This window comes from Cellulomonas wangleii, assembly GCF_018388445.1.
Taxonomy (GTDB): domain Bacteria; phylum Actinomycetota; class Actinomycetes; order Actinomycetales; family Cellulomonadaceae; genus Cellulomonas; species Cellulomonas wangleii.
Genome location: NZ_CP074405.1, coordinates 3,998,249 through 4,054,729, shown reverse-complemented (window position 1 = coordinate 4,054,729; position 56,481 = coordinate 3,998,249). Strand labels below are relative to the sequence as shown.

Annotated in this window: 58 protein-coding genes (2 of these 58 only partly in view); 33 read left to right on the top strand and 25 right to left on the bottom strand. The window is 72.1% G+C overall.

Features of this window, described 5'->3' with window-relative positions; all coding sequences use genetic code 11:
* Both KG103_RS18595 and KG103_RS19085 read left to right on the top strand, forming a co-directional pair.
* Positions 1–30, top strand: the 3' portion of a protein-coding gene (locus KG103_RS18595) for a CCA tRNA nucleotidyltransferase (protein ID WP_242635297.1). The gene continues 1,383 nt to the left of window position 1, outside the view; 30 of the gene's 1,413 nt are visible here — the last part of the coding sequence; the start codon falls outside the window, past its left edge; it ends in the stop codon at positions 28–30.
* Positions 31–113: 83 nt separating this feature from the next.
* Positions 114–1,904, top strand: coding sequence for a sigma-70 family RNA polymerase sigma factor (locus KG103_RS19085; RefSeq protein WP_264758259.1), 1,791 nt, complete (start codon positions 114–116; stop codon positions 1,902–1,904).
* Between the two features lie 9 nt (positions 1,905–1,913).
* Here the strand turns inward: KG103_RS19085 and KG103_RS18585 are convergent, their stop codons facing one another.
* The 4 genes from KG103_RS18585 to KG103_RS18570 form a co-directional block, all read right to left on the bottom strand.
* Entirely contained in the window at positions 1,914–3,677 is a 1,764-nt protein-coding gene (locus tag KG103_RS18585; RefSeq protein WP_249670671.1) for a SpoIIE family protein phosphatase, read from the bottom strand.
* A complete protein-coding gene (locus KG103_RS18580; RefSeq protein ID WP_207340041.1) occupies positions 3,674–4,984 on the bottom strand; it encodes an MFS transporter in 1,311 nt (436 codons plus the stop codon). Before KG103_RS18580 ends, KG103_RS18585 begins: the two co-directional genes overlap by 4 nt.
* A 371-nt stretch (positions 4,985–5,355) precedes the next feature.
* Positions 5,356–6,450 carry an inositol-3-phosphate synthase gene (locus KG103_RS18575; RefSeq protein WP_207340040.1) on the bottom strand — a complete coding sequence of 365 codons (1,095 nt, stop codon included), beginning with the start codon at positions 6,448–6,450 and terminating at the stop codon, positions 5,356–5,358.
* Positions 6,447–7,085 carry a PadR family transcriptional regulator gene (locus tag KG103_RS18570; RefSeq protein WP_207340039.1) on the bottom strand — a complete coding sequence of 213 codons (639 nt, stop codon included), beginning with the start codon at positions 7,083–7,085 and terminating at the stop codon, positions 6,447–6,449. Before KG103_RS18570 ends, KG103_RS18575 begins: the two co-directional genes overlap by 4 nt.
* Positions 7,086–7,447: 362 nt before the next feature.
* Here KG103_RS18570 and KG103_RS18565 point away from each other — a divergent pair, with 362 nt between their 5' ends.
* The 8 genes from KG103_RS18565 to KG103_RS18530 all read left to right on the top strand — a co-directional run bounded on the left by KG103_RS18565 (position 7,448) and on the right by KG103_RS18530 (position 13,373).
* Positions 7,448–9,967 (top strand): penicillin-binding protein, encoded by a 2,520-nt coding sequence (locus tag KG103_RS18565; protein ID WP_207340038.1) that lies wholly within the window; start codon positions 7,448–7,450, stop codon positions 9,965–9,967.
* A gap of 201 nt (positions 9,968–10,168) precedes the next feature.
* Complete coding sequence (gene rpsF, locus KG103_RS18560; protein WP_207340037.1) at positions 10,169–10,462, top strand: 30S ribosomal protein S6; 294 nt, start codon at positions 10,169–10,171, stop codon at positions 10,460–10,462.
* A gap of 93 nt (positions 10,463–10,555) precedes the next feature.
* Positions 10,556–11,095: a single-stranded DNA-binding protein gene (locus KG103_RS18555; protein ID WP_207340036.1), complete on the top strand. Its 540-nt coding sequence runs from the start codon at positions 10,556–10,558 to the stop codon at positions 11,093–11,095.
* A 76-nt stretch (positions 11,096–11,171) separates the two neighbouring features.
* Positions 11,172–11,408 (top strand): 30S ribosomal protein S18, encoded by a 237-nt coding sequence (rpsR, locus tag KG103_RS18550; RefSeq protein ID WP_062101988.1) that lies wholly within the window; start codon positions 11,172–11,174, stop codon positions 11,406–11,408.
* Between the two features lie 14 nt (positions 11,409–11,422).
* Complete coding sequence (gene rplI, locus KG103_RS18545) at positions 11,423–11,872, top strand: 50S ribosomal protein L9 (RefSeq protein WP_089802863.1); 450 nt, start codon at positions 11,423–11,425, stop codon at positions 11,870–11,872.
* Between the two features lie 237 nt (positions 11,873–12,109).
* Positions 12,110–12,412 carry a hypothetical protein gene (locus tag KG103_RS18540; RefSeq protein ID WP_207340035.1) on the top strand — a complete coding sequence of 101 codons (303 nt, stop codon included), beginning with the start codon at positions 12,110–12,112 and terminating at the stop codon, positions 12,410–12,412.
* 202 nt (positions 12,413–12,614) lie between these two features.
* Entirely contained in the window at positions 12,615–13,022 is a 408-nt protein-coding gene (locus KG103_RS18535; RefSeq protein WP_207340034.1) for a hypothetical protein, read from the top strand.
* Between the two features lie 132 nt (positions 13,023–13,154).
* Positions 13,155–13,373, top strand: a complete 219-nt coding sequence (locus KG103_RS18530) for a hypothetical protein (protein ID WP_207340033.1) — start codon at positions 13,155–13,157, stop codon at positions 13,371–13,373.
* A 64-nt stretch (positions 13,374–13,437) separates the two neighbouring features.
* On the opposite strand, the gene KG103_RS18525 is transcribed toward KG103_RS18530, so the two are convergent.
* Positions 13,438–14,730: an MATE family efflux transporter gene (locus KG103_RS18525; protein WP_249670905.1), complete on the bottom strand. Its 1,293-nt coding sequence runs from the start codon at positions 14,728–14,730 to the stop codon at positions 13,438–13,440.
* Between the two features lie 482 nt (positions 14,731–15,212).
* Between KG103_RS18525 and dnaB the strand changes: the two genes are divergently transcribed.
* A complete protein-coding gene (dnaB, locus tag KG103_RS18520; protein ID WP_207340032.1) occupies positions 15,213–17,801 on the top strand; it encodes a replicative DNA helicase in 2,589 nt (862 codons plus the stop codon).
* A gap of 134 nt (positions 17,802–17,935) precedes the next feature.
* Here the strand turns inward: dnaB and KG103_RS18515 are convergent, their stop codons facing one another.
* The 4 genes from KG103_RS18515 to KG103_RS18500 all read right to left on the bottom strand — a co-directional run bounded on the left by KG103_RS18515 (position 17,936) and on the right by KG103_RS18500 (position 21,543).
* On the bottom strand, positions 17,936–18,583 hold the full coding sequence (locus KG103_RS18515) for a GNAT family N-acetyltransferase (protein WP_207340031.1): 648 nt from the start codon (positions 18,581–18,583) through the stop codon (positions 17,936–17,938).
* 71 nt (positions 18,584–18,654) lie between these two features.
* A complete protein-coding gene (locus KG103_RS18510) occupies positions 18,655–19,077 on the bottom strand; it encodes an NUDIX domain-containing protein (protein ID WP_207340030.1) in 423 nt (140 codons plus the stop codon).
* A 631-nt stretch (positions 19,078–19,708) separates the two neighbouring features.
* Positions 19,709–20,236 (bottom strand): hypothetical protein, encoded by a 528-nt coding sequence (locus KG103_RS18505; protein ID WP_207340029.1) that lies wholly within the window; start codon positions 20,234–20,236, stop codon positions 19,709–19,711.
* Positions 20,237–20,952: 716 nt separating this feature from the next.
* A complete protein-coding gene (locus KG103_RS18500) occupies positions 20,953–21,543 on the bottom strand; it encodes a hypothetical protein (protein WP_207340028.1) in 591 nt (196 codons plus the stop codon).
* Positions 21,544–22,039: 496 nt separating this feature from the next.
* Here KG103_RS18500 and KG103_RS18495 point away from each other — a divergent pair, with 496 nt between their 5' ends.
* The 3 genes from KG103_RS18495 to KG103_RS18485 all read left to right on the top strand — a co-directional run bounded on the left by KG103_RS18495 (position 22,040) and on the right by KG103_RS18485 (position 25,775).
* Entirely contained in the window at positions 22,040–23,176 is a 1,137-nt protein-coding gene (locus KG103_RS18495; protein ID WP_207340027.1) for a Shedu immune nuclease family protein, read from the top strand.
* 518 nt (positions 23,177–23,694) lie between these two features.
* Positions 23,695–24,555 carry an alpha/beta fold hydrolase gene (locus KG103_RS18490; protein WP_207340026.1) on the top strand — a complete coding sequence of 287 codons (861 nt, stop codon included), beginning with the start codon at positions 23,695–23,697 and terminating at the stop codon, positions 24,553–24,555.
* Between the two features lie 788 nt (positions 24,556–25,343).
* Positions 25,344–25,775, top strand: coding sequence for a VOC family protein (locus KG103_RS18485; protein WP_207340025.1), 432 nt, complete (start codon positions 25,344–25,346; stop codon positions 25,773–25,775).
* Positions 25,776–26,797: 1,022 nt separating this feature from the next.
* Here KG103_RS18485 and KG103_RS18480 read toward each other — a convergent pair.
* The 5 genes from KG103_RS18480 to KG103_RS18460 form a co-directional block, all read right to left on the bottom strand.
* Entirely contained in the window at positions 26,798–27,442 is a 645-nt protein-coding gene (locus KG103_RS18480; protein ID WP_207340024.1) for an HAD family hydrolase, read from the bottom strand.
* Entirely contained in the window at positions 27,439–27,927 is a 489-nt protein-coding gene (locus KG103_RS18475) for an NUDIX domain-containing protein (protein ID WP_207340023.1), read from the bottom strand. Before KG103_RS18475 ends, KG103_RS18480 begins: the two co-directional genes overlap by 4 nt.
* Before the next feature lie 107 nt (positions 27,928–28,034).
* Positions 28,035–28,556 (bottom strand): GNAT family N-acetyltransferase, encoded by a 522-nt coding sequence (locus tag KG103_RS18470; RefSeq protein ID WP_243656312.1) that lies wholly within the window; start codon positions 28,554–28,556, stop codon positions 28,035–28,037.
* Positions 28,557–28,818: 262 nt separating this feature from the next.
* Positions 28,819–29,220 carry a hypothetical protein gene (locus KG103_RS18465; protein WP_207340021.1) on the bottom strand — a complete coding sequence of 134 codons (402 nt, stop codon included), beginning with the start codon at positions 29,218–29,220 and terminating at the stop codon, positions 28,819–28,821.
* A 12-nt stretch (positions 29,221–29,232) separates the two neighbouring features.
* Positions 29,233–29,469: a hypothetical protein gene (locus tag KG103_RS18460; protein WP_207340020.1), complete on the bottom strand. Its 237-nt coding sequence runs from the start codon at positions 29,467–29,469 to the stop codon at positions 29,233–29,235.
* 29 nt (positions 29,470–29,498) lie between these two features.
* On the opposite strand from KG103_RS18460, the gene KG103_RS18455 reads away from it, so the two are divergent.
* From KG103_RS18455 to KG103_RS18445, 3 genes are all read left to right on the top strand, one after another.
* Positions 29,499–29,768 (top strand): hypothetical protein, encoded by a 270-nt coding sequence (locus tag KG103_RS18455; protein ID WP_207340019.1) that lies wholly within the window; start codon positions 29,499–29,501, stop codon positions 29,766–29,768.
* A 126-nt stretch (positions 29,769–29,894) separates the two neighbouring features.
* A complete protein-coding gene (locus KG103_RS18450; protein ID WP_249670904.1) occupies positions 29,895–30,638 on the top strand; it encodes a DinB family protein in 744 nt (247 codons plus the stop codon).
* Positions 30,639–31,258: 620 nt separating this feature from the next.
* The gene (locus tag KG103_RS18445) at positions 31,259–31,858 is read left to right on the top strand and encodes a hypothetical protein (RefSeq protein WP_207340017.1); all 600 of its coding nucleotides are present in this window, start codon (positions 31,259–31,261) and stop codon (positions 31,856–31,858) included.
* A 251-nt stretch (positions 31,859–32,109) separates the two neighbouring features.
* On the opposite strand, the gene KG103_RS18440 is transcribed toward KG103_RS18445, so the two are convergent.
* On the bottom strand, positions 32,110–32,592 hold the full coding sequence (locus tag KG103_RS18440) for a 2'-5' RNA ligase family protein (protein ID WP_207340016.1): 483 nt from the start codon (positions 32,590–32,592) through the stop codon (positions 32,110–32,112).
* A gap of 282 nt (positions 32,593–32,874) precedes the next feature.
* Positions 32,875–33,078, bottom strand: coding sequence for a hypothetical protein (locus KG103_RS18435; protein WP_207340015.1), 204 nt, complete (start codon positions 33,076–33,078; stop codon positions 32,875–32,877).
* A gap of 223 nt (positions 33,079–33,301) precedes the next feature.
* On the opposite strand from KG103_RS18435, the gene KG103_RS18430 reads away from it, so the two are divergent.
* The 10 genes from KG103_RS18430 to KG103_RS18385 all read left to right on the top strand — a co-directional run bounded on the left by KG103_RS18430 (position 33,302) and on the right by KG103_RS18385 (position 42,965).
* The gene (locus KG103_RS18430; protein WP_207340014.1) at positions 33,302–34,618 is read left to right on the top strand and encodes an MFS transporter; all 1,317 of its coding nucleotides are present in this window, start codon (positions 33,302–33,304) and stop codon (positions 34,616–34,618) included.
* A 237-nt stretch (positions 34,619–34,855) separates the two neighbouring features.
* Complete coding sequence (locus KG103_RS18425; RefSeq protein WP_207340013.1) at positions 34,856–35,620, top strand: SDR family oxidoreductase; 765 nt, start codon at positions 34,856–34,858, stop codon at positions 35,618–35,620.
* A gap of 10 nt (positions 35,621–35,630) precedes the next feature.
* Positions 35,631–36,263, top strand: a complete 633-nt coding sequence (locus KG103_RS18420) for a TetR/AcrR family transcriptional regulator (protein ID WP_207340012.1) — start codon at positions 35,631–35,633, stop codon at positions 36,261–36,263.
* A gap of 5 nt (positions 36,264–36,268) precedes the next feature.
* Complete coding sequence (locus tag KG103_RS18415) at positions 36,269–37,249, top strand: NADPH:quinone oxidoreductase family protein (RefSeq protein WP_207340011.1); 981 nt, start codon at positions 36,269–36,271, stop codon at positions 37,247–37,249.
* 77 nt (positions 37,250–37,326) lie between these two features.
* Positions 37,327–38,058: a glucose 1-dehydrogenase gene (locus KG103_RS18410; protein WP_207340010.1), complete on the top strand. Its 732-nt coding sequence runs from the start codon at positions 37,327–37,329 to the stop codon at positions 38,056–38,058.
* Positions 38,059–38,196: 138 nt separating this feature from the next.
* Entirely contained in the window at positions 38,197–38,919 is a 723-nt protein-coding gene (locus KG103_RS18405) for an ABC transporter ATP-binding protein (protein WP_243656294.1), read from the top strand.
* The gene (locus KG103_RS18400) at positions 38,916–39,632 is read left to right on the top strand and encodes an ABC transporter ATP-binding protein (RefSeq protein ID WP_207340008.1); all 717 of its coding nucleotides are present in this window, start codon (positions 38,916–38,918) and stop codon (positions 39,630–39,632) included. Before KG103_RS18405 ends, KG103_RS18400 begins: the two co-directional genes overlap by 4 nt.
* Positions 39,632–40,510, top strand: a complete 879-nt coding sequence (locus KG103_RS18395; protein ID WP_207340007.1) for a branched-chain amino acid ABC transporter permease — start codon at positions 39,632–39,634, stop codon at positions 40,508–40,510. The genes KG103_RS18400 and KG103_RS18395 overlap by 1 nt, the downstream gene beginning before the upstream one ends.
* The gene (locus KG103_RS18390) at positions 40,507–41,679 is read left to right on the top strand and encodes an ABC transporter permease subunit (RefSeq protein ID WP_207340006.1); all 1,173 of its coding nucleotides are present in this window, start codon (positions 40,507–40,509) and stop codon (positions 41,677–41,679) included. The genes KG103_RS18395 and KG103_RS18390 overlap by 4 nt, the downstream gene beginning before the upstream one ends.
* A 5-nt stretch (positions 41,680–41,684) precedes the next feature.
* Complete coding sequence (locus KG103_RS18385) at positions 41,685–42,965, top strand: ABC transporter substrate-binding protein (RefSeq protein WP_207340005.1); 1,281 nt, start codon at positions 41,685–41,687, stop codon at positions 42,963–42,965.
* A 77-nt stretch (positions 42,966–43,042) separates the two neighbouring features.
* On the opposite strand, the gene KG103_RS18380 is transcribed toward KG103_RS18385, so the two are convergent.
* From KG103_RS18380 to KG103_RS18360, 5 genes are all read right to left on the bottom strand, one after another.
* Complete coding sequence (locus KG103_RS18380; RefSeq protein ID WP_207340004.1) at positions 43,043–44,641, bottom strand: long-chain-fatty-acid--CoA ligase; 1,599 nt, start codon at positions 44,639–44,641, stop codon at positions 43,043–43,045.
* 96 nt (positions 44,642–44,737) lie between these two features.
* Positions 44,738–45,949 (bottom strand): acyl-CoA dehydrogenase family protein, encoded by a 1,212-nt coding sequence (locus KG103_RS18375; protein ID WP_207340288.1) that lies wholly within the window; start codon positions 45,947–45,949, stop codon positions 44,738–44,740.
* Between the two features lie 11 nt (positions 45,950–45,960).
* Positions 45,961–47,103 carry a phosphotransferase family protein gene (locus KG103_RS18370; RefSeq protein WP_249670670.1) on the bottom strand — a complete coding sequence of 381 codons (1,143 nt, stop codon included), beginning with the start codon at positions 47,101–47,103 and terminating at the stop codon, positions 45,961–45,963.
* Positions 47,104–47,258: 155 nt separating this feature from the next.
* Positions 47,259–47,666, bottom strand: coding sequence for an acyl-CoA thioesterase (locus KG103_RS18365; protein WP_207340003.1), 408 nt, complete (start codon positions 47,664–47,666; stop codon positions 47,259–47,261).
* A complete protein-coding gene (locus KG103_RS18360) occupies positions 47,663–48,313 on the bottom strand; it encodes a QsdR family transcriptional regulator (protein WP_207340002.1) in 651 nt (216 codons plus the stop codon). The genes KG103_RS18365 and KG103_RS18360 overlap by 4 nt, the downstream gene beginning before the upstream one ends.
* A gap of 123 nt (positions 48,314–48,436) precedes the next feature.
* On the opposite strand from KG103_RS18360, the gene KG103_RS18355 reads away from it, so the two are divergent.
* Entirely contained in the window at positions 48,437–49,732 is a 1,296-nt protein-coding gene (locus KG103_RS18355; protein WP_227582195.1) for an acyl-CoA dehydrogenase family protein, read from the top strand.
* Positions 49,733–49,807: 75 nt separating this feature from the next.
* Positions 49,808–51,031: an acetyl-CoA C-acetyltransferase gene (locus KG103_RS18350; protein ID WP_207340001.1), complete on the top strand. Its 1,224-nt coding sequence runs from the start codon at positions 49,808–49,810 to the stop codon at positions 51,029–51,031.
* A 158-nt stretch (positions 51,032–51,189) separates the two neighbouring features.
* Here the strand turns inward: KG103_RS18350 and KG103_RS18345 are convergent, their stop codons facing one another.
* From KG103_RS18345 to KG103_RS18330, 4 genes are all read right to left on the bottom strand, one after another.
* On the bottom strand, positions 51,190–52,389 hold the full coding sequence (locus KG103_RS18345) for a hypothetical protein (protein WP_207340000.1): 1,200 nt from the start codon (positions 52,387–52,389) through the stop codon (positions 51,190–51,192).
* 80 nt (positions 52,390–52,469) lie between these two features.
* Complete coding sequence (locus KG103_RS18340) at positions 52,470–52,931, bottom strand: MaoC family dehydratase (protein ID WP_207339999.1); 462 nt, start codon at positions 52,929–52,931, stop codon at positions 52,470–52,472.
* Complete coding sequence (fabG, locus tag KG103_RS18335) at positions 52,928–53,689, bottom strand: 3-oxoacyl-ACP reductase FabG (RefSeq protein ID WP_207339998.1); 762 nt, start codon at positions 53,687–53,689, stop codon at positions 52,928–52,930. Before fabG ends, KG103_RS18340 begins: the two co-directional genes overlap by 4 nt.
* Positions 53,686–54,804, bottom strand: a complete 1,119-nt coding sequence (locus tag KG103_RS18330) for an alcohol dehydrogenase catalytic domain-containing protein (RefSeq protein WP_207339997.1) — start codon at positions 54,802–54,804, stop codon at positions 53,686–53,688. The genes fabG and KG103_RS18330 overlap by 4 nt, the downstream gene beginning before the upstream one ends.
* A 262-nt stretch (positions 54,805–55,066) precedes the next feature.
* Between KG103_RS18330 and KG103_RS18325 the strand changes: the two genes are divergently transcribed.
* The 4 genes from KG103_RS18325 to KG103_RS18310 all read left to right on the top strand — a co-directional run.
* Positions 55,067–55,237, top strand: coding sequence for a hypothetical protein (locus tag KG103_RS18325; protein WP_207339996.1), 171 nt, complete (start codon positions 55,067–55,069; stop codon positions 55,235–55,237).
* A gap of 10 nt (positions 55,238–55,247) precedes the next feature.
* The gene (locus KG103_RS18320) at positions 55,248–55,841 is read left to right on the top strand and encodes an SMI1/KNR4 family protein (RefSeq protein WP_207339995.1); all 594 of its coding nucleotides are present in this window, start codon (positions 55,248–55,250) and stop codon (positions 55,839–55,841) included.
* 291 nt (positions 55,842–56,132) lie between these two features.
* The gene (locus KG103_RS18315) at positions 56,133–56,423 is read left to right on the top strand and encodes a hypothetical protein (protein ID WP_207339994.1); all 291 of its coding nucleotides are present in this window, start codon (positions 56,133–56,135) and stop codon (positions 56,421–56,423) included.
* Between the two features lie 12 nt (positions 56,424–56,435).
* Positions 56,436–56,481 carry the 5' portion of a DUF6571 family protein gene (locus KG103_RS18310; RefSeq protein ID WP_207339993.1) on the top strand. It continues 2,069 nt past the right edge of the window, so 46 of the gene's 2,115 nt are visible here — the first part of the coding sequence; its start codon is at positions 56,436–56,438; its stop codon lies off the right edge, out of view.

Below are 56,481 nucleotides of genomic sequence, written 5' to 3'. Positions count from 1 at the left end.
CTGAGCTGGTGGGCCGCGCGGACGTCCTGAGGGGGTCCGCGGTCGCACCCCAACGGAACGGGCGTCCTGATCGTCCTTGAGGGTGTGACGACCATCGACGGGGCGACCCTCCTGTGACGCGGCGCTCCGGCGACGTGCCGGCCCAGCTGGTCCGCGACCGGTACCCGGCGCTCCTGGCGCGGGCGCGGATGCTCGTGCGCGACCCGGTCGCCGCGCAGGACCTGGTGCGCGACGCGCTGGTCGCGACCGCGACAGGACGGTCCCGGCCGACGTCGGTGCCGGCCGCCGAGCACGCCGTCCGGCGCTCCCTGGTGACACGGCTCCTCGACGGGCAGCGTGAGCGCGCCGCGGGGGAGCGGCTCGCGGCGCAGCGTGCCCCGGACGCGGCGGACCCGTCCCCGACCCCGGCCGGCACGACGGGCCCGGTCGACGAGGTCGAGGCGGCGCTCGCCACGCTGGAACCCCGCGAGCGGGTGTGCGTCGTGCTGCGCCACCTGGACGGGCTGTCGGTGGGCGAGGTGGGCGAGGTCCTGGGGCTGTCGGAAGGGCTGGTCAGGCGGTCCACGGCCGACGGCGTCCGCACCCTGTGCGCGCTGCTGGACGTGCGCACGACCGACCCGGACCGTGAGCGCGCGGACGGCGCGGTTCACCCGGCGGGCGCCACGCCGACCGTCGTGACCGAGGGGGCCCGGGACCTCACCGACGTGCTGCGCGCGGCCGAGGCGGAGCGCGCGGCGTGCTCGGAGGGGGAGCCGACCGTCGTCGCCGCCGCCTCCCGGGCCTTGGCCGCGGTGCGCACCGCCCGGGCCCGGCGCCGGGTGCTGGTCGTCGCGGGTGCGGCCGCCGCCGTCGCGGTGGTCGTGACCGGTGCGGTGCTCTGGTCCCAGCGCGGCACGCCGTCGTCCGCGGCACCCGAGCCGGGCGGGGCGCAGGTGCCGGGCCTGTCACCGCTGCGGCAGGCCGAGGAGTCCGACCTGCGGGGTGCCCCCGACGGCAGCGCGCTGGCCCTGTGGGTGCAGCCCGCGAGCGACGCCACGCCCACGCCCGCGGCCGGTGCCGGTGCCGCGTCGACGGTCGCCCGCCTCCTGCTGGTGCGTCCGGACGGTGACGTGCTGGACGTCGGTCCCGCGCCCGAGGGGATGCAGATGCTGACGGCCTGGGACCGTGCCGCGGGCACGGCCGAGTTCTGGGCGGAGGGGTCCTTCGGGGAGGCGACGGTCGTCGACCTGGTGAGCGGCCAGGTGGTGGGGACCACGCCGGACAGCGTCGACTGGGCGGGGGACCCGTCACCCGACGGCGCCGCCCGTGCCTGGACCTCGGACGCGGACCTGCACGTGGAGCGCGACGGGGTGGAGGTCCGGTACGACCTGCCGGCCACGGCGTGCTGGATGGTCGGGTGGTCCGACGACACCCACGTGCTGGTGGACTGCCCGCGGCTCGACGAGGCGACCCTGCGCCCGGCGGGTCTCGGCGCGACGACCCTCCTCATGGACACCACGACGGGGGCGATCACCGACCACCGCTCGGTGGAGGCCGGCGAGCCGAGCCCGGCGTACCCGGCGCACCGGCTCGCCGACGGACGGCTCGTCGCCTCGCTGGCGGTACGACCCGACCCCACCGGCGAGGCGCCGCGCACGTGCCCGCAGCGCCTGGTGACCCTGACCGGGCTCGACACGGCGCCGTTCGCCGAGGTCCCGTCGGACCTGCTGGCGGTGCTGCCCGGCGTGGCACCCGTGCCGGCCGGCCTGCTGGTGTCGGGGACGACCAACTGCGAGGGCACCGCCGGGTCGGCGGCGCTGTGGGCCGTCGACGGCGAGACCGGCGAGGTCACGGACGTGCTGCCGTCGGTCGAGACGTTCGACCCGACGCAGGCGGGGCTGCAGTCGTGGGTGGTGGGGGACTGACGCGGCGCGTCAGTCCACCCGCACCACCAGCAGGCAGACGTCGTCCTCCTGGTGCTCGTCGACCAGGGTGCCCGTCAGGGCGTCGCACACCTGGCTCGCGGTCGCGTCGTCGGGCACCGCGGCCAGCGCCGCGGACAGCGTCTCGATCCCCTCGCGCAGCCCGCGGTCGCGACGCTCGACCAGCCCGTCGGAGTACAGCACCACGAACGCACCGTGCGGCACGTCCGCCGCGGCCTCCGGGGTCGTCCCGGGACGGACCGGCGGCAGGCCGATCGGCGTGCTGCGAGCACCGTCGAGGCCCTGGACGTGACCGCCGGGCAGCCGCACGAGGACCGGCGGGTGCCCCGCGCTCGCCCAGGTGAGGCGGGCGCCCGTGGGTGTGCGCTCCCAGCGCACGAGCACGCACGTCGCGATGTCGGCGACGTCGAGCGCGCGCACCAGGCCGTCGAGCCGCTCCAGCGCCTCGCCCGGACGGTCGCCGCGCCACACCGACGCGCGCAGCAGCGAGCGCAGCTGACCCATCGACGCGGCGGCGCGCAGGTCGTGACCCACCACGTCGCCGACCGCCAGGCTCACCGCGCCGTCGGGCAGCACGAAGGCGTCGAACCAGTCGCCGCCGACCTCGGCCCGGCGCCCCGACGGCAGGTACGAGGCCGCCACGTCCAGCCCGCCGACGTCGCCCAGCACGGGCAGCAGGCTGTGCTGCAACGTCAGCGCGGCGTCGCGCTCGGCCAGGTACAGGCGCACGTTCTCCAGCAGGACGCCGGCACGGCGGCCCAGGTGGGCGGCGGTGACGACGACCTCCCGGTCGAACCCGTCGACGTCGCGGTGCACCAGGCACAGCGCGCCCAGCACCCGGTCGCGTCCGGTGAGCGGCACGAGCAGGGCGCTGCCCAGGCCGAGCGTCTCCAGCAGCCGCAGCTCGTCCGGCGTCGTGCGCGACGGCAGGCTCGCGACGTCCACCGGCATGGGCATGGGCACGTGGTCGTCACCGGCGGCCAGCGTCTGGGCGACGCGCGGCGACTGGGTCAGCCACGTGGTGCCCTGCGTGCCCAGGGCGTGCGCGACGGGTGCGTGCGCCGGGTCGGCCGTGACGACGTGCACCCGCTCCAGGTGCCCGGTCTCGCTCGCCATCGCGACGAACCCCCACGTCGCCAGGCGGGGCACCACCAGGTCGGCCAGGGCGTCGACGGCGTCGCCGAACTCCAGGTGCCGGGACAGCTCCTCGCCCATGCGCGCCAGCAGCTCCAGCCGGTCGGCCGTGCGGTGCATGAGCGAGAGCTCGAGCGTGCGCGCCGCCTCGCCGACGGCCTCGGCGGTCACGTCGACCTGCACGCCCACCCGGTGGGTGACCTGGCCGTCCGCGTCGCGCAGGTGCGTGATCGCCAGCTGGTTCCAGAACTGCGAGCCGTCCTTGCGGACGTTGAGCAGCAGCTCCTGCACGTCGTCCCCGCGCTCGAGTGCGGCACGCAGCCGCGCCACCGCCTCGGGATCGGTGTCCTCGCACTGCAGGAACCGGCAGTTGCGGCCCCGGACCTCGTCGAGCGTGTACCCCGTGAGCGTGGTGAACGCCGTGTTCGCCCACACGACGGGGTCGCCGGGCAGCCGGGGGTCGGAGACCGTCATGGCCAGGGGCCCGCGCTCGAGGACGGCCTGGGCCAGCGGTCCGGTGAGGACGTCCTGCGGCAGCACCGGACTCGTGTGCGGTGCGGGCGCCTCGACGGGCCCGGTCCCGGCCGGCGGTGTGTCGTCCACCGTCCCTGCGCTGGTCACGTGGTCACCCCGGCGGGCGGTGCGGCGATCGGCACGGGGGTGCGCGTGCTGCGGGCGAAGACGACGGCGCCGGCCAGGTAGACCGCGGCCAGCCCGGCGAACAGGACGGGGGACCAGCCCGTGTCGGGCAGCGCGACGGCCGCGACCGCGGCGGCTCCGACGAACGCGGCGTTGTACATCACGTCGTACAAGGAGAACGCGCGGCCGCGGTAGGCGTCGGCGGTGTCGTGCTGCACGATCGTGTCGACGGCGATCTTGGCGCCCTGCGCCGCCAGGCCCAGCGCGGCGCCGGCCCCCAGCACGGCGGGCAGGGTCACGGTGAACGCCAGCAGCAGCTGGCTGACCACGGCCAGCAGCAGGCACAGGACGATCCAGACGTGCGGCCCGACGCGGGGGCTCAGCACGGGCGTCAGCACCACGGCCAGCGCGAACCCCGCGGCGCTGGCGGCCAGCACGCTGCCGAACGTGGCCAGGCCCGCGGCGACGTCCGCCGGGTCGGACAGCAGGTTGCGGGAGATGAGGATGCTGGCGATGAAGACGGCGCCGTAGCAGAACCGGTGCAGCGCCATGATGCCCAGCGCGTACGCGGGCGTGCGACGGGCGACGAGGTACCGGGCACCGTCCACGAGGCCGCGGGCCAGGTGGCCCAGGGCACGGCGGACGTCCGTGCCGGCCGTGCGCTCGTCCGGGCCGAGCTGGTCGGGCCCGAGCCGCGTGGCCAGGGCCGACGCGCAGGCCATGACGGCCGCGGCGACCAGCAGGGAGGTCGCGTCGCGCACCCGGCCCGTCGGCAGCAGCAGGCCCAGGACGAAGCCCAGCGCACCACCCACGCCCGCGGCCGCGGCGCCCAGCGTCGGGGTCAGCGAGTTGGCGGTCAGCAGCAGCGGGCCGTCGACGACCTTCGGCAGCGACGCCGACAGCGCCGCGAGCAGGAACCGGTTGACCGACAGCGCGGCCAGCGCCAGCACGTACACGGCCGGGCCGACGCCGCTGGTCAGCATGATGACCGCGATGACGACCGTGAGGGCGACGCGCACGAGGTTGCCGTAGAGGAGCACCTGCCGGCGCCGCCAGCGGTCCAGGAGCACACCGGCCCACGGGCCGACGATCGTGAACGGCAGCAGCAGCACCGCGAACGCGGCGGCCACGCCCGTGGCCGTCGACGCGTTCTCCGGCGAGAAGAAGAAGAGCGTGGCGAGCCCGATCTGGAACATGCCGTCCGACGCCTGGCTGACCAGGCGTACGGCGAAGAGCCGGCGGAAGCCGGTGAGGGGCCACAGGGCCCGGAGGTCGGAGATCACCTGCACGCGCCAAGATTACGGCGCGTGTCGTCGGCGGGGTGCCGTGGACCGGTGACCGCCGCTCCCGCCGGCGCACGATCTCCCGGATGACGCCACCACCGCATGGAGGCCCTGGGGCGTTCCAGGCGTGACAGGTCGCCTCGTCGCCCCCGCGGTGGAGTCCGACCTGGGCCTGGGTGCGCAGGCGGTGGTCGAGCACCCCTGAGCGAGGGGACAGACGTGAGGGGCTGCCGTCGACGTGCGACGGCAGCCCCTCAGGCGTCAGCTGGTGCGGAGCGGGGTCAGCGCTGGACCTGTGGTCGCGCCGAGCCTCCGCTCTGCTGCGGGCACCGGCCTGACGCTTCGCGCCGGGCCGGCACCCTCCGCTGCGCTGCGGCTCAGCGCTCCAGGTCGCCGCGGATGAAGGCCTCGACCTTGACGCGGCCCTCGGTGTCCTCGGTCTGCACCGGCGGGGACTTCATGAAGTACGTCGACGCCGACAGCAGGGGGCCGCCGATGCCGCGGTCCTTGGCGATCTTCGCCGCGCGCAGCGCGTCGATGATGATGCCGGCCGAGTTCGGGGAGTCCCAGACCTCGAGCTTGTACTCCAGGCTCAGGGGCACCTCGCCGAACGCGCGGCCCTCGAGGCGCACGTACGCCCACTTGCGGTCGTCGAGCCACGCGACGTAGTCCGACGGGCCGATGTGGACGTTGCGGTCGTCCTTCTTGCCGGCCAGCGGGCCGTCGGTCAGGTTCGACGTCACGGCCTGCGTCTTGGAGATCTTCTTGGACTCCAGGCGCTCACGCTCGAGCATGTTCTTGAAGTCCATGTTGCCGCCGACGTTCAGCTGGTACGTGCGGTCCAGGATGACGCCGCGGTCCTCGAACAGACGCGCGAGGACACGGTGCGTGATGGTCGCGCCGACCTGCGACTTGATGTCGTCGCCGACGATCGGCACACCGGCGGCCTCGAACTTCGCGGCCCACACCGGGTCGGACGCGATGAAGACCGGCAGGGCGTTGACGAAGGCGACGCCCGCGTCGATCGCGCACTGCGCGTAGAACTTCGCCGCGGCCTCGGAGCCGACGGGCAGGTAGCAGATCAGGACGTCGACCGCGTTGTCCTTGAGGGTCTGCACGACGTCGACGGGCTCGGCGTCCGACTCCTCGATGGTCTCGGCGTAGTACTTGCCGATGCCGTCGAGCGTGTGGCCGCGCTGCACCGTGACACCCAGCGGGGGCACGTCGCAGATCTTGATCGTGTTGTTCTCCGAGTTGAAGATCGCCTCGGACAGGTCGAAGCCGACCTTCTTGGCGTCCACGTCGAAGGCCGTGACGAACTCGATGTCCCGCACGTGGTAGTCACCGAACTGCACGTGCATGAGCCCGGGGACCTTGCCCTGCGGGTCGGCGTCCCGGTAGTAGTGCACGCCCTGGACAAGCGACGCGGCGCAGTTGCCGACGCCGACGATGGCGACGCGGATGGAGGTCATCCTCGCTCCTTCTCGTGTTGCGCCTCGGAGATGCCCTCGGCGTCGTCTGCAGCGATGGCCGGACGGCCACCGCCCTCGGGGCGAGCGCGACGTACGCCGCGCTCGTTGTCGATGAGGTCGTCCAGCCAGCGGACCTCGCGCTCGACCTGCTCGAGGCCGTGGCGCTGGAGCTCGAGCGTGTACTCGTCCATGCGCTCGCGGGTCCGTGCGAAGGACTGCCTGATGGTCTCGAGCCGCTCGGTCAGCCGGATGCGGCGACCCTCGAGGATCCGCATCCGGGTCTCGGCGTCGGTCTGGCCGAAGAACGCGAAGCGGACGTCGAAGTTCTCGTCCTCCCAGGACGCCGGGCCCGAGGACGACAGCACCTGGTGCAGGTGCTCCTTGCCCTCGGCGGTGAGCTGGTAGACGATCCGGGCGCGCCTGCTGGCCACCGTCCGGTCGTCCGGCGCCTCGACGCCGACGATCCAGCCGCGGTCCGCGAGCCCCTTCAGGCACGGGTACAGCGAGCCGTACGACAGCGCACGGAAGGAGCCGAGCACGAGGTTGAGCCGCTTGCGCAGCTCGTACCCGTGCATGGGGGACTCGGCGAGCAGGCCGAGGATGGCCGGCTCGAGCACGTCGGAACGTCCGCGCACCTGATCCTCCTCGTCTCGCCCGTCCGGACCGCGGACCCGGCGAGCGGCAGGATCCGATGTATCAACTCGATACATCCGGAGAGTATGCCGGACGGGGCGTCGCGCACAACACGCCGCGTCCGTGGGGGATCGGACGGGCGGGGCGCGGGAGGTGCCGGCGTCGGGAATCCGTCGAGGGAGCGTCGGTGGCGCGTGCCGATCATGTGAAGGGTCGTGCGGAACCGGACGTCCCGGGCGCGGGGCCGGGTGGTGCGTCCGGGGCGTTCGTCCATACTGAGGCCCGTCAGCGCCCGACCGGCGTGCCCGGACACGGGCCGCGGGGGGGCGCCGAACGCATCGTCGTCGCACGAGAGGTCCCCCCCTTGGCAGCCAGCAACCGCCGAACCGCGCCGCCGCGCGCCCGGCGCGCGACGCGTCGCCCCACCTCCGACACCGGTGAGCGCCGCCCCTTCTGGAACTACCCACGCCGCGAGCACACCGGCCTGCACCGGTGGCTGCCGTCGTGGCGCGTGGTCCTCGGGACGTTCCTCGGTGGCGTGTTCCTCGTGCTGGGGGCGGGCGCCGCGGCGTTCGCGTTCATCCACCCGGACGACCCGCTGGCCGAGGTCGAGTTCCAGACGACGACCGTGTACTTCGCCGGCGAGCAGCCGGGCCAGCCCGGGCCGGAGATGGGCACGTTCGCCAAGCAGAAGCGCGAGATCGTCGACTACGCGACGCTGCCGGCGCACATCGGCCAGGCGGTCGCGGCCGGTGAGGACCAGACCTTCTTCACCAACCGTGGTGTGTCGCTCACGGGCATGGCGCGCGCGTTCCTCAACAACATCCAGGGCAAGCCGACGCAGGGCGGGTCGACGCTGACCCAGCAGTACGTCGAGCGGTACTACCAGAACACGACCAAGGACTACTGGGGCAAGGCGAAGGAGGCGATCCTCGCCATCAAGATCGCCCAGAACGAGTCCAAGGAACAGATCATGGGGCGGTACCTCAACACGATCTACTTCGGTCGTGACTCCTACGGGATCCAGGCGGCCGCCAAGTCGTACTTCGACAAGAACGCCGCGGACCTCACCGTGGCCGAGTCGGCGATGCTCGCGGCCCTCATCCCGTCGCCCAACAACTGGGACCCGGCCGTCGCTCCCGAGAAGGCGCAGCAGCGCTGGGAGATCGTGCTGGACCGCATGGTCGACGGTGGGTGGCTGACGGCCGAGGAGCGCGCCGCCCAGACCTTCCCGCCGACCATCGAGTACGTGAAGTCCGAGATGTACCGCGGCCCCAACGGGTTCCTGCTGGAGATGGTCGAGAACGAGCTGCTCGCGACCAAGTTCTGGACCGCCGACGAGCTGCGCACCCGCGGCCTGAAGATCGTCACGACCATCGACCCCGCCGTGCAGGAGCTGGCCGTGCAGTCGGCGGCGCAGCTGCGCGCGGGCGAGCTGACCGACGGCGCGACGCCGCACGAGCGGCTGCGCATGTCGATCGTCACCGTCGACCCGGCCACGGGCGGGATCGTCGCCCTCTACGGCGGGCCCGACTACCTCACGGACACGCGCAACACCGCGACGTTCGACCGGATCCAGGCGGGCTCGACGTACAAGCCGTTCACGCTGGTCGCCGCGCTCGAGCAGGGGATCGGCCTCGGCACGACGTACGACGCGCGGTCCCCGCAGGAGTTCGACATCGGTGAGAGCAAGCCCTGGCGGGTGCAGAACTACGCCAACTCCAACAAGTACGGCACGATCGACCTCGTCAGGGCGACGGCGGACTCCGTCAACACCGTCTACGCCCAGCTGAACCTCGAGGTCGGGCCGGCCGAGACGGCCCGGGTCGCGCAGGCCGCCGGTGCGACGAACGAGCCGACCACCGTCCCGTCCAACGTGCTCGGGTCCGACACGGTCCACCCGCTCGACATGACGAACGCCTACGCCACGTTCGCGGCGCAGGGCGTGCACCGTGACGCGCACATCGTGCAGTCCGTGATCGAGGGCGAGTCGGTGTGGTCGCCGGACACGACCGGCGAGCAGGTGTTCGCGGCCGACGTGATGGCCGACACGACCTACGCGATGACCCAGGTCGTCGAGCGCGGGTCGGCCAGCAACCACGTCAAGCCGCTGCGTCGTCCGATCGCCGGCAAGACCGGCACGTCCACGGAGAACAAGTCGGCCTGGTTCATCGGCTACACCCCGCAGCTGGCGACCTCGGTCGCCCTCTCCCAGATCGGCGAGGACAACAAGGCGCAGGACTCCATCGCCGCCTGGGGGCGGGTCGAGGACGTCACCGGTGGCTCCTACCCCGCGCTGCTGTGGTCCCACTACATGAAGCAGGTCTTCGAGCAGCCGAAGTACGCGGAGGTCCAGCAGTTCCCGGCCCGGGCCAACGTCGGTGGCAAGCCGACGCCCGCCCCGACCGAGACGGCCCCCGAGGAGCCTGCGGTGACCGAGGAGCCCGAGGCGCCGGCCGAGGCGCAGGTGCCGGGTGGGCTCGTCGGGCGCACCGAGGCGGACGCCGCGGGTGCGCTTCAGGGCGTGGGCCTGGTGCCGGCCGTGGTGACCGAGCGGTCCACCACCGTCCCGACCGGGCGGGTGATCCGCGTGGAGCCGGGCGAGGGTGCCACCGTCGCCGGCGGGTCCACGGTCACCATCGTGGTGTCCAGCGGACCCCCGCCGCAGCCCACCCCGACGCCACCCCCGGCACCCGCGCCCGAGCCGACGCCCACGGACCCGCCCGAGGGCGGCGCCGCTGCCGGCGGTGGTGCGGCGGGCGGCGGCACGGCGGGCGGCGCGGTCGGCGGTGCGGTCGGTGGTGCGGTGGGCGGCACGACGGCCGGCGGCGCCGGTGCCGCCGGCTCGCCGGGCGGCGGACCCTCCGGGTCCGCCGGCCGTTGAGCACGACCAGGCGTCCGGGTGACCGGTCCCGCGGGCGATTCGGTCCGCGGGCCGGGAACCGGTAGTCTGGGCGATCGCCGTCCCTCACGGGACGGTTCGTCGTGCCCACCACCCGACACCTGTCGGACCCGGGCACGCCGAGACGCTTGAGACCCTCCTGCCACGGACCGACCGTGGCCGCGAAGACCAGAGGAGGTGGGTATGAGCCTGCGTCAGTACGAGATCATGATCATCCTCGACCCCGAGATCGAGGAGCGCACCGTCGCCCCGTCGCTCGACAAGTACCTGACGGTCGTCAAGACCGACGGTGGGACTGTCGACAAGGTGGACGTGTGGGGCCGTCGTCGCCTCGCGTACGACATCAAGAAGAAGGCCGAGGGCATCTACGCCGTCGTCGACTTCACCGCGTCGCCCGCCACGGCCAAGGAGCTGGACCGTCAGCTCGGCCTCAACGAGGTCGTCCTGCGCACCAAGGTCCTGCGCCGCGAGGCCTGAGACCTTCGTGTCGGTGCCCGTCGCTAGCGTCGGGCCCCAGCATCCGCGGCGTCACGCCGCAGCCGAACCTTCCGAACGAGCGAGGAGGCCGTCATGGCCGGCGAGACCACCATCACGGTGATCGGGAACCTGACCGGGGACCCGGAGCTGCGCTTCACCCCGTCCGGTGCCGCGGTCGCGAACTTCACGGTCGCGTCCACGCCCCGCACGTTCGACCGCCAGTCGAATGAGTGGAAGGACGGCGAGACGCTGTTCCTCCGCTGCTCCATCTGGCGTGAGGCGGCCGAGTCCGTCGCCGAGTCCCTCACCAAGGGCACCCGCGTCATCGTGCAGGGCCGCCTCGTGCAGCGCTCGTACGAGACCCGCGAGGGCGAGAAGCGCACCGTGTACGAGCTGCAGGTCGACGAGGTCGGCCCGTCGCTGCGGTACGCGACGGCCAAGGTCACCCGGACCCAGCGGTCCGGTGGCGGCGGTGGCTTCGGTGGTGGGTCCGGCGGCGGCGGTGGCTTCGGCGGTGGCGGCTTCAGCGGCGGTGGCGCGTCCTCCGGTGGTGGCGGCCAGACCGACGACCCGTGGGCCACGCCCGCGGGCGGTGGGTCCGGCGGCGGCTACTCCGACGAGCCCCCGTTCTGATCGGCGCCTCGCACACCTGAACTTCTCATCCCCGAGCACGGCAACGCTCGGGGCTCCACAGACAAGGAGCACCACGATGGCCAAGCCCGTCGTCCGCAAGCCCAAGAAGAAGCAGAACCCCCTGAAGGCCGCCAAGATCGACACGGTCGACTACAAGGACACGGCTCTGCTCCGCAAGTTCATCTCCGACCGCGGGAAGATCCGCGCGCGTCGCGTGACCGGTGTCTCCGTGCAGGAGCAGCGCCAGATCGCCCGTGCCGTCAAGAACGCGCGCGAGATGGCACTCCTGCCGTACTCGTCGTCGGCCCGCTGAGAAAGGACTGACCCATGGCGAAGATCATCCTGACCCACGAGGTCACCGGTCTCGGTGCACCTGGCGACATCGTCGAGGTGAAGGACGGGTACGCCCGTAACTACCTCATCCCGCGCAACCTGGCCACGCCGTGGACCAAGGGTGCCGAGAAGGACGTCTCCGCGATCCGTCGTGCCCGCAAGGCGCGCGAGATCGCCACGCTCGACGACGCGAAGGCTGTGCGGGACTCCCTGCAGGCCAACCCCGTCACCGTCTCGGCCAAGTCCGGCGAGTCGGGCCGCCTGTTCGGCGCCGTCACCACGGCCGAGATCGCTGCCGCGATCAAGGCCGCCGGTGCCCCGGCCGTCGACAAGCGCAAGATCGAGGTCGCCCAGGCGATCAAGTCGACCGGTGAGTACACGGTGCACGTGCGTCTGCACCCCGAGGTCTCGGCCGCGGTGACCGTCAAGGTCGTCTCTGCCTGACCCTCGCTCCCGCGAGCCCACGAGGCCCCGTACCGCTCCGGCGGTGCGGGGCCTCGTCGTGTGCCGGGGCCTCGTCGGGGCACGCCGGCGTGCGACGTCCGGAGGGTGGCGGGGCGCTGTCCGTCATCCGTGAGAGGGAGCCCGGGGTCGTCCTGCGGGGGGTCGGCACGCGTCACGGTGCCCCGTAGCGTCGACGGGAGGAAGCGCGGGACCGACGAAGGCACGAGGAGGGCGACCATGGGCACCACGAACGGCTGGGCACGGGGCGCACGCGTCCCCCTGGTCGCGCAGGTCACAGCGATCGTCGCGCTGGGCGCCGGGCTCGTCGTCGTCGGCGTCCTGCGCGCGGCGCACGACGTCCCCATGGCGATCGCGCTGGTGACGATGGGTGTGGCGATCCTGCCGGAGGCGGTCGTCCGCGTGCGTCGCGGGGTGCGGGAGCGCCGGACGACGGCAGCGGCCGTCGCGTCGGTCGGGGTGCTCGCCCCACGCCCAGCCGCCGCCCCGTCGGACGCGGCCGACGAGCTCGTCGCCGCCTGACGCGACCACGGGCGGGGGAGTCCGGATCCCCGCCGGCGACACGACGGGACGGTCGGCCGCCCGCGCGGACGCGCGCGACGGACGGGGTGACCGTGGCGGGCTCCTCGGTCTCGCGACGGACGGACATCTCCTCCCCGGGAGCGGTGTGCGCGGCGGGTGCCGTCCGTAGCCTGGCCCGCACGACGACGTGCGGGAGGACGCCATGACCGACGAGCAGCACGACCGGACGACACCCGAGGGTGACGTGAAGCGTCCGAGGAGCGACCAGGAGAGCGGCGCGTTCGTCGCCCTCGGCGTCGTCTTCTTCGTCCTCGGGATCAGCGGTGCTGCGCGCGGTGAGACCGCCCTGACCGCGTTCCTCGCGGTGGGTGTCGCCTTCTTCGCGATCGGCGTCGGCGGTGGGGCGAAGGCCCGCACGCAGGCGGACGGAACCGAGGACGGCCGACGCGACCGCTCGACGGGCGGGGACGGCGGCGCGGCGGCCCATGACGGCGACGCCCGTCCCGCCCCCGACGACGCGACCGGGTCGGACGCCGCCGGGACGGACAACGGCGTGGGCGATGGTGGCGGGGGCGGCGGCGACGGCGGGGGTGGGGGCGGGGGCGACTGAGCCGTCCGGCCGCGCAGGCGCCCTCCGTCCGGGGACGGAGGCGACAGATCCGTCCGCGGACGGTGCTGCGGACGCACGGCTCGGGCCTAGCGTCAGGGGTGCGCCGATCCGGCCCCGACCCGAGGAGACGAGATGACCGACCAGCGTCCGACGCCCCGCCTCGCCCGGTTCCGCCCCGCCGACCTGTGGGCGGCGGTGACCCCCGTGGGGTTCGTGCTGCTGCTGCTGGGCCAGAACGACGCGACCGCCCGCGGCACGGGCCTCGTCGTGGGGGCGATCGCGTGCTTCGCCGTGGGCGTCGCGGCCGTGGCCGTGGAGCGCGGGCGGCGGCGGTCCGTCGAGCGCGCCTGACCGGTCGGTCGTCCGGCCGGTGCGCGTCCACGCACCGGCCGGAGCCATGCGCACGGCGCGGGGATCAGGCGCCGACGACCATCCAGGTGTCACCCCGTGCCCGCAGCCCTGTGGTGACGGCGCGGGCGGCCATGAACACCACGGCGAACGCCACCCACAACCAGGCCAGCCCGGCGGCTCCGGGTGGGGCCCACGCGTGGACCGCGAGGGCGGCCGGGACGTACGCGACGAGGGTCGCGACCCCCGCCCAGGCGAGGAACGGCCCGTCGCCGGCACCGATGAGGACGCCGTCGAGCACGAACACCCACCCGGCCATCGGCAGGGCGACGGCAGCGACGAGGAGACCGGTGACGGCCGCGCGCCGGACGTCGGCGTCGGGTGAGAAGAGCGGGACGTAGAACGGCGCCAGGCCGCCGAGGACGAGCCCGAGAACGGCCCCCGCCCCGACGCCCCACTGCAGGGTGCGGCGGAGCACGGCCCGGGTCCGGGCGACGTCGCGGGCGCCCAGCGCGTGCCCCACGAGCGCCTGCGCGGCGATCGCGAGGGCGTCGAGCGCGAAGGCCGCCAGGCCCCACACCGCGTTGACGACCTGGTGCCCGGCCAGGGCGCTCGGGCCCAGGCCGGTCGCGGTCCAGACGGTCAGCAGGATCGCCAGGCGGAGCGTCGCGGTGCGCACCAGCAGGGGCAGGCCGGCGCGGGCGCTCGCCCAGACGCCGCCGGCTGCCGGTGCCAGGCTCGCGCCGGCCGCACGCGCCCCCCGGACGACGACCACCACGAGCCAGCCCGCCATGCCGAGCTGAGCGAGGGCGGTCCCCAGCCCGGACCCGGCGATGCCGAGGCCCGCCCCGTAGATGAGGACGGCGTTCAGCGCCGCGTTGGCGGCCGCACCGGACGCCGCCACCACCAGGGGTGTCCGCGTGTCCTGCAGGCCCCGCAGCGCACCCGTGGCGGCCAGCACCAGGAGCATGCCGGGCAGGCCGGGGGTGGACCAGCGCAGATAGCTCACGGCCTGGGTGGCGACGTCGCCGTCGGCGCCCAGCACCGCGACGAGCCAGGGGGCGGCCGCCCACGTCGCTGCGGCGAGCACGAGCCCGAGGCCCGCGCCGAGCCACATGCCGTCCACGCCCGTCTGCAGGGCGCCGCGCGGGTCGCCGGCGCCGAGACGTCGGGCGACCGCGGCGGTGGTGGCGTACGCGAGGAAGACGCACAGCCCGACGACCGTCACCAGCACCGTCGAAGCCAGGGCCAGCCCGGCCAGCGCGTCGGTGCCGAGGTGGCCGACCATCGCGGAGTCGACGAGGACGAACAGCGGCTCCGCGACGAGCGCACCGAGGGCCGGGACGGCGAGGGCGAGGATCCGCCGGTCGACGCCGGTGCGGTCGGTCGGCCGGGCCGGCGCGTCGGCGGGAGTGCGGGGAGCGGGGTCGGTCGGGCGTCCCCCGTGCGGCCCAGCGGAGTTGGTCGGGTCGGGCGACGCGGGTCCGGGGGTGTCCGACGGGCGGTTCAGGCGTCCACCAGGTGAACGCGGCACGAATCTTCCTCGCTCCACAGCACGTGCACAGCGTAAGTGCCGGTCGGAGCCTGTGCCGAGCCGCAGATCCGTCGCTGTCCACAGGTGTATCCCCAACCTGTGCACACAAGGTCGAACGGGTTGTCCACAGGCTGTCCACCGACCTGTGCACACACCCGTTTGGGTCCCAGGGGTTCGCGGCCTAGCCTCGCGAGGGCAGGTCCCCGGTGGATGTGGTCGTCCCGGAGGGGACCGCTCGTGGGTGACTGTCAGAGGGGCCCGGTAGAACAGGCGTTCGACGGGTGGGGACGAGCAGGAGCAGGTGACAGGTGACCATCGAGGACCTCGAGTACGGCGCGCCGCCGGACAGCGGACGCAGCAGCGGCGGCGGCTTCGACCGCACCCCACCGCAGGACCTCGAGGCCGAGCGGTCCGTGCTCGGCGGCATGATGATCAGCAAGGACGCCATCGCCGACGTCATCGAGCAGATCAAGGGCACCGACTTCTACCGCCCCGCGCACGAGGCGATCTACGACGCGATCCTCGACCTGTACGGCCGCGGTGAGCCCGCCGACGCCATCACCGTCGCCGACGAGCTGACCAAGCGCGGTGAGATGACCCGCGTCGGCGGCGCCGCGTACCTGCACACCCTCATCGCCGCGGTCCCCACCGCGGCCAACGCGGGCTTCTACGCGCGGATCGTGCGGGAGCGGGCCATCCTCCGCAAGCTCGTCGAGGCCGGCACCCGCATCGTGCAGCTCGGCTACGCGACCGACGGCGGCGACGTCGACGAGCTCGTCAACAACGCCCAGGCCGAGGTCTACGCCGTCACGGAGCGCCGCGCGTCCGAGGACTACCTGCCGCTGTCCGAGGTCATCGGCGGCACGGTCGACGAGATCGAGCGGGCCGGGCACCGCGGCGAGGGCATGATCGGCGTCCCGACCGGGTTCGCGGACCTCGACCGGCTGACGAACGGGCTGCACCCGGGGCAGATGATCGTGGTGGCGGCGCGGCCGGCCATCGGCAAGGCCCTGGCACTCGACACACCGCTGCCGACGCCCACGGGCTGGACGACCATGGGCGAGGTCCAGGTCGGTGACCAGCTCCTGGCCGCCGACGGCACGGTGACGCGCGTCGTCGCGGCGACCGACGTCATGGTCGACCGCCCCTGCTACCGCGTGACGTTCGACGACGGCTCGACCATCGTGGCCGACGCGCAGCACCAGTGGCTCACGCGCACCCGGTCCGAGCGACGGGTGGGCGCCGAGGGCTCCGTCCGGACCACCGAGGACCTCGCGCAGACCGTCCGGTGCGTGACGGCCGACTTGCGCGCGAACCACTCTGTCGCGACCACGGGCCCGCTGCGTCTGCCGGCCAGAGAGCTGCTCGTCGACCCGTACCTCCTGGGCGTGTGGCTCGGCGACGGGCACTCGACGTCGGCCCGGTTCACGAGTGCCGACGCGGAGATCGCGATGTGGGTCGAGGGGCGGGGGTACGACGTGCGTGCCGCCGGGCAGAACCGCGCCGCCGACCTGTACACCGTGCGGCTCCCGCGCGAGACGACGGCGACGCGACAGTGCGAGGTCTGCGGCACCGACTTCGTGCCCGCGCGCTCGCAGGTGCGTACGTGCGGACGGTCGTGCGGTGGGCGGGTCAAGACCCTCTCCGGCCCGGTTCCCGCCCCGACGTGTCCTGACTGTGGTGTCGAGACCACGGGACTCGTGCGCTGCCAGGATTGCCACGACCGGTACGGCACCGTGCAGGGACGGCTGCGCACCCTCGGTGTGCTGGGCCGCAAGCACATCCCACTCGACTACCTGCGGGCGAGCGAGGCACAGCGGCGCGACCTGCTGGCAGGGCTGCTCGACACGGACGGCACGGTGAACCCGACCGGGTCCGTGCAGTTCGCGGTGACCGACGAGCGGCTGGCGCGGGACGTGCGTGAGCTCGTCCACTCGCTGGGGTACCGGACCGGGTGGTCCGTCAAGCCTGTCCGCGGCCGCTCCGCGGCCTCGTCGACGTGCTTCACGATCACGTTCACCACCGACGACGACGTGTTCGCGCTCGAGCGCAAGAAGCTCGTCCACAAGGAGCGCCGTCGCCGGTCGACCGCGCGTCTCCACCAGCGGTACGTCGTGTCCGTCGAGCCGGTGGCGTCGGTGCCGGTGCGGTGTGTCGAGATCTCCCACTACTCGCACCTGTACCTCGCGGGCGAGTCGATGATCCCGACGCACAACTCCACGCTCGGCATCGACATCGTGCGGTCCGCCGCCATCAAGCACAACATGGCCGCCGTCGTGTTCTCGCTCGAGATGAGCCGCAACGAGATCACCATGCGACTGCTCTCCGCCGAGGCGCGCGTGCACCTGCAGAAGCTGCGCACGGGCGCGATGGGCGAGGACGACTGGGCCAAGATCGCCGCGACCATGGGCCGCATCAGCGAGGCCCCGCTGTTCATCGACGACTCGCCCAACATGTCGCTCATGGAGATCCGCGCCAAGTGCCGGCGCCTCAAGCAGCGTCATGACCTGAAGCTGGTCGTCATCGACTACCTCCAGCTGATGACGTCCGGCAAGCGCGTCGAGTCCCGCCAGCAGGAGGTCTCGGAGTTCTCGCGTGCGCTCAAGCTGCTCGCCAAGGAGCTCGAGGTCCCGGTCATCGCGATCTCGCAGCTGAACCGTGGTCCCGAGCAGCGCACGGATAAAAGGCCGGCGATGAGCGACCTTCGCGAATCGGGATCAATTGAGCAGGATGCTGACATGGTCATTCTTCTGCACCGTGAAGACGCTTATGAGAAGGAATCTCCGCGCGCCGGTGAGGCTGATCTGATCGTTGCCAAGCACCGTAATGGACCCACCGACACCATCACCGTCGCGTTCCAGGGGCACTACTCGCGGTTCGTGGACATGCAGATGTAGTGGCGGCTGTAGGTGTCGACGTGTTGTCGAGATGTCGAGATGTCGAGATGCAGGATAGTTTGAAAGTCGGGCCTGGATACTTTAAGTACGTACGGCAGCGGGTACTCGGGTGACCCGCTCGCTCGGGCGGAGGGCTACCGCAGGACGGCGTCGTCAGAGGCAGCGCGTTCGGCCAACGCCGCATGCATCAGGATCCCCACCCCGCCGGAGAACTCGACGCCCGTGAGATGCGACGAGCGCATCACCTCCTCGTAGGACCAGCGACGGTGCAGCTCGATCGATGCCAGGTTGCGCGGATTCACGACGTAGAAGACCTCGTCTGCGCGGTCCGCGATCCACTGCACGCGCACCTCGGTCAGAGCAAGAGCAATGCCCCTTCGCCGCCACGAGGGGTCGACCGTGACGCCGCCAAGGTAGTGACCCGTGGGTGCTGCATCTACTACCGCGGCGTGAAGGTACGTCTGGGCCCCGCCGACGGTGATCGGGTCACCCGCCTGCGACGAGCACTCCGCGACAAGGACGCAGCAGTCCGGGTTCTCCACCGCGCGCCGGTACGCATCCGGATGAGCTGGCCTGCCCGCTCGCCGCTGGATCTCCTGCATGGCGTCGACATCCCCCAGTGCGGCCGGCCGCACGGCGACCTGCGCTGGGCGATGCTCCGCACCGGGTCGGAAATCGGCGAAGCCAGCCATGTGCACGACGTTATCGGGCGGAGCTGAGTGGACTGTCAGTCCCTTCCGCATCTCGACATCCATCCGGCTCAGCCGCTGGCCGGGGTACATGCGGTTCGGGCTAGGACTCAAGCTTGAGGAGGGCGCTCCAGTCCGCGCCCGGGCACGCCCTCCCAACATGCCTAGGGAACGTCCGCCGGGACATGCGTGGTGATATCCGCCTCCAGTAGGCCGGCGAGGTCGTCGGGGTAGAGCGGGATTGCATCTTCAGAAGGTGATCGCCAGACGCCGGTGACGTTGGGCTGGTCGAGGCAGGTTCTTCGGTCCGGTTCGTAGTCCGCCGGGTGCGCCAACTGAGCGTCGAACACGAGGACGATCTCATGACCGGCTTGACCGGCGTAGGTGAAGTGGTTCTCGAGTGCACCGAGCTGGCGACCAACCGTGATCGCGAGCCCGTACTCCTCGAGGAACTCGCGCTCGAGGGTCCGCGAGGCCTTCTCGCCGAACTCGATACCGCCGCCGGCCGGACGATGGAACATCCGTCCTGTTCCGGGTTCGACGACCTCATCGATGAAGAGCTGCCCGGTCTCGGGCCGACGGATCACTGCGAGGGCGATAGCTCGGACGCTTGGCACGTACGAAAAGTAGCGTGCTGCGCCGTGCTATCGGGCCAGCCGGGAGATCGGTTCTCGCCGGGGCCGAGCGTGGGCGCGACGCCACTGGACTCTTCGTGGCTAGTTTGACCAACGCTCTCCGCGCAGGAGCAGCCGGTCAAAGTAGGACGCTGGGCCCCGGTCAATCTGCCCTGCATCTCGACAAAAATCAGCCCCGGATACTTTAAGTACGGCAGGGCAGGCGGATGCGCCACGCGGTCGGCAGGCTCGGACGTACTCCTGACGCGCCGTCCTGTCGGCCGACTCCGCTGAGGTCCCGGTCGGCGCTGGCGGAACCGGGACCGCGCTCATACACGCGACCTCGCCGCTGGTGCCGCTCGCTAGCGCCCTCAAATGACCCCAGGCGCCGATCGGTGGCGGCGCCACGGACGACCACGCTTGTGCGAACGGCAAAGTGGCACTGTCCGCGGGCTGGTTCACCTGCGTCGTCACCCCAGGCGCCCCCTGATGACCCTAGGTTGACCTGCGAAGATGCACAGAATGGAGCGACTGCAGGGCGTACGGAACCTCGATCCAGGGCCCTGCCGACCCCGCGACTGTGCCCACATGTACTGCTCTGGACCTACAGGTCGGCAAGCACCTCGTAGCGACATCGGAGTTCCGCCACCTTCGTGGCGTCCGCCGGCTTCTGCAGAGCAAGGTGCAGCCGGCTCTTTGTGAGCAGGGCCCCTTCAGGGCTGCGCACGAGGTGGAGGACCAACGCCGCGGCGTGGGCGCGGTCGTCCTCGGATACCGAGGGGTAGAGCTCCACCCAGTCAAGGGCAGCCTGCCCCCCGTACACATCACGCAGCACGCGTTGGGCTCGACGCCGGCGGACCCAACCCAGTTCCTTGCTGAGGTCGTAGTAGCGACTGAGTTCCACGTGGTCTTGGGAGTAGCCGATGTCGTCGCGCAGCAGACTGCGCTCCTCGTCGCGCTCGAGCCGACGGAGTTCACGGACACGCATCGCCGCCATCGACCGGATCTGGCGCCGTGCAGCGAGGCGTGATCGGCGACCGTCCTCATCGCGCGCCGCGAGGTACAGGGCGACAACGGTGGCAAGGAGCGTCGCAATCGCGCCAGCCCACTCCGCCACGGAACCGGTCTGCATGTCGGTGATCGTATGGTCGATCGCGCGGTTAGACGTCACCCGGCGGTATGGGTGCTGACCTGGATCGCACCACTTAGGCGTCTCAGGGAAGCGGGCGCCGATCACCGATCGGTGAGGGACGGACGTCGTCGCCAGAACAGTTCGTACCGACGGCGCTCCGTGTCGTCCGTCTCGATCTCTCGAAGCTCGTCCTCTGTTGGTGTGGTCCTGTTCAGGGTGTGGATGATGCGCGTGAGCGACGGCGGTGGTTCGGTTGGTCCGGGTCGAGACTGTCGGCGATGGACGCGATCACGCGAGTAGCGGGCGAGTTGCCACCGGAGGTTCTGGTCTGTCTCGATGACCCTCCGCCGAAGGAGCTCATCCTCCGAGGTTCCCCCGGCCACAAGCCGGTCGGCCAGTCTGTCGGCGACCGCCTCGACGACATCGAGCGGCGCCCACGTGGCGGGTCATCCGCGCTTCGACCGACGACGGATCCGAGCGACCTGTCGACCAAACGCCCACACGGCAGCAGTCAAACAATAACATTGCGGCTCAACTCGTCTTGAAACGCAAGATGGTCTGCAGAACGCCTCCGATCGGTCTGACCTCCCCTGGAGACCGCCGCGACCCGCGCAGGTTGCGTCGACTCGTTGGCCTCCGACGTTGAGAACTCGGATCAGATCACTGTTGCTGGTGTGAGGTGCAGTTGGTCCGACTAAACGGCGTGGGTGTTCTGTTCACGAGTGCTCCCACAGTTCGCCCGTGAACGATCGAGTCCAAGTCGTGCCAGCGTTGTCTGTAAACACCACACGGAGGCGGCCACGCGCGTCGGGCGGGTGCCCGGCGCGTTCGTACCCCGCCAGCTCGGCCAGCGTCAGATCGACGTGCTTCGCCTCCCCGGGGAGTAGCGACTGCGGGGACCACCCCGCCCACACCGGGTTGCCTGGAACCTGGACATGAACGACGGGTAGGTCAGACGCGTTGACGATGTGGATCGAGACGGGCGAGTCGTCAGTGACGTACTCGGTCTCGGCTGGTGACCAGTCCTCATGGCCCCAGATGGCGACGCGCAGAGCTTGAGCTCGACGCGCCGCCTCCCTGGCTCGCTCGAGTTCAGCGGCGCGCTCTCGTCGGTCTTGGCGGGTACGGCGCTCGGCGACGATGCCGAACGCCAGAGCGACGACAACCGCTCCGACAGTCCCGATCGCTGTCAGCCAGTCGAGCAACGAGGTCACGTCGGAGCCCTCTGCGGCCCCAACCAGGGAGGGTGCCTGCCCGGACATGGTCTGATACGTAGCCCAAACCAGAGGGAACGCGACGGCTGCCATGCTCTCGATCTTGCCAGGTGCACGACCAGCCAACGGCTGGGCGACTCCTCGTGCGGCATCTCATTGATGTGGATTTCGTCGTCACGGTCTCGCCTGGGCGTCCGCCTCGGCGTCATAACCCTGCACTGGAGCGGGACGCCGCTGCGCTACTCTCGGCGACGGCTGTTCACTGTCGCCGTCTGACCAACAGGCCGTGTGTCCTCCATCGGGTGTCGTAGCCCCAAGAGAGCCGAGGGATCGCCGATGGCTCGATTCGGAGCTGAGCCGGGTGAGCGCGGGTCCTCGGAGACACGGACGAACAGCGATGGGATCACGCAGGTCTACTTCGTGCCAAAGACCACGCCAGAAGTTAACTCCCCGGCGGCGGCCCGGCTTGCGGCCGGCGTCAAGCTCCTGGAGGTAATCCACTTCCAGTGGGCGTCTTTCAATCTTTCCAACGGACACCCGGCCTTGGAGCGACGACTTTCTTGGCCCGAAGTACTCGACGATCGAGAAGGTGACCCTTCCCTCAGACGTCGATGACGAATACTGGGACGTCCGTGACGTGCTGGAGAATCTCCCCTCAGGATTCACCAAGGACGTGGAGTACGGACTTGGGTTCGCGCACGAGTACGACTGGCTCGTTCGCCTGATCGAGGAGCACACGACGTGCATCGAGATGCGGTTCGTGGATGGCGGTCAGCCCCCGGCCGTCGATGGCGAGACGATCACGCTTGGGCTCGCGTGGTTTGGCGCGCTCGTGGCGGAGCTCCGGAGGATCAAGTCACGCGGCGACCACGCTTCGCTTCGTGTCCGCCGCGCCTACGGCCACAATCAGTTGGCTGAGCATCTACGAGTTGAGCCGGTCAGGTACGCATACGGGCGGCACGTGGACAGCAGGTTCATCGCCGGGGCCGCCCTTGACCGTGAGGAGGTTACAGCGGAGGTCGCAGCCTCCCTGGTGGAGGCGGTCTCGACCCATGCAGCCGAAGCGGCTCGTGTCGCCCCGGCACGCATGGTTGCCCTCCAGCGCGATGTGGAGTTAGCGAACCTTGACCACTTGATCGAGGCGTACCGCGTCGCCCTTGATGCGAGGCATCCCGAGCAATGGTGGCAGACGTTCTTCGAGGAGAACGTCTTTGCACTCCAACTCCTGTTTGGAGGTCCGACGGTCTTCGTTGACGCGCAGGTCGCGATCGGGCAAGGCGACAACCGACCTAAGGGCAAGAAGATTGCCGACTACCTCTTCCAGAACTCGATGACAAACAACGCGGCGTTGGTCGAGATCAAGAAACCCAGCACGAAGTTACTAAAGAGGCGCCCGTACCGCGCGGGAATCTATGGTGTTCAATCCGAGATAGGCGAAGCTCTGACGCAGGTGCTTGACCAGGCGCTACAACTGACTCGGCACGAGTTCGCCACCAAATCCCGGACCAGTCGAGTTTCCTGGGCGACCAGCGCCCCTCGCTGTTTCGTCGTTGCAGGTCGAGCCAGCGAACTCGACAGCGACGACAAGAAGAAGTCGTTCGACCTGTACAGGGAGCACCTTTCTGGGGTGCAACTTGTCACATACGACGAGATCCTCGAACAGTTGAAGAACCTCCGAGACTTCCTCGCGACGGATCGTCGAGCCGGATCGCCCACGATCTCCTAGGTCTCGCCCCGGCACGTCGTCCGGAGCCGGGCGTGGCTGCTCGCGGCGCGAGCGAGCTCTTCCCAGCCGACGGCCTCGACGTCACCCTCAAGGACGTCGCCCGTCGCCCGTCGCGCGGTCGCCGGCGCCGGCGGCGCGGAAGGTTGGCGGACTGCGCCCTCCGTACTTTGACCGAAGGCACGACACGGGGTGGTGCCGGTCAAAGTAGGCCGTTCAGCGGCGGTCAGTGTTCCGTGCATCTCGACACGTGTCGAGATGCAAGATACTTTGAGAATCGGGTGTCGAGATGCGGCCTACTTTAAATGTCCGCACCCGAAACATTAAATACGAAGTCCTAACAAACTAGCCGTCGACGCGCGGGACGCGCACCCGAGGAGTGGCCGACATGTGTGCCACACAACCGTCACACAACCCAGTTGCGTCCCACCACGGTTACCGCGATCGATCGGGTGAACCCCCGCTAGTGGCCTCTGAGCTCTGGCCGCGCCGTATGCGCCGAGGGTCGCCATCATGGAGCCGTGTTTGAGGACTTCACCATCGAGGACATCGCCGTCGGCGAAGCGACCCTCCACGTCAGGCACGGCGGCGACGGGCCGCCCGTGCTGCTGTTGCACGGTCATCCACGAACGGGAGCGACCTGGCACGCGGTCGCACCGCGGCTGGTGGCCGCGGGGTTCACAGTCGTCTGCCCGGACTTGCGGGGATATGGCCGTTCGACGGGCCCTGCACCAACGCCGGATCACCGTGCCCACTCGAAGCGGGCGGTCGCTGGCGACGTGGCGCAGCTGATGACGAGGCTCGGCCACGACCGCTTTCACCTGGTCGGGCACGATCGGGGAAGCTACGTGGCCTTGCGTCTGGCGCTCGATCATCCGCAGCGTGTCGACCACCTCGTCCTGATGGACTGCATCCCGATCAGCGAGCACCTCGCTCGCGCAGATGCCCGCTTCGCGACGAGGTGGTGGCACTGGTTCTTTTTCGCGCAGCCCGACGTCCCCGAGCGGGTCATCTCCGCGGACCCCGACGCCTGGTACCACGGTGACCCGCGGGTGATGGGGGCCGACAACCACGCCGAGTGGCGCCGAGCGATCCACGATCCGCGGGTGGTGCGCGCGATGTTGGAGGACTACCGCGCGGGCCTGACCATCGACCGCATCGATGAGGAGGCGGACAAGGCCGCGGGACGCCGCCTGGAGATGCCGCTCCTCGTCCTCTGGTCGCTCCGCGACGACCTGGAGCTGTTGTACGGCGATCCGCTGGAGATCTGGAGCAACTGGGCTTCCGACGCGCGCGGAAACGGCATCGACTCCGGGCATCATGTTGCGGAGGAGGCGCCCGACGCGCTCACCGATGCGCTCACTGGCTTCCTTCCCGCCTGATGATGACGGCGCCGTCCAGAAGTTGATACTCCGACCGTCGCACGGGTTCCCCGATGCTCCCCCGCGCCGGGAGGCTCGACCGCGGCAACTGTTGTCCGCTGAGCTGGACGACGACCAGTCGGCGCCGTATGTCGAGATGCAAGGTTGTTTGTCTGGACACTCGTCTTCGTTTGACTACCCGATACCTCCGGATCTCCGCGCGCCGCGGCCCGTGCGGACCAGGTTCAGCCGGTCGCTGCGGATGGGGTCCACCTGCCGAACCACCGCTCGGCGTTGTACGCCTCGAACCGCTCAACCTCGACAAACCCCAGCCTCGCGGCAAGGCGCATCGACCGCTCGTTCGCGGTCTGGGTGGTGAGTACGACGGCTTCACCGGGCAGTGCGGCGGTGAACTAGCTGAGTGCGGCTTCGCAGGCCTCGGTGGCGTGCCCTCGACCGCGTGCACGCTGCCCACTTCTACTTTGGATGCCGCTTCAGCCGGGTGGCCGTTCGGTCAAAGTACGGCGCTCGCGCCCGGTCAATCTGTCGTGCATCTCGACAGACGACTGTCGAGATGCCATTGCGCTGCCCCGTCCTTTGTCGTCGCCGTAGCCCGACTCAACGGTGTCGATGTCTGGGCTGTCCAGACCTGCTCCGGAGATCCGCGGTGACCCGATCGAGTACTCCGCTTGACGTACCGGGCGTCCGCGGGTGCGCTGTTCGACCGGTCGGGTTCGATGACACCCCGACTGCCTGTCCTCAGGCTGCTTCCGCCCGCACCAGGGGGTGCCCGGGCCTAGGGTCACGCCATGGACGCGCGCGTGAACCTCGTAACACTCGCCGTGCAGGACGTCGCCCGCTCCCGCCGGTTCTACGTCGACGGGCTCGGCTGGCCCGTGCTCGGGGAGGTGCCGGGCGAGGTCGTGTTCGTGAGGCTGTCGCCCACGCTCGTGCTGTCCCTGTGGCGTGCGGCCTCGTTCGTCGACGAGGTCGGCCCGGCCGGCACGCCGCCGGGGGAGGCGCCGTTCGTGCTCGCGCACAACGTGCCGACTCCTGCGGCCGTCGACGCTGCCGTCGCTGACGTGATCGCAGCCGGTGGTGCACTCGTGCACGCGCCCGTCCGGCGCGAGTGGGGCGGGTACTCGGCGTACGTCGCGGACCCGGACGGGTTCCGGTGGGAGCTCGCGTACAACCCGGGCCCCATGGGTCTGTCGCTCATGGCAGCCGACGGCCTGGCCTGACGGCGCACGCCGGGGCCCAGGTCCCGAGGTGCGGGGCCGTGGGACGCCCGTTCGGGGGTCGATGCGGAAGGATCGAGAAGGCGGCGATCCCGGCACCTGATGACGGGAGCGGGCTGTACGAGCCATACCGCCGGCGGGAACGCACCCCACGCCCCCGCCAGCCGCCGTTGACCGGTGACGAGCCGCCGACGCCTCCCAGGTGCAGCGCGAGGCAGAACAGACCGGCGAACATCAGCGTCTGGGGGGTGAACGCGTCAGGCCGGCGCCGCCTCCTCTCCGGGTGGCACGGAGGCCCGGGCGCGATGGCGCCCGGACAGTCGTTCGATGCCGTCGACGTCCTTGATGCGCTGGCTCATGATCCGGACGTGCTCACGGTACGGCGAGACTGGTCCTACTCCGCCGCCGCCTCCGCGCCTGCTGAAGGAATCCGACCTCCTCCGTGAGAGGCGTGGAGGGAAGCGAGTCGACGGTGCGTGATGTCACGCCTCTGCCCACGGCCAACGGGTCGCGGCTGAGGCTGTCAACGACGGCTGAATCCTGATCAGGGATCGACGTCTGAAAGTTGACCACCCTGCCTGGGTTGTCGTCAGTCCGTGCTGGCCGCCGGTGGGCGGCCGCTCCGTACACTGACCGGACGTGGCCACACCGGCGCCAGCGGGCAAGGTATGACGCTCAGCAGCGGTCGATCTGCCGTGCATCTCGACAGCAGCAGGCGGATGCGCCGCGCGGTCGGCAGGCTCGGGCGTACTCCTGACGCGCCGTCCTGTCGGCCGACTCGCTGAGTTCCCGGTCGGCGCTGGCGGAACCGCGACGGCGCTCGTGTCGAGATCCCGCCTACTTTGAAGATCCGCGACAGGTTGATTAAGTACGGCGCGCGAACTAATTGGCAGCCCGCGGCATGCTGTCCGTACGGGGGACGGGCAAGCGGACGTGGCGTCGGGACCGTCGGCCATGACGGGCCACCCTTGGCTCGACGAGGAGCCCGGAGAGCCGGACCGGTCGCGCACCTGGCTCGAAGGTGGTCAGCCGGCGTCTCCCCGGACGATGTCGACGAGCTCTCTCAGCGTGTCGATCCGGTACCGCGCCCCCGAGAAGTCACCGTCACGTGTGAAGTGGTTGTCCACGACTGCGCAGTCGATGCCGGCCGCCATCGCGGACCTCAGCCCGCGTGCGGAGTCCTCCACGACCAGGGTGTCCGATAGTGCCGCGCCGAAGCGGCGCAGGCCGGTGAGGTACGGCTCCGGGTCGGGCTTGGCGCGCTGGTAGTCCTCACGGACGAGGACGAACTCCATGAACGAGCGGATCTGCCGCTTCTCGTGGATGAGGTCGAAGTCCGCGCGCTTGGAGGTCGTCACGATGGCCAGACGCGCATGCCGCGACAGCTCGGCGAGCACGTCGACGACTCCGTCGATCTCGATGGGCTGCGTGCGCAGGTACTCCTGGTAGTAGCCGTCGCGCGCGACGCGGACCCGGTCGATCGTCGGCTCGTCGACACCCGCCGCCCTGGCCTGGGCCCACGTCCCCAGCCCTCGGCTCATGTCGCTCAGGTACTGCGCCTTGTCCAGCACCACGCCGACGTCGGCCAAGGCCCGCTCGCCAGCCGTCCAGTACCAGTGCTCGGTGTCCACGAGGACGCCGTCGTGGTCGAAGAGGATGTAGCTCTTCACGGCGAGCGCATGAGCATCACCGGGACGGCGAGTCCTGCGTCGTCGCCGAGGTCCTGGGTCAGCGGGATCCAGTCGAGACCGACCATCCTCGGGCAGTCGCACTCGAGGTCGTGATCGGTGCCGAGCACCGGCTCGCTCGCGGGGTCGACCTCCACCCGGAAGACAGTCGTCCACCCTGAGGGGTACGGGAACTCGAACACGGCACGGACCGACGTGCAGGTCAGGTCGGTCTCCTCGAGGACCTCACGCCTCACCGCCGCGGCCAGATCCTCACCGTCGTGGACCCCGCCCCCCGGCAGGGTCCAGTACTCCGGGCCGTCGTGTCGCCCCTGCGGCCCTCGCCCACGTTCCCGGACCATCAGCACCGACCCGTCGCGAACGATGATCGCCGCCACCCGCTTCCGCCCGTCCACGTCCTCATCGTTGCCGAGAGTGTCGGCCGGGGCGCGCGGATACCTAGCGGAGGCGCGTTGCGACGCGTTCACCGGGCCTCACCACCGTGGGCGTATTCCGCTTCTTCGGGCTGACCGACGGAGCTGCAATAGCCGTTGTTGTCAGCACGAGGGAGGCGAGAGTGATGGCAGGGCACAGCTCAACCAGTCGCTGCGGCTGGGATCCACGTACCGAACCACTGCTCGGCGTCGAATGCCTCGAACCGCTCGACCTCGACAAACCCCAGCCTCGCTGCCAGGCGCATCGACGGCGCGTTCGCGGTCTGGGTGATGACTACGACGGCTTCACCGGGCAGTGCGCCAGCGAACCAGCTGAGTGCGGCTTCGCAGGCTTCGGTGGCGTATCCCCGTCCCCATGCCTCCGGCAGAAGGAGGTACCCAAGGTCCACGTGGCCGGCCGCTTGGCGAACCTCGTAGTCGACGTCCCGGCGTTCTAGCTGAACGATCCCGACCATCGCTCCGTCGAGGTCGATCACGAAATGACCGGGACGCCCCTGCGGAGCCGCTGGTAGCGCGCGTTCGACCGCCTCACGCGATCGCGCTCCGCCCGTGTAGGTCCCGACCTCGGGTGATGTGTAGAGCTCGACGAATGCCGCGCGATCGCGCGCCTCCGGCGGACGGAGCAGAAGTCGAGCGGTTGCGATCGGTCCGGGTGGCCACATGACGCGCCCAAGCTCTGCCATGCCCCGACAGTACGGACGCGGCCCTGACGGTGCGTGCGGTCCCGTGCCTACGGCCACTTCCTCCTTCGGCTGCCGCGACGACGAGGACGCCGGCACGCCCAGGGCTCGCTTGATTGGTCACGGTCGCGAGCGTGACTACCCGGTTCGAAGCGGATACCGCTCAAGCACTTCCCCGATGTCGTCCGACCACCAAGCGAGCGTCACCTGGCTGCGGTCGCCGACCCGTACTGACCCCACCGGGTCAGGGCTCGTAGCTCGGCACCTGGGTGTCCGCACCGTCGCGCCGGATCGTCAGCAGGTCGTCTGCTGACATCCCCTCGTGCAGTATCGGCAGTACCCACGCCCAGTCAGCCAGGATCACCGTGGAGCCGGCGGCGAATCCGGGGATCGAGGTGATCACAGAGACCACCTCGGCGAGAACCTCCGGCGCCCGCCAGTCGATGTCGAGCGCCTGCCCCGCCACGTCCACCGCGACGAGCGCCTCATCGTCGTTCACGACGACCTGACCCGCGGAGACTGTCGCGAGTCGACCGCTCACCGCATTGAACGTGGTGTCTGGCCACACGGCGCGCAGGGTGTCGAAGACGACCGACGGGTCGAACCGGAACTCACCGTCCGCGACGGCGACGATGGAGTTAGGCATCCTGCCAACCTTTCACGGGACGATACGAACGTAGCCGCGCGGCCCGAGAGCGCTCATGGGACTCTCGAAGAAGCGCGCCGCTGCCGGGGTGTTCGTGACCCACTCGAACACGCCATTCCCTCCGAACTGTTCGGCAGCCTCTGCCATCGCCAGGAGGCGCTCGTCGATTCTGTGAGCAGCGACGCTGACGGCGCCGAGTGCGCTGTCGTTCAAAGTAGCCCGCACGGGATCGGTCAGTCTGTGCCGCATCTCGACACCGGCGTGTCCTGGTGTGTCCGATGATGCCGGCGCTTGTCGCGCGACCGCTCCTCCTGTTCGGCACGCTCCGCTGCAGTCGGCAGCTCGAGGCCGAGGGCATCGAGGCGCAGCCCATCGACGTCGCCGTCGACGGGCGCCCGCCGACCTTGGCGACGCTCTACCACGGGTCCGTCGACGAGTCCGTCCGCGAGTACTTGCGTCTGGTCTTCCGGCGCCGGATCGACGGGCGGCACCGCTGGTGGGCCGGGGAGTGGTGGCGGGACCGCGCCGACCCCCACATGGCGGCCTGATGGACCCCGAGGGTCCGTTCGCGGCCGCGAACGAGGGCGAGACGAACAGGTGCGAGCGCGGGGAGTCGCTGCCGTACGTCGATGACCTGGAAGAGGCCATATCAAGCCGGGGAGGCTGGCTTGTCGGTGCTCGGACCTAGTGTGCGGAGCATGACGCGGTATATCGACGAGGATCTGCACGGTGCGGAGTTCCGCGAGTGCGATCTGACCGGGGCACGCCTGATCGGCGTCGTCATGCAGGATGCCGTGATCGACGGGTTCGTCACCAACCTCGTGGTGAACGGTGTCGAGGTCACCGAGTACGTCGAGGCAGAGCTCGACCGGCGTCATCCGGTGCGGGTGCTGATCCGCTCCGAGGACCCTGCCGATCTGCGCGAGGCATCGCGTCAGCTCCGTGCCGGCTGGGCCGCCACGATCGAGCGGATCCGCCGTACGCCCGGCATCGAGCGCCGCAGCGTGAACGACGAGTGGTCGGCGGTGCAGACGATGCGCCACCTGGTCTTCGTCCACGACTCGTGGTTCCGCCGCTGCTGCCTGGGCTCGACGGAGCTGTTCACGCCGATGGGCATCGGGACGACCGTCGAGCCCTACCGTGGAGCGCACGGGCTCGACCTCTCCCTCGATCCGGCCCTCGACGAGATCATGCGCGTGCGTGACGCACAGGCCGCCGAGCTCGAGGCCTGGCTCGACGAGGTCACCGCTGTGCAGCTCGCAGCGCGAGCGCCGGTGCCCGACGACGATGTCTGGCCGCCGTACGCCCGGGGCCGCTCGGTGCGGCAGTGCCTCGGCACGGTGCTCAACGAGACCTTCGAGCACCACCGCTTCTGCGTCCGCGACCTCGACCTGATCGAGGCACAGGACGCTGAGTAGGGCCGGCTACGGACTCAGCATCGTGCGGATGCGGGCATCGCTGACCGTCTGCGCGGTGCCGAGCTGTTGGGCCCAGAGCCGGCCGCGGTACTTCTCGAGTATCCGGAGCCTTCGCTAGAAATCTGCAACCGATCCGCGAGGGCATGGCGACGAATGGGTTTCAAGCCTCAGCAGCCGCAGGAGGACGCTTGCACGGTCCTGCCATCCGCTCGGCGACGTACTTTCAGGCCGCGGAGGTCTCAGCGGTGCGTGGGGCATGTCCTTAGATCGACCGCACGGCATGGTGTTGGTGCGGCGCACCACCCTGGGCTCTCCGTCGGGCAACTCGATCGCGACCGTCGCCTCGACGGCGTGGACGGTGACTGTGGTGCTGGCACGGGTTTGTCCTGATCGCCAGGGGCGAGGGTCTTGGGCCTGGTGCGCAGGACGACGCGGGTCCAGCCGGTCCTCGTCCGGCGCCGAAGCGCACCTTCCACGCGCACGTGGTGCGCGAGGCCGGCTCCGCGCTCGGTCCCCGGCCCCGGCCGTATCCGGGTGCGGCCGACGTTGCGCTCTGCTAGACCTGGGCGGACGGCCGACCCCGCGTGAGAGGCACGCGAGAGCGTCCGCAGGGGGCACCGATGTCACGTGTGCTGTGGACCGTCTGGCTCGCCGGGGTCACCGACTCCGACAACTACTACAAGTCGACGACGGTGCGCTTCCTGCCTACCGACGTGGTCGCGACCATCGCGGTGTCCGCGTTCCGGGCCGAGCTTCCCGCCCGGGACAACCTCATCCGGCCCGAGGTGGACGCCTGGATCACTGAGTCAATCCCCGCCGACCAGTGGGGCTCTCACCGGTACGGGTCCTCGAACTCCCGCTGGGCGGACGGCATCAGCGAGCTGACGTTCAACATCCGCGTGTCACGGGCGGCCACCGCCGCCACGGGGATCGTGCACGACCGCCGCGACTCGGTCTCCAGCACACGCGCCGCACAGGTGCTCGAACGGGCGCTGGTGGACCGGGACACCGGCGCCATCCACCGCCTGCACACCGACATCACCCTGGAGGGCGCGACCCCCGTCGACGTCGAGGCGCTCGAGGCGGTCCTGGTACGCGGAACCCGTCTGAGCGTGGTCGGCGCGGAGCCCCTCTCCGACGAGGCGGGCGTGCTCGCACCGCGCTACGACCCCGACCGAGATCGCGTCGTGTTCGAGCCGCCGCCCGCCCGCGGCGCCTGACCCGGCTGAGGTACGGGCCGACGACTACCGCGCCTGGTGCCTGTGACAGGGTGGCGGGTCCTCCGTGCTCTGACCGACGGCGGCGCCGAGTGCCCTGTCGGTCAAAGCAGCCCGCACGGGGGTCGGTCGATCTGCGCCGCATCTCGACAACTAATTGGGCCCCCTAGTTCAACTACCCCGATTTGTCCTAGTGAGAAGTCGACCGCCGGCTCGTGAAAACCTACGACGCGGGCCAGCCCTCTCGAGCTGGGCTACCCGGTTCGAAGCGGATAGCGCTCAAGCACCTCGACAATGTCCTCCGACCACCAGGTGAGCGTCACCTCGTCTGCGGTCGCGCTGATGGGTAGTAGCTCCCTCAGGATCGCCACGTCGGTCTCGGGGAGTTCTTCGCCGATGGACAGGTGAGGCACGACCTCGTCGAACATCCCGCCGTACGGCGGCCACTGCGGAAAGGCCGCGGAGAAGATCTCCGTGAGCCGGATGAACGGCGCGCCGGGGTCGGGCACCAGGTACGTGAGTCCGCCGGCGAAGCGTCCGACCGCGGAGAGCGTGAAGCCAAATGCTCGGACCGGAGCCAGGAGCTCGCGGATGGTGCTGACGAGGGTTTCATCGACGTCGGACCGATCGACGAACGGTCCGAGCAACGTGACGTGGGGGCACACGGGCGCGACCTCGAGCCGCGCAGCGATCGACTCCAGCGCTGGAACGGGAACCTGGATCACCGTGTGCCCCATGCCCACCAGTCTGCCCATGAAGGCGCGGATGGACCGACGCAGCTTGCCGGCGGACCTGTCCGGACGGCTGGGCCGTCAACGCGCGACGCCTGACGCCGGTCGATCTGTCCTGTATCTCGACACTTGTTGTCGAGATGCGAGATGCAGGGTTGTTCGACCGAGGCAGGGATGAGCTGCCCGTGCGGCTTCTCCCGGGGACACCAAGAGGCCACGAATGCGCAGAGCGCGTCGTGACCTCTTGGTGCATTCCGGCGTGATGACGGGAGCGGGTGGTACGAGCCCTTACCGCCGGCGGGAACTCCCCCCACGCCCCCGCCAGCCGCCGTTCACCGGCGACGCGCCGCCGACTCCTCCCAGGTGCAGCGCGAGGAGGAACAGGCCGACGAACATCAGCGTCTGGGGGGTGAACGCGTCCCCGAGGTTCGCCTCGACGAGGTCGAGGAGCAGGGCGAGGGCGAAGATTGCGGCAGCGACGAGCGCAAGCATGAGCACTCCAAGGGAGGGGGTCCGGCGAGCCTGCCGGGAGGGTCTGATGCTTCCGGTGATTCGGGAGCAACCGGATCATGGCCCACGGTCACGACGACCGCTAGTGGAGAAGGGCTCCGAGATCGGAAGGACCCTGATGCGACCGTCACCGTCCAGCTCGCCGACGGCACCAGCACTGGGCCGCTACGCATCGACACGCTGTCGCGTGCGATAGACATCAGCGGTGACCGACGACCGACCGACGCAGACGATGACGCTGCGCGGCGTCCGCGGGTTCGGTCGGCTGTGGAGCGCCTCGACGGTCTCAGCGTTCGGCAGCTACGTGACGACCTTCGCAGTGCCGTTCATCGTCGTGGACGCGCTGGACGGCGACGCCGTCGACGTCGGGCTGGTCAATGCGGCCCGCTGGGTGCCGTACCTCGTGTTCGGGCTGCTGGCCGGCGTGATGGTGGACCGGATGCGGCGCCGTCCCGTGCTGGTTGCCACCGACCTGCTGAGCGCGGTCGCGCTCGGAGCGATCCCTGCGCTGTCCATGACGGGGCACCTCGGGGTGGGGTGGCTCGTCGTCCTCATGGCCGTGTTCGGGCTGTGCACGCTGGTGGGTGATGCAGCGTTCCAGTCGTTCGTGCCCCGCGTCGTGCCGACCACGCTGCTCGGATCGGCACACGCCCGGCTCGATCAGTCGGATGCGGTCGCCCAGGTCAGCGGCCCTGCCCTCGCCGGCGGCCTCGTCCGCTTGCTGGGTGCGCCGCTCACGGTGCTCGTCGACGCCGTCACCTACCTGGCGTCCGCGGTCCTCCTGGCGACCGTCAAGGTCGACGAGCCTGCCGTGGAGCGGAGGTCGAACGCCCGGCTCCGCAGCATCGGGACCGAGATCCGGGAGGGTGTGCGCTGGGTCTACCGTCACCCGACGCTGCGTCCGCTCGCGCTGAGCACGCACGCGTGGTTCGCCTGCTCGGCCGTCGCGGGAGCGGTGATGGTGCCGTTCGCGTACAGGACGTTGCACCTGAGTGCGGGGACGCTCGGCCTGGCGCTCTCGGTTGCCGGGCTGGGGGCGCTGGTAGGCGCGTCCGTCGCGGTCCGGCTCGGACGACGGTTCGGTGCGGGCCGCGTCATCGTCGTCGCACGGTTCGGGACGGGGATCGCGTGGGGGCTCATGGCGTTCTCGCCCGTGGCGATGCACGAGGGGCCGGCCGCCGGCGGGTGGGGCGGTGGTCCGGCGTGGGTGGTGTTCGCACTGGGGCAGCTGCTGCTCGGGCTGTGCATGGGCGCGGAGAACACGAACGAGCTGGCGTACCGCCAGACCGCGACGCCGGACGCGCTGCAGGGCCGGATGAACGCCACGATGCGCTCGATCAACCGCGCGATGATCGTCGTGGCTGCGCCGCTGGGTGGTCTTCTCGGGGACGCCGCGGGGTACGGGGCGGCACTTGTCGTCGCGGGTGGGGCTCTGGTGGTCGCGACGGCCGTCACGGTCGGCTCCCGCTTGTGGGGCGCACGACTCGGTGACGCGTCCACATCGACGGCCGACGGCCTCTGAGCTGCACGACGCTGCCGGGGCGTTCCCCGTAGCAGACGCGCAGGTGGGTGTCACCTGCTCGTGCTCAGCCCTGTGCCTCTCGAGCCGGAGATCGACTGGCGCGCCCCGAAGCTGTCGATGGCCCCCAGCGGGGAGCCATCACGGTGATGACCAGGTTGTCCTGGGCGTCGTGTACGCTCCCTCACGACACATACCGGACGGTCGGTCTGTGATCTGACCTCGACGGAGAGGCGTGCGATGCAGCGGTTCGAGGGCAGGGTCGCCCTGGTCACCGGCGCGAGCCGCGGCATCGGGTTCGCGATCGCCGAGCGGCTCCTCGCCGAGGGCGCGTCCGTGGTCCTCACGGGCCGCAAGCAGGACGCGCTCGACGCCGCCGTCGCCGCCCTGTCGGCCCACCGCGGAGCCGAGCGGGTGCTGGGCCTCGCCGGGAAGGTCGACGACCCCGAGCACCGCACCGCGGCGATCGCCGCGACGGTCGAGCGGTTCGGGCGCCTCGACCACCTCGTGAACAACGCCGGTATCAACCCGGTCTACGGCCCGGCGCTGGAGATCGAGCTCGCGGCGGTGCACAAGATCCTCGCCGTCAACGTCGTCGCGGCCCTCGAGTGGACGCGTGACGCGGTCGCCGCCGGGCTCGGGACGGGCGAGGGGGCGTCGGTGCTCAACACCGCGTCGGCCGCCGGGCTCGCGGCCAGCCCTGGCATCGCGTTCTACGGCGTCTCCAAGGCCGGGCTCATGAACCTCACCGCGCAGCTCGCCGTCGAGCTCGCCCCGCGGGTCCGGGTCAACGCCGTCGCTCCCGCGGTCGTGCGGACCAGGCTCGGCGCCGCCCTCTACGAGGGTCGCGAGCAGGAGGTCGCCGCGCGCTATCCGCTGCGCCGGATCGGCGAGCCCGTCGACGTCGCCGGCCCCGCGGCGTTCCTGCTGTCCGACGACGCCGCCTGGGTGACCGGTCAGACGCTCGTGATCGACGGGGGCGCCTCCGTGGCGCCGATGGGGTGAGGATGTGCGGATGAAGCAGACGAGTGTGGTGGACGAGGTGACCCGTGCGGCGGTCGAGCTCTTCGCGTCCCGGGGGTACGCGAACACCTCCGTGCAGCAGGTGGTCGAGGCGGCAGGTGTGACCAAGGGCGCGCTGTACCACTACTTCCAGTCCAAGGACGACCTGCTGTTCGGCATCTACGAGCGTCTGCTGTCGCTCCAGACCGAGCACCTCAACGCGATCGTCGAGCGCGGCGAGCCGACCGCCGAGACCCTGCGCGCGGTGTGCGTGGACGTCATCGAGACGTCCGTCGACCACCTGCTCGAGGGCACCGTGTTCTTCCGCAGCGCGCACATGCTCTCGGCGCCGCGCCAGCAGGAGGTGACCCGCCGCCGCCGCGCGTACCACGACACGTTCGCCGGCCTCATCGAGGCCGGTCAGGCCGAGGGCCTGTACCGCACCGACGTCCCCGTCGCGGTGCTCGTCGCGCACTTCTTCTCGGACGTGCACTACCTCTCCCACTGGTACAGCCCCGAAGGCCCGGAGGACAAGACCGTGCTCGCGAACCAGCTCACCGACCTGTTCCTCGTCTCGATCTCGGCCGCGTCGGCCGGGTCGGCCCCTGCGGTCCGGCCGCACGCCACCTCCGCGGTCGAGGGCTGACCGCCGTGCGCGCCTGGCACGTCACGGCCCACGGGGAGCCCGCGGACGTCCTGCGGCTCGTCGACCTCCCCGACCCCGTCGCGGGCGACGGGCAGGTGCTCGTGCGGGTGCGGGCGGTCGCCGTGAACTTCCCGGACGTGCTGCTCGCGCGCGGGGAGTACCAGGTGCGCCCGCCGCTGCCGTTCGTGCCGGGCATCGAGCTCTGCGGAGAGGTCCTCGCGGTCGGCGCCGGCGTCACGCACGTGGACGTCGGGCAGCGCGTCGTCGGCTCCCACATCGGGGTGCTCGCCGAGCTCGCGGTGCTCGACGCCCACGAGGTCTTCGCGGCGCCGGACGCGCTCGACGACGCCCAGGCGTCCGCCTTCACGATCGCCTACCAGACCGGGTGGTTCGGGCTGCACCGGCGTGCGGCGCTCCAGCGCGGGGAGACCCTGCTCGTGCACGCCGCGGCAGGCGGGGTCGGCACCGCGGCGGTCCAGCTCGGCGCCGCGGCCGGTGCCCGCGTCATCGGTGTGGTCGGCAGCGCCGCCAAGGCCGACGCCGCACGCCGCGCCGGGGCGCACGTCGTCATCGACCGGTCCGCGCAGGACGTCGCGGACGCGGTGCGTGCCGAGACCGGCGGCGCCGGGGTCGACGTCGTGTACGACCCCGTCGGCGGGGACGCGTTCGCCGCGTCGACGAGGTGCGTCGCGTTCGAGGGGCGGATCGTCGTGGTCGGGTTCGCCGGCGGGACCATCCAGGACATCCGCGCGGCGCACCTGCTGGTGAAGAACTACACCGTGCACGGTCTGCACTGGGGGCTCTACGCGCGCGTCCGCCCGGAGCTCGTCACCGCCGCCCACGTCGAGCTGACCCGGCTCGCGGACACCGGCGCCGTCGTCCCGCAGGTCAGCGACGTGGTCCCGTTCACCGACGCGGCCGCCGCGGTCGCCCGGCTCGCCGCCGGGAGCACGACGGGCCGCCTGGTGGTCCGCGTCCAGGACTGACGCGACCGGGCCGGGACCGCGCACGGACCGGGTGGGTGCCGGGCGTCCACCACCACCGACCGCACGGGGAGACGACGATGACGCAGCTCGACGGACGTGTGGCCCTCGTCTCCGGCGGCGCCCGCGGCCTCGGTGCCGCGTACGTGCGGGCCCTGCACGGCTGCGGCGCGAGCGTCGTCGTCGCGGACCTGCTCGACGAGGAGGGGACCGCGCTCGCGGACGAGCTCGGGGAGCGCGCGCTGTTCGTGCACCTCGACGTGACGTCGGAGAGCAGCTGGGCGGTCGCGGTGGAGGCCGCGGTCGGGCTCGGCGGGGTGGACGTGCTGGTCAACAACGCCGGGATCGCGAACACCGGCCGGATCGAGCGGTACGGCCGGGAGAAGTGGGACGCCGTGATCGCGGTCAACCTCACGGGGACCTACCTCGGGACGCGCGCGGTCGTGCCCGTCATGAAGGCGGCGCGGAAGGGGTCGATCATCAACATCTCCTCGGTCGAGGGGATGCGCGGCGACGCGGGTCTGCACGGGTACGTCGCGTCGAAGTTCGGGGTGCGCGGGCTCACCAAGTCCCTCGCGGTCGAGCTCGGTGCCGACGGGATCCGGGTCAACTCGGTGCACCCCGGCTTCGTGCTGACGCCGATGACGGAGCGGCTCGACGTGACGCTCCAGCGGATCCCGCTCGGGCGGCCCGCGGTGCCGGACGACGTCGTGGGCGCCGTGCTGTTCCTCGCGGGGGACGAGTCCGCCTACGTGACGGGCATCGAGCTCGTGGTCGACGGCGGCATGATCGCGGGTGTCCCGCACGCGTGAGGGCGGTACCGGGCGGGCGTCCTGGAATGCGTCTGGTCTGATACATACCGTCCAGTCGGTTTCTCCTGTACTGTCGCAGCACGCCGACACGACGGAGTGCCGATGCCACCACGGGAAGCGCCCGCCCGCGCGGGTGCGATGCGACTGCAGGTCCGCGGACTGACCGTGCGCTTCGGCGGTCTCGCGGCCCTCACCGACGTCGACCTCGACGTCGCCGACGGCCAGGTCGTGGGCCTGATCGGGCCGAACGGCGCGGGCAAGACCACCGTGTTCAACGCCGTCAGCGGGCTCGTCCGCACCGCTGCCGGGACGATCACCGTCGCGGGCCGCCCCGCGCCCCGCGCGCCCTCGGGGCTGGCCCGGGCGGGCGTCGCCCGCACGCTCCAGGGTCTCGGGCTGTTCCCGGGGCTGAGCGTCCGCGAGAACGTGGAGGTGGGCGCCCTGGCCGCCCCCGACCCCGGCGCACCCGACCCCGCAGCCCGCACGCTCCGGGCGCTCGACGACCTCGGGATCGCCGACCGCGCCGCGCTGCCCGTCGGTGCGCTGCCCTACCCCGAGCAGAAGAAGGTCGCCCTCGCGCGCGCGCTCGTCGCCGATCCCCGGCTCCTGCTGCTCGACGAGCCCGCGGGCGGGCTCGGCGCCGCCGACATCGCCGAGCTCGACGCCGTCGTGCGGCGGGTCGCCGCGACCGGGTGCGCGGTCCTGCTCGTCGAGCACCACGTCGACTTCGTCATGGGGCTGTGCGACCGGGTCGTCGTGCTCGACTTCGGGCGGGTCATCGCCGACGGCCTGCCCGACGACGTCCGCCGGGATCCCGCCGTCACCGCGGCGTACCTCGGGATCGAGGTGACCGCCCCGTGAGCGCAGCCCTGAGCGTGCGGGACCTCGTCGTCGGCTACGGCGGCGCGCCCGTCCTGCACGGCGTCTCGTTCGACGTCGACGACGGCACCGTCGTCGCGCTCGTCGGCGGCAACGGCGCCGGCAAGACCACGCTGCTGCGGACCGTGTCCGGGCTGCTCGCGCCGTCGGCCGGCACCGTGCACCTCGACGGGCGGGACCTCGCCCGCGTCGGCGTCGAGGACCGCGTGCGCCGCGGGCTCGCCCAGGTGCCCGAGGGGCGCGGCGTCATCACCGAGCTCACCGTCGAGGAGAACCTGCGGCTCGGCGGGCTCTGGCGCCGCGACCCCGTCGGCCTGCGAGCCGCGCTCGCGGAGATGTACGCGCTCTTCGAGCCTCTCGAGCGACGCCGCACGACCCTCGGCCACCAGCTCTCCGGCGGCGAGCGGCAGATGCTCGCGATCGCCCGCGCGCTCGTCGCCCGGCCCCGCGTGCTCCTGCTCGACGAACCGTCGCTCGGCCTCGCGCCCCTCGTCGTCGCCCAGATCATGCGCACGCTGCGCGAGCTGTGCGACCGCACCGGGCTCACCGTCCTGCTCGCCGAGCAGAACGTCGCCGGGGCGCTGTCCGTCGCCGACCGGGGCCTCGTGCTCGGGCTCGGGGAGGTCGTCGCGTCGCGGCCGGCGGCCGAGCTCGCCGGTGACGAGGCCCTCCGACACGCCTACCTGGGGTTCTGATGGACCGGTTCGTGTTCCTGCTCGGCACCGGGCTGGCCCGGGGCACGCTGTTCGCGCTGTTCGCGCTCGCGCTCGTGCTCATCTGGCGCGCCACCAGGATCGTCAACTTCGCCGCCGGCGCCATGGCGATCGTCGGCGTGTACGTCGGCGTCGCCGTCACCGGCCTGACCGGCAGCTACTGGTGGGGCCTGGTCGCGACCGTGCTGGCCGGCGGAGTCGTCGGCCTCGTGGTCGAGCGGGGGGTCCTGAGGTTCGCGTCGGCCCGCTCGCCGCTGTCCGGGGTCATCCTCGCGATCGGCCTCGTGATCGTGCTGCAGTCGCTGCTCGGCATCGCGTTCGGCCAGCAGCACGAGCCCGTCCCCGCACCGTTCAGCGACCGGCCGCTGCGCGTCGGCGGGGTCCCGCTGCTCTCGCCGTACGACGTCGTCGTCGTCATCGTCGCGCTCGGGCTCATGGCGGCCCTGCGGCTGCTGTTCGTGCGGACGACGCTCGGCCTCCAGCTGCGCGCCGCGGCGTTCGCACCCGAGGTGGCCCGGCTGCTCGGCGTCCGCGTCGCACGGATGCGGACGGTCGGCTGGGTGCTCGCCGCGGCGGCCGCGTCGCTCGCCGCGATGCTCGCGGTGCCCAAGGAGCTCGGCCTCAACCCGCACGCCGCCGACATGCTGTTCGTCTACGCGTTCACCGTCGCGGTCGTCGGCGGGCTCGACTCACCGGGCGGTGCGCTCCTCGCAGGGCTCACGGTGGGGGTCGTCATGAGCCTCGTCACCGGGTACCTCGGGGCGACGCTGGCCCCCGTCGCGGTGCTCGCACTGCTCGTCGTCGTGCTGCTCGTGCGACCGTCCGGCCTGTTCGCCCAGGCCGAGGCGAGGCGAGCATGAACGCGCGCCGCACGCTCCTGCTCGCGCTCGGCGGGCTCGTCCTCGCGATCGGCCTGACGTTCCTGCTCGACCCGTACCGCAACTACCAGCTCGCGCTCGCCGCGGCCTACCTGTGCGCGACCGCCGGGCTGACCGTCCTCGTCGGGCTCAGCGGGCAGCTCTCGCTCGGGCACGCCGCACTCATGGCGGCGGGCGGCTACGGGTACGCGCTGACGTCGCAGGCGCTGACCTCGGCCGGCGTCGGCGGCGTGCCGCGGTTCCTCGCGGCGACCGTCGCCGCGGCGGTGGCCGCCGGGGTCCTCGGGCTGCTGCTCGGGCTCGCGGGCGCCCGCCTGCACGGCCCGTACCTCGCCGGGCTCACGCTCACGCTCGTCGTCGCGGTGCCCGCGGTGGCCGCGAGCGTCGGCGCGCTCCAGGGCGACCGCGGCGTCCGGATCGAGTTCGAGGGGGTCCCGGGCCCGCTCAAGGCGCTCATCGCGCTCGAGCAGTGGCAGGCGTGGGTCGCGCTCGCCGTCGCTGCCGTCGCCGTGACCGGGCTCGCGCTCGTGCGCGACGGGCGCACCGGGCTGCGCATGCGCGCGGTGCGGGACGACGAGGTCGCCGCGGCGCTCGCCGGGATCGCGCCCGCCCGGGTCAAGGTGCTCGCGTTCGTCGTCAGCTCCGTGACCGCCGGGCTCGGCGGCGCGGTCCTCACGTTCGTCACGCAGTCCGTCTCGCCCGGCGCCTACACCGTGTCGCTCTCGCTGCTGCTGCTCGTCGCGGTCGTGGTCGGCGGGCTCGGCAGCCTGCTCGGCGCCGCGCTCGGCGCGGTGCTCCTGGTGCTGCTGCCGTGGCTCGTCGGCACGCTGACCGACATGCTGCCGCTCCCGTCGCAGGTCACGCAGCGGCTCGACGGCACGCTGCCGCTGCTGGTGTTCGGGCTGCTGCTCATCGTCCTCGTCGCCGGCGCCCCGGGCGGGCTGGCCGGCGCGCTCACCGCAGCCCGCGACCGCCGCCGGGCCCGCAGACGCCCCCCGGCACCCGGGCCCAGCGCCGCACGGCTCGCCCCCACCGCCGGCGACGACCCCACCGCCGGGGACGACCCCACCGGCCCGGCCGCACGCCCCGGGTCCGTCGGCCCCACCGCCACCCGCTCTGGAGAACCCGTCCGCACACCGACCGAGGGATGACGACGATGCCGCAGCTCCGTACCTCACCCACGCGCCGCCGCCCGCGGCGCACCGCCGGCCCGCTCGTCGCGCTCGTGACGATCGTGCCGCTCGCCGCCTGCTCGACGCCCGCCGCGTCCCCCGGCGTCGACGAGGAGACCGTCACGATCGGCACGCACACGCCGCTCACCGGACCGGCGGCGGCGGGCTACTCGTCGATCTCCGCGGCCGCGTCCGCCTACTTCGACTACCTCAACGACAACGGCGGGGTCCACGGCCGCAGCATCGAGTACGTGGTCAAGGACGACGCGTACAACCCGTCGACCACGCAGACGGTCGTGCGCGAGCTCGTCCAGGAGCACGAGGTGCTCGCGGTCGTCAACGGCCTCGGCACCCCGACCCACTCCGCGGTGCTCGACTACCTCAACGAGAACGAGGTCCCCGACCTGTTCGTCGCGTCGGGCAGCCCGAGCTGGGACCAGCCCGAGACCTACCCGTGGACGTTCGGCTACAACGCGGACTACATCACCGAGGGCAAGGTGCTCGCCCACCACGCCCAGCAGACGTACGACGACGCCGTCTACTGCGTGCTCGGCCAGGACGACGACTTCGGCACCGACTTCACCGTCGGCCTGACGACGGTGCTCGACGAGCTCGCGAGCACCCAGACGTACTCGGTGTCCAACCAGGACGTGACCGCGCAGATCGGCGCGATGCAGGCGGCCGGGTGCACCGTGAACTTCCTCGCGACCGTCAACGGCTTCACGGCGCTCGCGCTCGGCACCGCCGCGAAGATGGGCTACCGCGCGCAGTGGCTGTCCTCGTCGTCGGGCGGCGACTACCCGACGCTGGTCGGCTACCTCGGCGAGGACGTCGGGCCCGCGCTCCTCGAGGGCTTCGTCAGCACCAACTACCTCCCGTTCAGCGCCGACGACCCGTGGGTCGAGCTGTTCCAGAAGGTCAACGACGAGTACAACGACGGAGCACCGTTCACGGGGAACACCGTGTTCGGGATGTCGGTGGCGTACACGTTCGCCGAGGCGCTCGCGCGCGCGGGCGAGGACCCCACGCGCGAGAGCCTGGTCGAGGCCCTGGAGTCCGGCGAGGTCGTCGGCAACGGGATCGTCCCGCTGCAGTTCGGGAAGGACAGCCGCCGGGCGTTCGGCGGCGTCGGGATCACGGTCGTCGAGGGCGGCGTGCAGGACTACGTCGGCGAGGTGTACACGACCGACACCGCCGACGGGGACGTCGTCGTGTACGACGGCGAGGCGGTCCCGCTGGAGAACGACGGGATCCCGCAGAGCTGACCGGGTCGGACCCGCAGACGCGCTGCGGCCCGGGTGCGATGTCGCACCCGGGCCGCTCGTCCGCGAGCTGGCCGCCGTCACCGCACGACGGGCTCCCCGGCCGGCGTCGAGTACTGCGCGACGAGCTCACGCTTGAGCACCTTGCCCGAGCCGCCGAGCGGCAGCGTCTCGACGAGGTGGACCACGCGGGGGTACTTGTAGGCGGCGATCAGCTCGCGCGTGAAGTCGACGACCTCCTGCGCGGTCGCCGCGCGGCCGGGCATGAGGACGACGGCGGCGTGGACCTCCTGGCCGTGCGCGTCGTCGGCGATGCCGAACACCGCGGCCTGCGCGACGGCCGGGTGGCGGACCATCGCGTCCTCGACCTCGCTCGGGTACACGTTGTAGCCGTTGCGGACGATCATGTCCTTCTTGCGGTCGACGATCGTCACGATCCCCTCGGCGTCGACGGTGCCGAGGTCGCCGGTCCGGAACCAGCCGTCGACGACGGCCGCAGCGGTCGCCTCGGGGTTGCCGAGGTAGCCCTTGAACAGGTTGTGGCCACGCACCACGATCTCGCCGAGCTCGCCCGGGCCGAGCAGCACGATCCGACCCTCGACCTCGGGGTCCGCCACCTCCACGTCGACGCCCCACAGCGGCCGGCCGACGGTGCCCGGGCGGATGGGCTCGCCGACGTAGTTGAACGACACGGTCGGCGCCGTCTCCGTCAGGCCGTAGCCCTCGTGCACCTCGGCACCGAACTCCTGCGCGAACGCCTCCAGCAGCGCGACCGGCAGCGCGGCGCCGCCCGAGACCGCGTACTTGAGCGGGGGCCGGGCGGGCGTGCGCGCGGCGGCCTGGACCATGCCGAGGAACATCGTCGGGACGGCGGTGAACACCGTCGCGCGGTGCCTGACGAGCAGCGCGAGCGCCTCGTCGGGGTCGAACCGGGGCAGCAGCACGATCGCGGCGCCGCGCCGGAACGCGGTGTTGAGCACGGCGGACTGGCCGAACGTGTGGAAGAACGGCAGCCCGCCGAAGACGACGTCATCGGCCTGCAGGTCCGTGGTGTCGAGCAGCGTGACGTGCACCTGCTCGATCAGGGTGAGGTGCGAGGCGACCGCGCCCTTGGGTCGGCCCGTCGTGCCGCTCGTGTACAGGACCGTGGCCGGCGCGAGCGGGTTGACCGACGCGTACGTGTGGACCGGTTCCGCGGCGTCGGCCTCGTCCTCCAGGCGCGGGGCCGGGACCGCGCCGGCGTGCGTGTCGGGTACCAGGACCGTCACAGCGGGGACGCCGGCCGCCGCGGCGGCCGGCAGCGCCTCGCCGAGCATCGGGGCCGCGGCGACGAGCAGCGTCGCGCCGCTGTCGCGCAGCACGTACTCGATCTCCTGGGCCTTGAACAGCAGGTGCACGGGCACGACGACCGCGCCGAGCGACAGGACCGCGTAGTAGACGCGCGCGAAGTCGGGCACGTTCGGCACGAGCATCGCGACGCGGTCGCCCGGCCCGACGCCACGGTCCCGCAGGGCACCGGCGTACGCGCGCGTACGGTCCCACAGCGGGCCGTAGGTCAGCGCGGCGTCACCGAAGTGGAACGCGACCCGGTCCGGGTGGCGGCGGGCGGTCTCGGCGAGGATCGCGGCGACGGAGAGCGTGCTGTGCCCTGGGCCGGTGAGGATCGGGTCGGGGGTCATCTCGGGGTCCCTTCGCATGTGGTGACTTCGTCGGCAGCTACAGCGGGGGTGGTGCGAGGTAGTGCTGGTGCGGGGTGGTGCGGTGCGGGCGGGACGTCACGTCGGGCGCGGTCGGAGCTCGGCCTTCCCGAGCGAGGAGAGGTGGACCTCGTCGGGCCCGTCGGCGATCCGCAGCGACCGTGCTGCGGCGTACATCGCGGCGAGCGGCTGGTCCTCGCTGAGCCCCGCCGCACCGAACACCTGGATGGCGCGGTCCACGACCTGCTGCACCGCGCGCGGGACCGCGATCTTGATCGCCTGGATCTCGGTCATCGCCGCGCGGTTGCCGACCGTGTCCATGAGCCAGGCGGTCTTGAGGACGAGCAGCCTCAGCGCCTCGACCTGGATGCGCGACTCCGCGGCCCACTCCCGCACGACGCCCTGCTCGGCGAGCGGCCGGCCGAACGGGGACCGGGACGCGGCGCGCTCGCGCACCAGGTCGAGCGCGCGCTCCGCCATGCCGAGCGCCCGCATGCAGTGGTGGATGCGGCCCGGTCCGAGCCGGGCCTGCGCGATCGCGAACCCGTCGCCCTCACCGCCGAGCAGCGCCGAGGCGGGCACGCGCACGTCCTCGAACGCGATCTCGGCGTGCCCGCCGTGGTCGCGGTCGTCGTAGCCGAGCACGGTCAGCGGGCGGACGACCCGCACGCCGGGGGTGTCGCGCGGGACGAGCACGATGCTCTGCTGCCGGTGCCGCGGCGCCTCGGGGTCGGTCGCCCCCATGACGACGAGCAGCGTCGCGTCGGGGTTCATCGCGCCCGTCGACCACCACTTGCGACCCGTGACCACCAGGTGGTCGCCGTCGCGGCGGATGCGGGTCGCGATCTGGGTGGCGTCGGACGACGCGGCGCCGGGCTCGGTCATGCAGAACGCCGAGCGCGTCTGCGCGGCGAGCAGCGGGTCGAGCCAGCGCTCCTGCTGCTCGGGGGTCCCGAACTCGGCGAGGAGCTCGGCGTTCCCGGTGTCGGGGGCCGCGCAGTTGGTCGCGACGGGGCCGAGGCGCGGGCTGCGGCCCAGGAGCTCGGCGACGGGCGCGTACTGCAGGTTCGTCAGCCCGGCGCCGCGCGGCCCCGGCAGGAACAGGTTCCACAGGCCCTGCGCCCGCGCGATCTCCTGCAGCTCGCGGACCACCGGGCGCGGACCCCACTCGTCGGGGGTCGCGGCGACCTGCGCGTCGAGCACCGGCTCGGCGGGCAGGACGTGCTCGTCGAGGAACGTGCGCGTGCGCGTGCACACGTCCCGGGTCCGCTCGTCGTAGGCGAAGTCCACGTCCGCTGCTCTCAGCTCGCGCCGTCGAGGCACGCGAGGCCCTCGTCGGCCAACGGGAGGACGAGGGTGCCGATCGCGTCGAAGCCCTCGCCCACGGTCTCGCCCGCGCGGTACCGGAAGTGCACACCCTCGAGGATCACCGCGAGCTTGTACGCCGCGAACGCGCGGTACCAGGACAGCTCGGGGACGGACGAGCCCGACCGGGCGGCGTACGCGTCGGCGAGCTCGGCGAACTCCGGGTAGCCCGCAGCGGGGTCGACCGCGCTCGCGGTCAGGCCGTCGGGCGGCGCGATCCGGCGGATGTCCCAGTACAGGCCGAGCATCCCGAGGTCGACGGCGGCGTCGCCGAGCGTGGCCATCTCCCAGTCGAGCACCGCCGCCACGTGCACGCCGCCCGCGCGGGAGACGAGCGCGTTGTCGAGCCGGTAGTCCCCGTGCACGAGTCCGGTGCGGACCGTCGCGGGCACGTGCTCGCGCAGGCGCTCCTGCAGTGCGTCGAGCGCGGGGAGGTCGCGCGAGCGCGAGCCGTCGTACTGCCGACCCCAGCGGTGCAGCTGGCGGCCGAGGTAGCCGTCGGGTCGGCCGAGGTCGGCCAGCCCGACGGACGCGGGATCGAGGGTGTGCAGCTCGGCGAGCAGCTCCGCGAGCTCGAGGCTCAGGGCCCGGAGCTCGGCGGGGGACCAGGCGCCGTTCTGCGTGGGGTCGCGCAGTGCCTCGCCCTCGACCCGCTCCATGACGAAGAACGGCGTCCCGGTCCCGGCGCTGCCGTCGGCGTCGTCGACGAGGTCCACGGTCGCGGGCACGGGGACGCGGGTGCTGCCGAGCGCGCGGATCACGCGGTGCTCGCGGGCCATGTCGTGCGCGGTCTCCTGCACGTGGCCCAGCGGCGGCCGGCGCAGCACGAGCGGGAGGCGCGCGCCGTCGACCCGGTACGTGAGGTTGCTGCGGCCGCCGGCGAACAGCGTCGCGCGCAGCGGCTCGTCGGTCGCGAGCTCGGGGTGCGTGCGGCGGAGCCACGTGTCGAGGCGCGCGACGTCGAGACCGGGCAGTGCCCGTGCGGTGGTGCCGTCATCGACGGTCGGCCGGCCCGGCGAGGGCGGGACCTCCGGCGTGCCGGCGGACGCGGTGGGCGCGTCCGGGACGGGCTGGGTCACCGGCGACCACCTCCGCGGTTCGGGCGGGCGGCGGTGCCCGCGCTCCGCAGCATACCGGACAGTCGGTATGACGCGCCGCCCTGTGTCCCTGGTGGTCGACGCCGTGACGACATCCGCCGACACCGACCCGGCGCCGGCGACGGTCCCGGGGTGAGTCAGACCAGGAGGTCCCGCTCGATCGCGGTCCGGATCGCCTCGGGGACCGGCGCCGGGCGGCGCGAGTCGCGGTCGACGAACACGTGCACGAAGCGCCCGGTCGCGATCGGCTCCGGCTCGTCCGCGCGCAGGATGCCGAGCTCCCACGTGATGCTCGTGGTCCCCACGCGGCCCGCGCGCAGGCCGACCGCGAGCGGCTCGGGGAACGACGCGGGCGCCCGGAACTCGCACGACGAGGAGACGCACAGCGCGATCCGGTCGCTGCCGAGGGGGTCGAGCCCGGCGCCGATCATCCAGGCGTTGACGGTCGTGTCCATCGCCTCGTAGTAGACGGTGTTGTTGACGTGCCCGTACTGGTCGTTGTCGTTCCAGCGTGTCGGGAACGGGGCGTGGTGGCCGTAGGTCATCGGGGCTCCTCGGGGCGCAGGACGAGGTCGAACGCGGCGCGGGCGCGCTCGGCGCTCGGCGCGTCGCCGGTGATCAGGTCGGCGTACGTGAAGGACTCCGAGACCCGCACGAGCAGGTAGGCGAGGTCGACCGGAGCGATGTCGCGCCCGAACGGCCGGTCACCGAGCTCCTGGCGGACCAGCTGCTCGACGACGGCGACGTACCGGCGCTGGATCTGGCTGTCGTTGGTCGTGAGCAGCCGCAGGGCCCGCGCGGGCTCCCGGCTCAGGAAAGACCGGAAGTAGTCGGCGGTGATGAGGTCGTGCGCGAACGAGGTGAGGATCGCGACGACCCGGTCGCTGCCGGAACGCCCGTGGGTCGCGGCGTCGGCCTGCTCGAGCGTCGGGACGGCGAGCGACCACAGCACCTCGGACAGCAGCGCGTCGCGGTTGCCGACCCAGCGGAACAGCGAGGTGCGGTCGACGCCCAAGCGGGTCGCGAGCCCGCCCATGTCGATGCGCTCGCCGGCGATGAACGTCTCGCGTGCGATGCGGAACGCCCGGACGGCGTCCTCGTGCGTGCCGTCCTCGAGCCGCTGGGACAGCCGGGACGGCGCGACCGCGGTGCCGACCCGCGCGAGCGAGCTCCGGTGGGTGGGGGCCGTCATGCGCCGCACTCTAGCCCCGGCCCGGCAGGGGGTTGCAACATTCCTGAGAATGATGCAACCCTGGCAGCGGGACGCGCGCGCACCGGGGCGCAGCGCGCCGATCGACGACGATCGAGGGCCGAGATGACCGACACCGCCACGACGGACCACGCCGCCACGGACCACGCCGCCACGGATCGCACCGCCGACCGTCCGGCCGCCGCCGGGAGCGCCGCGACCGACGCCGGCGCGTACCTCGTCCCCGGCACCGACCGTCTCGCCGCCGACTTCTACGGCTTCCAGGACGAGCTCACGCCCGTCGAGCTCGAGGCGTCGCTGCGCCTGCGCGACTTCATGGAGCGCGAGGTCCGGCCCATCGCCGCCGACTACTGGGACCGCGCCGAGTTCCCGACGCAGATCATCCCCGGGCTCGCCGACCTCGGGATGTTCGGCGCGATGTGGCCCGAGACGCAGCGGTTCGAGAACAGCGCCGTGTGGCGCGGCTGGGCGGCGCTCGAGCTCGGGCGGGTCGACCCGTCGACGGCGACGTTCGTCGGCGTGCAGAGCGGCCTGGCGATGAGCTCGATCGCGATCGGCGGCTCGCCCGAGCAGCGCGCGCAGTGGCTGCCGCCCATGGGCCGTGGCGAGCTCATCGGCGCGTTCGGCCTGACCGAGCCGCTGTCCGGCTCCGACTCCTCGAAGGGCCTGCGCACGACCGCCGAGCGCCACGGCGACACGTGGGTGCTCAACGGCGCCAAGCGGTGGATCGGCAACGCGACGTTCGCCGACGTCGTCGTCATCTGGGCGCGCGACGTCGCCGACCACCAGGTCAAGGGCTTCCTCGTGCGCCGCGGGACCCCCGGGTTCACGACCACGAAGATCGAGCGCAAGCAGGCCCTGCGGATCGTGCAGAACGCCGACATCACGCTCGACGGCGTCCGCGTCGACGAGGCCGACCGGCTGCCGAACATCCACTCGTTCCGCGAGGTCGCGCTCGTGCTCCGGCTGACGCGCGCGGAGGTCGCCTGGCAGGCCGTGGGGGTGCAGGTCGGCGCGTACGAGGCGGCGGTGCGGTACGCGGGGGAGCGTCAGCAGTTCGGCCGGCCGCTCGCGTCGTTCCAGCTCGTGCAGGACCGCCTCGCGCAGTGCCTCGGGAACATCACCGCGTGCATCGCGCTGTGCCTGCAGGCGTCGCGGATGCAGGACCAGGGACGCCAGGGCGACGAGCACGCGGCGCTCGCCAAGGGGTACGCGACGACCCGCATGCGCGAGACGGTCGCGTGGTGCCGCGAGCTGCTGGGCGGCAACGGCATCGTGCTCGACCACGGGGTCGCCAAGTTCTTCGCCGACGCGGAGGCCGTCTACTCGTTCGAGGGCACACGCGACATGAACAACCTCATCGTCGGGCGTGCGATCACCGGGGTCGGCGCGTTCGTCTGACCGGCACGCCGCGCCGCCGCGCGACCGACCGACCGTCCGTCCGACCCGTCGTCGTCCACGAGAGGACCGCCCGCCATGCCCGAGGCCTACGTCGTCGCCACCGCCCGCTCACCCATCGGCCGCGCGTTCAAGGGCTCGCTGCGCAGCGTGCGACCCGACGACCTCGCCGCCGCGATGGTGCGCGCGGCGCTCGACCAGGTGCCGGCGCTCGACCCGACGCGCGTCGACGACCTGCTGCTCGGCTGCGGGCTGCCCGGCGGCGAGCAGGGGATGAACATGGCGCGGGTCGTCGCGGTCCTGCTCGGGCTCGACACCGTGCCCGGCACGACCGTGAACCGGTACTGCTCGTCGAGCCTGCAGACCACGCGCATGGCGTTCCACGCGATCAAGGCCGGCGAGGGCGACGTGTTCGTCTCGGCCGGCGTCGAGTCGGTCAGCCACGCGGCGCGCGGATCGAGCGACTTCATCCCCGGCGAGGACCTGACCAACCCGGTGTTCGCGGAGGCCGTCGAGCGCACGGCCCGGTCCGCGAAGGGCGGCAGCACGTGGCGCGACCCGCGCGAGGACGGCGAGCTGCCCGACGTCTACGTCGCGATGGGCCAGACCGCCGAGAACGTGGCGCAGCGCACGGGCACGACCCGCCGCGACCAGGACGACTACGCCACGTCGAGCCAGAACCGTGCGGAGGCCGCGCTCACGAGCGGCTTCTGGGAGCGGGACATCACGCCGGTCACGCTCGCGGACGGCACGGTCGTGTCACGCGACGACGGTCCTCGCGCGGGGGTCACGGTCGAGGCGCTCTCCGCTCTGGACCCCGTGTTCCGGCCCGACGGCACCGTCACCGCCGGCAACTGCTGCCCGCTCAACGACGGCGCGGCGGCCCTCGTCGTGGTCAGCGACCGCGTCGTCGACGAGCTCGGCCTGACGCCGCTCGCGCGCATCGTCTCGACGGGCGTGAGCGCGCTGTCACCCGAGCTCATGGGTCTCGGGCCGGTCGAGGCCAGCCGACGGGCGCTCGCGCTCGCGGGCCTGTCGATCGGCGACATCGACCTCGTCGAGCTCAACGAGGCGTTCGCCGCGCAGGTCCTGCCGTCCGCGCGCGAGCTCGGCGTCGACCTCGACCGGCTCAACGTGCACGGCGGCGCCATCGCGGTCGGCCACCCGTTCGGCATGACCGGCGCCCGGATCACGAGCACGCTGCTGCACGGCCTCCAGGAGCGCGACGGGACCCTCGGGCTCGAGACCATGTGCGTCGGCGGCGGCCAGGGGATGGCGATGGTGCTGGAGCGGGTGAGCTGAAGGGTGGACGGGCACTCCACGCCTTTGCTCGTTCCCCGGCCCGCCGTTTCCGACGGCTGTGGCTGCGCCGACGGAGTCCGCGGGGTCGGTGCGGCGTGGACGGCCGGGCCGGACGGTCCGGTGCCGCCCAGGTGCGGTCGACCGCGTCCCGTGGCGGCTCAGGGGCCGACGAGGTCCCGGGCGACGCCGAGCCAACCGACGTCCTCCCGCTCCGGGAGCTCGAGCCACGGAGCCACGACGCCGGAATCGAGGTCGACGGTGCACAGGGCCACCGGGCAGGGGTCCGGTTCCTGGAGCCAGCCGGTCCGCGTCGCGAGGAGGCTGCCGCCCACGAAGCCGAGCGTGTTGGTGAGCCGGTCGACCCCGTACGGAGCCTGCGTCCCCGTGCTCGTGTCGAGCAGCAGGTAGTCGTCGGTGCTGCCCGGGTCGGCGAGCTCGTCCCACACCAGCAGCGTCCCGGCGTCCCGCCACGGGTCGCCGTACGCCATGTGCGTGTTCACCCACTCGCGGGCCGGCCTGTCGTCGTGCACGCCGATCACGCGCACCCCGAACCACGACTCGTCGACCCACCCCGGCGCCGGGAGCGGGCGCCCGATCCCGTACGCGAACAGGGCCCCGTCGGGGGAGTAGCTCGGGTACGCCTCCAGAGGCGACGCCTCCGGGACGCGCTCGACGACGCGCGAGGCGCCCGTCCGGACCTCCACCTCGAGCACGACCGCCTCGTAGTCGGGCTCCCGCGGCTCGCCGTCGGACGTCATGTCGAACGTCATGCACGTCGCGACCACCCCGAGGTGCCCGCCGTCCGGGGCCCACGCGACCCCGTCGACGCGGCACTCGGAGTCGCCGGGCGGGGGTGGCACGCCGGCCGGGACCTCGCGGACGGCCCCGGTGAGCAGCTCGAGGGTCTCGACGCGCACGGTGGAGCCGCGGTACGTGAGTGTGACGAGCGACCGGCCGTCGGGCGAGAGCAGCAGCGGGTCGCCGATCGGCGGGAGCACGCCCGTGGTGACCCACTGCCCGGTCGCGGCGTCGATCGCGGCGAGGCTGTCCGCGCCGACGTCGGCGACGAGGAGGGCCTGCTCGACCCGGCGGACCGGGAAGCCGGCGGGGTCGAGCGTCCCGGCGGGCAGGTCGGCCAGCCGCCGCGCGGACGTGGTGCCGGAGCCCGGGGGCGCCGGCGAGCCGGGTGGCGCACGGACCGTCGCGACCGGTGTCGCCGCCGCGTCGTGGGGGGCCGCGCCGGGGACCGGCGATCCGGCCGGCGATGCCCACAGGCCGGACAGGCTGCCGCCGAGGACGAGGACGGCCGCGACGACCACGACGGCGATCGTGAGGTTGGCGGCGTCGCGCCGGTTCACCGCGCGCAGGTCCGAGTCATGCCAGGCTCATCGGCGGCTGGGTCCGAGGACTTGACCGGCGTCGGGCCCGCAGCCGTCGCTCAGGCCGGCACGAACAACGCGATGGTCCGCGCGACGAGCGCCGGGCGCGGCGCACCCTCGATCTCGACGGTCACGGTCGACGACACGCGCACGCCCTGCGCGGTCGGCTCGGCGCCCTCGACCACCGTGGTCGCCCGCACGCGGGACCCCGCGAGCACGGGCTGGAGGAAGCGCACGCGGTCGAGCCCGTAGTTGACGACCATCGCGGTCCCGCCGACGTCGAGCAGCCCGGCGGTGAGTGCGGGGACCAGCGCGAGCGTGAGGAAGCCGTGCGCGACGGGCCCGCCGAACGGCGACTCGGCGGCGGCGCGCGCGGGGTCGACGTGGATCCACTGGTGGTCGTCGGTCGCGTCGGCGAACAGGTCGATGCGGTCCTGGTCGACGACCCGCCACTCCCCGGTGGCGGACTGCCCGACGGCGGTGCCGAGGTCCTCGGGCGAGCTCACGGTGATGGCGGTCATGCGCGCGGCCCTCCGGCGACGTAGAGCACCTGCCCGGACACGTAGGACGCGTCCTCGGAGCAGAAGAACGAGACGGCTGCGGCGACGTCGTCGGGCCGGCCGACCCGGCGCACCGGGACCTCCTTGGCCGCGGCGGCCATCAGGTCGTCGTACGCCATACCGGTCCGTTCGGCGACGGCGCGCATCATGTCGGTCTCGATGAAGCCGGGCGCGACGGCGTTCACGGTGACGCCGAACGGGCCGAGCTCGATCGCGAGCGTCTTGGTGAACCCCTGCATGCCGGCCTTGGCGGCGGCGTAGTTGGCCTGGCCGCGGTTGCCGAGCGCCGACGTGCTCGACAGGTTGACCACTCGCCCCCAGCGGGCGGCGACCTGGTGCTGCTGGACCGCACGGCTCACGAGGAACGCGCCGCGCAGGTGGACCGACAGGACGGCGTCCCAGTCGTCGACCGACATCTTGAACAGCAGGTTGTCGCGCAGGATCCCCGCGTTGTTGACCAGGACGGTCGGCGGCCCGAGCTCGCCCGCGACGCGCGCGACCGCGGCGGCGACCGCGTCCTCGTCCGCCACGTCGGCGCCCACGGCCAGCGCGGTGCCACCCGCCTCGCGGATCGCGGCGGCGGTCGCCTCGGCGTCGGCCTCGCGCAGGTCGAGCACGGCGACCTGGTGGCCGTCGGCGGCGAGCCGACGGGCGGTCGCGGCGCCGATGCCGCGGGCGGCGCCGGTCACGAGGGCTGTCGTGGTGCGCGCTGTCGTCACGGGGTGGTCCCTTCGTCGAAGGTCAGGAGCTGGCGGAGCTCGCCACCGGCCGCGAGGCGGTCCATGGCGGAGTCGAGGTCGTCGAGCGCGATGTGCGAGGACACGAGCCGTTCGAGGGGCAGCCGGCCGGAGCGCCACAGGTCGACGTACCGGGGGACGTCACGCTCGGGCACTGCGGAGCCGAGGTAGGAGCCGACGACCGTGCGGGCCTCCGCGGTCAGCGTCAGGGGGGAGAGCGAGGCCCGCGCGGCGGGGGAGGGGAGCCCGACGGTGACGGTCGTCCCGCCGGGCGCGGTCGCCGCGAACGCGGTCTCGAGCGCGCGCGCGGAGCCGGCGGCCTCGACGACCACGGGGGCGCGCAGCCCGCGCTCGACGACCTCGGCGGGCGTGCACGCGACGCTCGCCCCGAGGTCCCGTGCCGTGGCGAGCTTGTCCGGCACCGTGTCGACGCCGGTCACGTCGTGCCCGAGCGCGACGGCGACGAGCAGCGCGGCCATCCCGACGCCGCCGAGCCCGACCACGACCACGGGCTCACCGGGCCGCGGTCGGCCGGCGTTGACGACCGCACCGCCGCCGGTGAGCACCGCGCAGCCGAGCAGGGCCGCGACCTGCGGAGGGACGTCGGGGTCGACGCGCACGAGCGAGGTGCGGCTGACGACGGCGTGCGACGCGAACCCCGAGACGCCGAGGTGGTGGTGCACGGGTGCGCCGTCGCGGTGCAGCCGGGTGCCGCCGCCGACGAGGGTCCCGGCGGCGTTCGCGGCGCTGCCGGGCACGCAGGGGAGCCGTCCGTCGGCGGCGCAGCCGGCGCAGTCGCCGCACCGGGGCAGGAAGGTGAGCACGACGCGGTCGCCCCGCGACAGGTCCGTCACACCGGTGCCGAGCGCGGTGACGATCCCGGCGGCCTCGTGCCCGAGCAGCATCGGCGTGGGACGGACGCGGTTGCCGTCGACGACGGACAGGTCGGAGTGGCACACGCCCGCGGCCTCGATGCGCACGAGCACCTCGCCCGGGCCGGGGTCGTCGAGCTCGAGCCGCGAGACCGTGAACGGTCGCGACTCGGCGAAGGGAGCCGGGCTGCCCGACCGTTCGAGGACCGCCCCGACGATCTCCATGCGTGACCTCCTGCCGACGCCGCCGACCTCTGGTCTCAACCTACCGGGTTCTCCGTACCGACCGGTAGGTATGTCGCCCTGCGCCGCACGTACGTCGTGAACGAGCGGTCAGCGTCCCGGTCGGGGTCAGATGCGTTGCTGAAGGGACCTCAGTTCGGCACCATGAGCGGTCTCGCCTCGAGCCGGCACGCGGCGGCGGTGAGTAGCGCCATCTCCACCACATCCGGGCCACCGGCGACCGATCCTGACCGGGAGGACGACGTTGACCAGCACCGCCGACTTCGCCGCCGAGACCCTGCGCGCCCTCGTCTCCGCTGTCGACCGCCAACCCGTCCTCGTCGGGGTGGACGGCCAGGGCGGTACCGGCAGGTCCACGTCCGCGCGGTCCGTCGTCGGCTCGCTCGGCAGGGCCGTCGTCGCGGGCGACGACTGAGGAGATCGCCATGTCCGCCGCCGAGGTCACGCACGCGCTGACCGCATGGGAACAGCGCCTGCGTGACCTCGGCGCGCGGGGAGTGACCTACCTGCGCCCAGGACTCCCTCTGGACGACATCGACGCCCTCGCCGCCGAGCACGACCTCAGGCTCCCTGAAGACGCCCGTGCCGTCTGGGCGTGGCATGACGGCGAGGACGCCGCCGCACGGTCACCTGCGCTGGCGCCGTACCGGGAGTTCCCGCCGCTCCGGACTGCTCTCGAGCTGGCACGGACGTGGGCGCAAGACGCCATCGACTGGGGCCTGGCCGACGACGAGGACCTCGCTGACGTCATCTTCCGCCCGCAGTTCGTGCCGGTCCTCGGCTACGAGCACCCGCTGGTGTTCGACTGCCGGACGCAAGCGTCCACCACGGCGATGTGGACTCCTGACGCCGGCCTGGGGCAGACGCCCCATCTGACGATGGTCGAGCGGGTCCGGTGGTGGCACTGGGCGCTGGACCACGGGGCGTGGTCGATCACTCCTCAAGGGCTGTGGGCTGTCGACCTCTCGCGGTACCCGGGTGCGAGCGGTGACCTGAGCGTCAAGGACGTCCTGTCCTGACTCTCGGCGTCGTGGATCGTGAGTGGCGTCCTTGGGATGCCCTGCCGTTCGAAGTGGGCCGCACACCAGCGGCCAGTCTTCGCCGTATCTCGACAGCTCGCCCGCATCGACTACGACGCTTGGCCCTGCGGGACGTGGACGGGCGAGTCGGGCGACACGAGTTCTCGGGAGCTGGATGGGCCGGTGGGAATCGATGAGAAGGATCGCCTGTCGGATCCTGTGCCAAAGGCACCCACAACGGGCGTTCTGTCCCCGTAGAGTGTCCCGGTTCCGATCAGCCATGGAGGTCGAGTGCCCGAGGATGATCAGGTGCCGAACCGGTACCGCGAGCGGCTGGGACGGGCGCTGCCGAGGGCTCACCGGCAGGCCGAGCTGGTCGGTCGGGCGTTCGCACGGGTCGACCGGGCGATGGCGGCCGGGGCGTGGGACAGCCCGCTGGCGCAGACCTTCTACGACGGCTGCGTCGAGGCGCAGCACTCGGCGACGGTGTCGGCGGGTGGCTGCGTGGACGACATGGAGCTCCGTCACCGTCGGGAGCCGGCCCTGGTGCCGCGTGACGACCGCAGTGCACGGCCTTCATGACAGGCGACCACCGTGGCTGAGGTGCGGATCGACGTCGCCGGGATGGCGGACGTCGTGC

Bases quoted from the DNA above. Each gene is read 5' to 3' on its own strand.
- KG103_RS18505 (WP_207340029.1), bottom strand. From the start codon at position 20,236: ATGCAGACCGGTTCCGTGGCGGAGTGGGCTGGCGCGATTGCGACGCTC.
- KG103_RS18425 (WP_207340013.1), top strand. From the start codon at position 34,856: ATGCAGCGGTTCGAGGGCAGGGTCGCCCTGGTCACCGGCGCGAGCCGC.
- KG103_RS18435 (WP_207340015.1), bottom strand. From the start codon at position 33,078: ATGCTTGCGCTCGTCGCTGCCGCAATCTTCGCCCTCGCCCTGCTCCTC.
- KG103_RS18320 (WP_207339995.1), top strand. From the start codon at position 55,248: ATGTCCGCCGCCGAGGTCACGCACGCGCTGACCGCATGGGAACAGCGC.
- KG103_RS18420 (WP_207340012.1), top strand. From the start codon at position 35,631: ATGAAGCAGACGAGTGTGGTGGACGAGGTGACCCGTGCGGCGGTCGAG.
- KG103_RS18460 (WP_207340020.1), bottom strand. From the start codon at position 29,469: ATGCGGCACAGACTGACCGATCCCGTGCGGGCTACTTTGAACGACAGC.
- KG103_RS18465 (WP_207340021.1), bottom strand. From the start codon at position 29,220: ATGCCTAACTCCATCGTCGCCGTCGCGGACGGTGAGTTCCGGTTCGAC.
- KG103_RS18575 (WP_207340040.1), bottom strand. From the start codon at position 6,450: ATGACCTCCATCCGCGTCGCCATCGTCGGCGTCGGCAACTGCGCCGCG.
- KG103_RS18515 (WP_207340031.1), bottom strand. From the start codon at position 18,583: ATGTACCCCGGCCAGCGGCTGAGCCGGATGGATGTCGAGATGCGGAAG.
- rpsR (WP_062101988.1), top strand. From the start codon at position 11,172: ATGGCCAAGCCCGTCGTCCGCAAGCCCAAGAAGAAGCAGAACCCCCTG.
- KG103_RS18365 (WP_207340003.1), bottom strand. From the start codon at position 47,666: ATGACCTACGGCCACCACGCCCCGTTCCCGACACGCTGGAACGACAAC.
- KG103_RS18455 (WP_207340019.1), top strand. From the start codon at position 29,499: ATGATGCCGGCGCTTGTCGCGCGACCGCTCCTCCTGTTCGGCACGCTC.
- KG103_RS18535 (WP_207340034.1), top strand. From the start codon at position 12,615: ATGACCGACGAGCAGCACGACCGGACGACACCCGAGGGTGACGTGAAG.
- KG103_RS18385 (WP_207340005.1), top strand. From the start codon at position 41,685: ATGCCGCAGCTCCGTACCTCACCCACGCGCCGCCGCCCGCGGCGCACC.
- KG103_RS18410 (WP_207340010.1), top strand. From the start codon at position 37,327: ATGACGCAGCTCGACGGACGTGTGGCCCTCGTCTCCGGCGGCGCCCGC.
- KG103_RS18485 (WP_207340025.1), top strand. From the start codon at position 25,344: ATGGACGCGCGCGTGAACCTCGTAACACTCGCCGTGCAGGACGTCGCC.
- KG103_RS18390 (WP_207340006.1), top strand. From the start codon at position 40,507: ATGAACGCGCGCCGCACGCTCCTGCTCGCGCTCGGCGGGCTCGTCCTC.
- KG103_RS18405 (WP_243656294.1), top strand. From the start codon at position 38,197: ATGCGACTGCAGGTCCGCGGACTGACCGTGCGCTTCGGCGGTCTCGCG.
- KG103_RS18395 (WP_207340007.1), top strand. From the start codon at position 39,632: ATGGACCGGTTCGTGTTCCTGCTCGGCACCGGGCTGGCCCGGGGCACG.
- KG103_RS18555 (WP_207340036.1), top strand. From the start codon at position 10,556: ATGGCCGGCGAGACCACCATCACGGTGATCGGGAACCTGACCGGGGAC.
- rplI (WP_089802863.1), top strand. From the start codon at position 11,423: ATGGCGAAGATCATCCTGACCCACGAGGTCACCGGTCTCGGTGCACCT.
- rpsF (WP_207340037.1), top strand. From the start codon at position 10,169: ATGAGCCTGCGTCAGTACGAGATCATGATCATCCTCGACCCCGAGATC.
- KG103_RS18470 (WP_243656312.1), bottom strand. From the start codon at position 28,556: ATGTGGCCACCCGGACCGATCGCAACCGCTCGACTTCTGCTCCGTCCG.
- KG103_RS18355 (WP_227582195.1), top strand. From the start codon at position 48,437: ATGACCGACACCGCCACGACGGACCACGCCGCCACGGACCACGCCGCC.
- KG103_RS18340 (WP_207339999.1), bottom strand. From the start codon at position 52,931: ATGACCGCCATCACCGTGAGCTCGCCCGAGGACCTCGGCACCGCCGTC.
- KG103_RS18350 (WP_207340001.1), top strand. From the start codon at position 49,808: ATGCCCGAGGCCTACGTCGTCGCCACCGCCCGCTCACCCATCGGCCGC.
- KG103_RS18500 (WP_207340028.1), bottom strand. From the start codon at position 21,543: ATGGCAGCCGTCGCGTTCCCTCTGGTTTGGGCTACGTATCAGACCATG.
- KG103_RS18445 (WP_207340017.1), top strand. From the start codon at position 31,259: ATGTCACGTGTGCTGTGGACCGTCTGGCTCGCCGGGGTCACCGACTCC.
- KG103_RS18540 (WP_207340035.1), top strand. From the start codon at position 12,110: ATGGGCACCACGAACGGCTGGGCACGGGGCGCACGCGTCCCCCTGGTC.
- KG103_RS18360 (WP_207340002.1), bottom strand. From the start codon at position 48,313: ATGACGGCCCCCACCCACCGGAGCTCGCTCGCGCGGGTCGGCACCGCG.
- KG103_RS18330 (WP_207339997.1), bottom strand. From the start codon at position 54,804: ATGGAGATCGTCGGGGCGGTCCTCGAACGGTCGGGCAGCCCGGCTCCC.
- KG103_RS18440 (WP_207340016.1), bottom strand. From the start codon at position 32,592: ATGGGGCACACGGTGATCCAGGTTCCCGTTCCAGCGCTGGAGTCGATC.
- KG103_RS18530 (WP_207340033.1), top strand. From the start codon at position 13,155: ATGACCGACCAGCGTCCGACGCCCCGCCTCGCCCGGTTCCGCCCCGCC.
- KG103_RS18380 (WP_207340004.1), bottom strand. From the start codon at position 44,641: ATGACCCCCGACCCGATCCTCACCGGCCCAGGGCACAGCACGCTCTCC.